General features: G+C 55.2%; 44 protein-coding genes, 3 rRNA genes, 3 pseudogenes and 1 riboswitch (2 of these 51 running past the window's edge). Of the genes and pseudogenes, 22 read left to right on the forward strand and 28 right to left on the reverse strand.

Annotated features, from left to right (window positions below):
* The 5 genes from ubiA to malK all read right to left on the reverse strand — a co-directional run.
* Positions 1 to 274, reverse strand: the beginning of a protein-coding gene (gene ubiA, locus QE396_RS15565; RefSeq protein WP_025206398.1) for a 4-hydroxybenzoate octaprenyltransferase. Its footprint begins 596 nt before the window's first position; only the first 274 of its 870 coding nucleotides appear in the window; its start codon is at positions 272 to 274; its stop codon lies off the left edge, out of view.
* 12 nt (positions 275 to 286) lie between these two features.
* Positions 287 to 784, reverse strand: a complete 498-nt coding sequence (gene ubiC, locus QE396_RS15570; RefSeq protein ID WP_014168199.1) for a chorismate lyase — start codon at positions 782 to 784, stop codon at positions 287 to 289.
* Positions 785 to 964: 180 nt separating this feature from the next.
* Positions 965 to 1,918, reverse strand: a complete 954-nt coding sequence (malM, locus tag QE396_RS15575; RefSeq protein ID WP_020882847.1) for a maltose operon protein MalM — start codon at positions 1,916 to 1,918, stop codon at positions 965 to 967.
* Between the two features lie 114 nt (positions 1,919 to 2,032).
* Complete coding sequence (locus tag QE396_RS15580) at positions 2,033 to 3,343, reverse strand: maltoporin (protein ID WP_020882848.1); 1,311 nt, start codon at positions 3,341 to 3,343, stop codon at positions 2,033 to 2,035.
* A gap of 42 nt (positions 3,344 to 3,385) precedes the next feature.
* Positions 3,386 to 4,495, reverse strand: a complete 1,110-nt coding sequence (malK, locus tag QE396_RS15585) for a maltose/maltodextrin ABC transporter ATP-binding protein MalK (RefSeq protein WP_014168196.1) — start codon at positions 4,493 to 4,495, stop codon at positions 3,386 to 3,388.
* A gap of 372 nt (positions 4,496 to 4,867) precedes the next feature.
* Between malK and malE the strand changes: the two genes are divergently transcribed.
* The 3 genes from malE to malG all read left to right on the forward strand — a co-directional run bounded on the left by malE (position 4,868) and on the right by malG (position 8,574).
* Entirely contained in the window at positions 4,868 to 6,058 is a 1,191-nt protein-coding gene (malE, locus tag QE396_RS15590) for a maltose/maltodextrin ABC transporter substrate-binding protein MalE (RefSeq protein WP_020882849.1), read from the forward strand.
* Positions 6,059 to 6,124: 66 nt separating this feature from the next.
* Positions 6,125 to 7,669: a maltose ABC transporter permease MalF gene (gene malF, locus QE396_RS15595; protein ID WP_020882850.1), complete on the forward strand. Its 1,545-nt coding sequence runs from the start codon at positions 6,125 to 6,127 to the stop codon at positions 7,667 to 7,669.
* A 14-nt stretch (positions 7,670 to 7,683) separates the two neighbouring features.
* Positions 7,684 to 8,574, forward strand: coding sequence for a maltose ABC transporter permease MalG (malG, locus tag QE396_RS15600; RefSeq protein ID WP_014168193.1), 891 nt, complete (start codon positions 7,684 to 7,686; stop codon positions 8,572 to 8,574).
* Positions 8,575 to 8,670: 96 nt separating this feature from the next.
* Here the strand turns inward: malG and psiE are convergent, their stop codons facing one another.
* Complete coding sequence (psiE, locus tag QE396_RS15605) at positions 8,671 to 9,081, reverse strand: phosphate-starvation-inducible protein PsiE (RefSeq protein ID WP_309951688.1); 411 nt, start codon at positions 9,079 to 9,081, stop codon at positions 8,671 to 8,673.
* 129 nt (positions 9,082 to 9,210) lie between these two features.
* Here psiE and QE396_RS15610 point away from each other — a divergent pair, with 129 nt between their 5' ends.
* The gene (locus tag QE396_RS15610) at positions 9,211 to 9,726 is read left to right on the forward strand and encodes a GNAT family N-acetyltransferase (RefSeq protein ID WP_025206401.1); all 516 of its coding nucleotides are present in this window, start codon (positions 9,211 to 9,213) and stop codon (positions 9,724 to 9,726) included.
* An 8-nt stretch (positions 9,727 to 9,734) separates the two neighbouring features.
* Positions 9,735 to 10,190, forward strand: a complete 456-nt coding sequence (locus QE396_RS15615) for an acyltransferase (protein ID WP_020882853.1) — start codon at positions 9,735 to 9,737, stop codon at positions 10,188 to 10,190.
* 38 nt (positions 10,191 to 10,228) lie between these two features.
* Here the strand turns inward: QE396_RS15615 and QE396_RS15620 are convergent, their stop codons facing one another.
* From QE396_RS15620 to pgi, 5 genes are all read right to left on the reverse strand, one after another.
* Positions 10,229 to 12,325: a YjbH domain-containing protein gene (locus QE396_RS15620; RefSeq protein ID WP_014168189.1), complete on the reverse strand. Its 2,097-nt coding sequence runs from the start codon at positions 12,323 to 12,325 to the stop codon at positions 10,229 to 10,231.
* Positions 12,325 to 13,062, reverse strand: coding sequence for a capsule biosynthesis GfcC D2 domain-containing protein (locus tag QE396_RS15625; RefSeq protein ID WP_032679376.1), 738 nt, complete (start codon positions 13,060 to 13,062; stop codon positions 12,325 to 12,327). The genes QE396_RS15620 and QE396_RS15625 overlap by 1 nt, the downstream gene beginning before the upstream one ends.
* On the reverse strand, positions 13,059 to 13,697 hold the full coding sequence (locus QE396_RS15630) for a YjbF family lipoprotein (RefSeq protein WP_025206403.1): 639 nt from the start codon (positions 13,695 to 13,697) through the stop codon (positions 13,059 to 13,061). The genes QE396_RS15625 and QE396_RS15630 overlap by 4 nt, the downstream gene beginning before the upstream one ends.
* A 118-nt stretch (positions 13,698 to 13,815) precedes the next feature.
* The gene (gene yjbE, locus QE396_RS15635) at positions 13,816 to 14,058 is read right to left on the reverse strand and encodes an exopolysaccharide production protein YjbE (RefSeq protein WP_014168186.1); all 243 of its coding nucleotides are present in this window, start codon (positions 14,056 to 14,058) and stop codon (positions 13,816 to 13,818) included.
* 367 nt (positions 14,059 to 14,425) lie between these two features.
* Entirely contained in the window at positions 14,426 to 16,075 is a 1,650-nt protein-coding gene (gene pgi, locus QE396_RS15640; protein WP_309951694.1) for a glucose-6-phosphate isomerase, read from the reverse strand.
* A 375-nt stretch (positions 16,076 to 16,450) separates the two neighbouring features.
* Here pgi and lysC point away from each other — a divergent pair, with 375 nt between their 5' ends.
* The 3 genes from lysC (at position 16,451) to QE396_RS15655 (ending at position 19,160) form a co-directional block, all read left to right on the forward strand.
* The gene (gene lysC / locus QE396_RS15645) at positions 16,451 to 17,800 is read left to right on the forward strand and encodes a lysine-sensitive aspartokinase 3 (protein ID WP_014168184.1); all 1,350 of its coding nucleotides are present in this window, start codon (positions 16,451 to 16,453) and stop codon (positions 17,798 to 17,800) included.
* A 92-nt stretch (positions 17,801 to 17,892) separates the two neighbouring features.
* A complete protein-coding gene (panS, locus tag QE396_RS15650; protein ID WP_014168183.1) occupies positions 17,893 to 18,837 on the forward strand; it encodes a ketopantoate/pantoate/pantothenate transporter PanS in 945 nt (314 codons plus the stop codon).
* Positions 18,838 to 18,887: 50 nt separating this feature from the next.
* A complete protein-coding gene (locus tag QE396_RS15655) occupies positions 18,888 to 19,160 on the forward strand; it encodes a DUF3811 domain-containing protein (protein WP_014168182.1) in 273 nt (90 codons plus the stop codon).
* Here the strand turns inward: QE396_RS15655 and rluF are convergent, their stop codons facing one another.
* The 3 genes and pseudogenes from rluF to metH form a co-directional block, all read right to left on the reverse strand.
* Positions 19,161 to 20,030, reverse strand: coding sequence for a 23S rRNA pseudouridine(2604) synthase RluF (gene rluF, locus QE396_RS15660; protein WP_050737732.1), 870 nt, complete (start codon positions 20,028 to 20,030; stop codon positions 19,161 to 19,163). It abuts the gene before it with no gap.
* Positions 20,031 to 20,164: 134 nt separating this feature from the next.
* Positions 20,165 to 21,797, reverse strand: a pseudogene (locus tag QE396_RS15665) (Na/Pi cotransporter family protein).
* Between the two features lie 114 nt (positions 21,798 to 21,911).
* Positions 21,912 to 25,595 carry a methionine synthase gene (gene metH, locus QE396_RS15670; RefSeq protein ID WP_032681927.1) on the reverse strand — a complete coding sequence of 1,228 codons (3,684 nt, stop codon included), beginning with the start codon at positions 25,593 to 25,595 and terminating at the stop codon, positions 21,912 to 21,914.
* Between the two features lie 194 nt (positions 25,596 to 25,789).
* On the opposite strand from metH, the gene iclR reads away from it, so the two are divergent.
* On the forward strand, positions 25,790 to 26,617 hold the full coding sequence (gene iclR / locus QE396_RS15675; protein WP_020882862.1) for a glyoxylate bypass operon transcriptional repressor IclR: 828 nt from the start codon (positions 25,790 to 25,792) through the stop codon (positions 26,615 to 26,617).
* A gap of 43 nt (positions 26,618 to 26,660) precedes the next feature.
* On the opposite strand, the gene aceK is transcribed toward iclR, so the two are convergent.
* The 7 genes from aceK to QE396_RS15710 form a co-directional block, all read right to left on the reverse strand.
* Positions 26,661 to 28,388, reverse strand: coding sequence for a bifunctional isocitrate dehydrogenase kinase/phosphatase (aceK, locus tag QE396_RS15680; protein WP_020882863.1), 1,728 nt, complete (start codon positions 28,386 to 28,388; stop codon positions 26,661 to 26,663).
* A gap of 88 nt (positions 28,389 to 28,476) precedes the next feature.
* Positions 28,477 to 29,781: an isocitrate lyase gene (gene aceA, locus QE396_RS15685; protein WP_020882864.1), complete on the reverse strand. Its 1,305-nt coding sequence runs from the start codon at positions 29,779 to 29,781 to the stop codon at positions 28,477 to 28,479.
* A gap of 31 nt (positions 29,782 to 29,812) precedes the next feature.
* Positions 29,813 to 31,414, reverse strand: coding sequence for a malate synthase A (aceB, locus tag QE396_RS15690; RefSeq protein ID WP_032681929.1), 1,602 nt, complete (start codon positions 31,412 to 31,414; stop codon positions 29,813 to 29,815).
* A 270-nt stretch (positions 31,415 to 31,684) separates the two neighbouring features.
* Complete coding sequence (metA, locus tag QE396_RS15695; RefSeq protein WP_014168174.1) at positions 31,685 to 32,614, reverse strand: homoserine O-succinyltransferase; 930 nt, start codon at positions 32,612 to 32,614, stop codon at positions 31,685 to 31,687.
* A 177-nt stretch (positions 32,615 to 32,791) separates the two neighbouring features.
* Positions 32,792 to 32,907: ribosomal RNA gene (gene rrf / locus QE396_RS15700) — 5S ribosomal RNA — on the reverse strand.
* Between the two features lie 63 nt (positions 32,908 to 32,970).
* Positions 32,971 to 35,877, reverse strand: a 23S ribosomal RNA gene (locus QE396_RS15705).
* A 208-nt stretch (positions 35,878 to 36,085) separates the two neighbouring features.
* A 16S ribosomal RNA gene (locus tag QE396_RS15710) occupies positions 36,086 to 37,625 on the reverse strand.
* Together the 16S, 23S and 5S rRNA genes form the textbook arrangement of a ribosomal RNA operon.
* 562 nt (positions 37,626 to 38,187) lie before the next feature.
* Between QE396_RS15710 and purH the strand changes: the two genes are divergently transcribed.
* Positions 38,188 to 39,777, forward strand: a complete 1,590-nt coding sequence (gene purH, locus QE396_RS15715; RefSeq protein ID WP_044857198.1) for a bifunctional phosphoribosylaminoimidazolecarboxamide formyltransferase/IMP cyclohydrolase — start codon at positions 38,188 to 38,190, stop codon at positions 39,775 to 39,777.
* A gap of 15 nt (positions 39,778 to 39,792) precedes the next feature.
* Positions 39,793 to 41,085, forward strand: a complete 1,293-nt coding sequence (gene purD / locus QE396_RS15720; protein ID WP_020882989.1) for a phosphoribosylamine--glycine ligase — start codon at positions 39,793 to 39,795, stop codon at positions 41,083 to 41,085.
* Between the two features lie 43 nt (positions 41,086 to 41,128).
* On the opposite strand, the gene QE396_RS15725 is transcribed toward purD, so the two are convergent.
* From QE396_RS15725 to hemE, 5 genes are all read right to left on the reverse strand, one after another.
* Positions 41,129 to 41,821 carry a DUF1481 domain-containing protein gene (locus QE396_RS15725; protein WP_050737611.1) on the reverse strand — a complete coding sequence of 231 codons (693 nt, stop codon included), beginning with the start codon at positions 41,819 to 41,821 and terminating at the stop codon, positions 41,129 to 41,131.
* 11 nt (positions 41,822 to 41,832) lie between these two features.
* Complete coding sequence (hupA, locus tag QE396_RS15730; protein ID WP_002445246.1) at positions 41,833 to 42,105, reverse strand: nucleoid-associated protein HU-alpha; 273 nt, start codon at positions 42,103 to 42,105, stop codon at positions 41,833 to 41,835.
* A gap of 186 nt (positions 42,106 to 42,291) precedes the next feature.
* On the reverse strand, positions 42,292 to 42,882 hold the full coding sequence (locus QE396_RS15735; protein WP_014168169.1) for a YjaG family protein: 591 nt from the start codon (positions 42,880 to 42,882) through the stop codon (positions 42,292 to 42,294).
* 44 nt (positions 42,883 to 42,926) lie between these two features.
* On the reverse strand, positions 42,927 to 43,595 hold the full coding sequence (gene nfi, locus QE396_RS15740; protein WP_025206412.1) for a deoxyribonuclease V: 669 nt from the start codon (positions 43,593 to 43,595) through the stop codon (positions 42,927 to 42,929).
* A gap of 9 nt (positions 43,596 to 43,604) precedes the next feature.
* Positions 43,605 to 44,669 carry a uroporphyrinogen decarboxylase gene (gene hemE / locus QE396_RS15745; protein ID WP_020882986.1) on the reverse strand — a complete coding sequence of 355 codons (1,065 nt, stop codon included), beginning with the start codon at positions 44,667 to 44,669 and terminating at the stop codon, positions 43,605 to 43,607.
* A gap of 1 nt (position 44,670) precedes the next feature.
* Here hemE and QE396_RS23515 point away from each other — a divergent pair.
* Positions 44,671 to 44,760: pseudogene (locus QE396_RS23515) on the forward strand (hypothetical protein); the annotation flags it as partial.
* Here QE396_RS23515 and nudC read toward each other — a convergent pair.
* Positions 44,729 to 45,481, reverse strand: a pseudogene (gene nudC, locus QE396_RS15750) (NAD(+) diphosphatase); the annotation flags it as partial. The pseudogenes QE396_RS23515 and nudC overlap by 32 nt on opposite strands.
* Positions 45,482 to 45,576: 95 nt before the next feature.
* On the opposite strand from nudC, the gene QE396_RS15755 reads away from it, so the two are divergent.
* The 10 genes from QE396_RS15755 (at position 45,577) to QE396_RS15800 (ending at position 54,403) form a co-directional block, all read left to right on the forward strand.
* Complete coding sequence (locus QE396_RS15755; RefSeq protein ID WP_014168165.1) at positions 45,577 to 46,074, forward strand: Rsd/AlgQ family anti-sigma factor; 498 nt, start codon at positions 45,577 to 45,579, stop codon at positions 46,072 to 46,074.
* Between the two features lie 98 nt (positions 46,075 to 46,172).
* Positions 46,173 to 46,282, forward strand: a riboswitch (TPP riboswitch).
* A 78-nt stretch (positions 46,283 to 46,360) separates the two neighbouring features.
* Positions 46,361 to 48,256, forward strand: coding sequence for a phosphomethylpyrimidine synthase ThiC (gene thiC, locus QE396_RS15760; RefSeq protein ID WP_050737613.1), 1,896 nt, complete (start codon positions 46,361 to 46,363; stop codon positions 48,254 to 48,256).
* A complete protein-coding gene (gene thiE, locus QE396_RS15765) occupies positions 48,256 to 48,891 on the forward strand; it encodes a thiamine phosphate synthase (protein ID WP_050737614.1) in 636 nt (211 codons plus the stop codon). The genes thiC and thiE overlap by 1 nt, the downstream gene beginning before the upstream one ends.
* A complete protein-coding gene (locus tag QE396_RS15770; protein WP_032679364.1) occupies positions 48,884 to 49,639 on the forward strand; it encodes a HesA/MoeB/ThiF family protein in 756 nt (251 codons plus the stop codon). The genes thiE and QE396_RS15770 overlap by 8 nt, the downstream gene beginning before the upstream one ends.
* Positions 49,623 to 49,823, forward strand: coding sequence for a sulfur carrier protein ThiS (gene thiS / locus QE396_RS15775; protein WP_014168161.1), 201 nt, complete (start codon positions 49,623 to 49,625; stop codon positions 49,821 to 49,823). The genes QE396_RS15770 and thiS overlap by 17 nt, the downstream gene beginning before the upstream one ends.
* 1 nt (position 49,824) lies before the next feature.
* Positions 49,825 to 50,595: a thiazole synthase gene (gene thiG / locus QE396_RS15780; protein ID WP_014168160.1), complete on the forward strand. Its 771-nt coding sequence runs from the start codon at positions 49,825 to 49,827 to the stop codon at positions 50,593 to 50,595.
* Entirely contained in the window at positions 50,592 to 51,725 is a 1,134-nt protein-coding gene (gene thiH / locus QE396_RS15785; RefSeq protein ID WP_309951706.1) for a 2-iminoacetate synthase ThiH, read from the forward strand. Before thiG ends, thiH begins: the two co-directional genes overlap by 4 nt.
* A gap of 329 nt (positions 51,726 to 52,054) precedes the next feature.
* Positions 52,055 to 53,596, forward strand: a complete 1,542-nt coding sequence (locus QE396_RS15790; RefSeq protein WP_050737615.1) for a sensor domain-containing diguanylate cyclase — start codon at positions 52,055 to 52,057, stop codon at positions 53,594 to 53,596.
* Positions 53,597 to 53,776: 180 nt separating this feature from the next.
* Positions 53,777 to 54,082 carry a PTS sugar transporter subunit IIB gene (locus QE396_RS15795; protein ID WP_014068453.1) on the forward strand — a complete coding sequence of 102 codons (306 nt, stop codon included), beginning with the start codon at positions 53,777 to 53,779 and terminating at the stop codon, positions 54,080 to 54,082.
* A gap of 3 nt (positions 54,083 to 54,085) precedes the next feature.
* Positions 54,086 to 54,403 carry a PTS lactose/cellobiose transporter subunit IIA gene (locus tag QE396_RS15800; RefSeq protein WP_014168157.1) on the forward strand — a complete coding sequence of 106 codons (318 nt, stop codon included), beginning with the start codon at positions 54,086 to 54,088 and terminating at the stop codon, positions 54,401 to 54,403.
* 59 nt (positions 54,404 to 54,462) lie between these two features.
* On the opposite strand, the gene rpoC is transcribed toward QE396_RS15800, so the two are convergent.
* Positions 54,463 to 57,671: the 3' portion of a DNA-directed RNA polymerase subunit beta' gene (rpoC, locus tag QE396_RS15805; protein WP_014168156.1), read on the reverse strand. Its footprint extends 1,015 nt past the window's final position; only the last 3,209 of its 4,224 coding nucleotides appear in the window; its start codon lies beyond the right edge, outside the window — the gene reads right to left on this strand; it ends in the stop codon at positions 54,463 to 54,465.

The following is a 57,671-nucleotide window of genomic DNA, read 5'->3' on the forward strand; positions in this document are numbered from 1 at the left end:
TCACTTGCCCGCTGGGCAACGGACGATGGGCCGTACGTTTTACGTGCCCGTCGAATTTACGATCCGCATAGTCATTGACCACGCAGCCCGCCGCACGCATCAGCCAGACGCCTGCAATGAACACCCCCAGGATCCACAGCGGCGGTACCCCTGGTGTTGCTACCCATAGCGCCCAAAGGGTCGGCCACAGCAGCAGCAGCGCGCCGATGGGTTTATCTGTACGCATCAAGCGGTGATAAGCCAACAGCTTATTCTGCGTCAGGCTCCACTCCATTTTTTCTTCCTCTCAGTACAACGGCGATGCCGGTAAAAAAAGCTCCGTCAGTATTAACGGTTTACCGCTCAGGCGAAGGCGGGAACGACGCCCCCACAGTTCGGCATCGCGACCAATCTCAATAAAATCCCGGGTAAGCTCGGACGACGTGAAAAGATAACGCCCCAGCGGCGTATTCCCCAGCCGTTGTAGCGCCAGCTCTGGCCCGGAAAGGGTAGACTCGGGAACGACCGTTCGTCCGGCAAGCCATGGCTCACCGTCTGCACAGAGTAAAATTTCGCGCAGCCAGTAGCGTTCTTCCTGCGGCAACAGCGGCAGCTCAGAGGCGATCTCAGCGCAAGAGACAAACCCTTCCTGAACCAGGGTCACCGTAACGGTTTTGCCCTGCTGCTCGAAACGTTTAGTCATGGAATCTTCCAGCAGCAGCCAGTCCAGTTGCTCCGGGTCAAGCGCAGGTATTTGGTCGAAATAGCGCAGCGCACGCAGTTGCGTTAGCGCGGGGTGTGACATGCCAGACTCTCCGATACATAACGTAATGGCATTGTATCGCAGAAAAGCGGATTGAGGGGGGCCAAACGTTATTTAACGATCACGATCGCAACAAGAGCGCAACAGCCCGTTTGACACCAAAAAAAGTGCGCCCACTCAGGCGCACTAAACTACTAACAAATCAGCACTGTGGGGAAACGGTTACCCCTTGCCTTTTACACTGCTGATAAAGGTGGAACGGGCAGTGGTTGAACCTAAACGTTCGGCTTCATCAAGCAGTTTCAGCGCTTTGTCGACATCGCCGCGCTTCACCGCCTGCTTAATGGCGTTATTGAAGTATTCTTCGGTGTCGTTCAGTACCGGCTCGGCTTTCTTCGCCGGAACTGGGGCTGCGGTTGCAGCCGGAGCCGCCGCCGTAGCAACGGGTGCGGCATACACAGGCGCAGCAGTGTTCCCCACCGTGACCGGGCCTGTACCGGATGAACCAAACAGAGGGCCAACCAGTACGCTGGAAGCACTGTTTGTTGAGACTTTCAGCTTCAGCAACCCGTCGGTGACATGACGCGCTAACGGATCCGGGATATCCGGAACAGAGTTACCGGTTCCTTTGGCATAGGCTTTTGCCGGGTCGGTGAGCTTAGTGGTCTGCTGCAAATCTTTGTCCGTGGTGAAGACCAGGACATAAATCTTCTGCTGTCCCAGAGCAGGCGTCAGGCGCATTTTGCCTTCGAGGCGGTCAGCGCTCATGACGCCAGGTTCCTGGTAGCCAAAATAGTCGCTCGGGAAGAAGGCAGATGGCGTCAGGTTTTGATCCAGAATCAGGACGTTAGGCGCAAATACGCTGGTCTGCTTGCTTACCTCGCTGGTCAGCGTCAGGGTCAGCTCACCAATATTGGCCGGGACGCTGAAAGCGGCAACCGGACCGGCAATCCCCGGCACGTTAAGCTGTTGGCCTGCCGCAGAAAGTTGGGTCGACTGGGTTTTGGATTGGTCAACCGGCGTCCAGGTCAGTTGCTGGAGCGCCGCCGCCGGGATGGCAGGCGCAGCGCTGGTATTTTGTGGCACGAAATTGACATCTGCGAAGGTGATCGCCGGAACACAGGCCAGCAGCCCCGCAGAGAGGCACAGCGCGACGAGACTTTTCTTCATTTTCATTGTTATTACCTCTGATAGCGTGAGCACTGCGGTGGCCAGGCAATAGCGCGCAGCACCCTAAGGATAGAGGGGCTTGCGCCCCTCTTTTTAGGTCATTACGTCAGGTCTACCGAATTACCACCAGATTTCCATCTGGGCACCGAAGGTCCACTCGTCGGAGTCGCCACGGCTGAAGGTTTTCGCGGAAGTGTCGCTATACGCTACGCCAGAGGTGTAACCTGCGCCTGAGTCGTTGTTCGCATAGCCCCATTTCTCATCCCACTTCGCGTAGGTTGCGAAGACACGGATAGCCGGGCGAGACCAGATGCTGTCGCCTGCCTGCCATTGCTGTGCCAGGGTGATTTTGTATTGGCTGTTTTTCTCGTCAGTTTTCTGAGACTTAACGTTGTCGTAGCCCACTTCAAGCAGGGTGCTCATGATTGGCGTCCATTTGAACATTGGACGCACGCCAACAGTCCACCACTCTGTACCATTGTTGTTGTCACGATCGATATTCTGGTACATACCGACGTACATCAGGTCCCAACGGTCTGCCAGGGTGATTGCACCGTGGTCCAGCACACGCCACATGGAACCGTCGTTATCAATGCTACCGCCCTGCGGAATACCTTTGCCGTTAGAGGTCATGGAGTCCGTACCGTACTGCAGCACGAACTTGTTGAAGCCTTTCAACATGCTCTGGGTGTGTTCAGCGGTGAACAGCCAGCCATCTTTAGAGGCGCCAGGCTGCAGATAGTAGTCGTCAGGAATGTTGGTGTGACCATAGTCAACACCCAGTTCCAGTGTACCACCCGGGTTGGTTTCCAGGCCGGCCAGACGGACGTCGAAGACATCGTTTGGTACAACGTTGTCATAAATACGGTCGCCGTTCGCATCACGATCGGCGAAGGTTGCAGAACCGCCGGACTCAGAAGAACGGGTCGCGGCCAGAGACAGTTTACCGAAGCCCAGATCGATGTTTTCGATACCCGCACCAGGACCAGAGATATCCCAGTAGTAGAAGTCGATCATGTGGACGTCATGACGCTGATAGAAACGCTTACCGGCCCAGATGGTGGAGCCTGGCAGCCATTCAATCAGGTTTTTACCCTGCACGTTTGCTTCACGGAAGGCCGGGCTGGTGGATTCCCAGTCATTCTGCTGAGAAACGGAATACGCAACGTTAGTGTCGAAATAGAAGCTCTTATCGCCCTCTTTCCACACTTCCTGACCCAGTTTCAGTTCGGCGTAGGTTTCACATTCGTTACCGAGACGGTATTTACTTTGTGCACCGGTTGCCTGGAAACATTGTTGTTCACCGCCACTCCCGGTCCAGCCAATGCCAGAACGAGCATAACCTTTAAAGTCCACGGCACCCGCGTGTGCAGACAAAATGCCTGCCGTCACGGCGATTGCCAGAGGAAGTTTGCGCAGAGTAATCATCATTCTATCTCCTGAGATCATTGCTTTTCTTTGTAATTGGAATGCTTAAACGCCTGGCTCTTTGTGCAACCGACGACATGCGGTGCCATCCTCACGGAACAGATGGCAACGCTCTGGCGGCAAACCGATAGCGAATGTGGCACCCTCTTCTACCAACACCACGTCATTCTGGCGGTAGACCAGGTTCTGACGGATGGCGGGGATCTGGATATGAATCTGTGTTTCGTGACCAAGTTGTTCGACGACCTGAACGTCACCTTCCAGCGTCACATCGGCGATGTGGCTCGGCAGTAAATGCTCAGGACGAATACCGAGGGACATATTGGCCCCCACCTGTACGTTGGCGCTGTCGACCGGCAGCCACACTTGCTGACGGTTTGGCAGCTCCACCTGTACCTGTTCAATGGCTGTCGCGGTCACTTTGACGGGCAGGAAGTTCATCTTTGGCGAGCCAATAAAGCCCGCAACAAAGCGGTCTGCCGGGTAGTGATAAAGCTCCAGCGGTTTACCCACCTGCGCCACGCGACCGGCGTCCAGCACCACAATTTTGTCGGCCAGCGTCATCGCTTCGACCTGATCGTGGGTGACGTAAATCATCGTGCGGCCAAGACGTTTGTGCAGACGGGAGATTTCGATACGCATCTGGACGCGCAGAGCGGCATCCAGGTTAGAAAGCGGTTCATCGAGCAGGAACACACGCGGTTCGGCGACCAGCGTACGGCCAATTGCCACACGCTGACGCTGACCACCGGAAAGGGCTTTTGGTTTACGCTCAAGCAGGTGTGCCAGCTGTAACACTTCCGCCACCTGCGTGACGCGCTGGTTAATCACCTCTTTTTTCGCGCCCGCCAGCTTCAGACCGAAGGACATGTTCTCGGCTACGGAAAGATGGGGATAGAGTGCATAAGACTGGAAAACCATGCCGACGCCACGTTCGGCAGGCGGAATGTCATTCATTCGGGTATCACCAATCAGCAAATCGCCGCTGGTGATGGTTTCAAGACCGGCAATCATACGCAGCAGAGTTGATTTACCGCAGCCAGATGGGCCGACAAATACCACGAATTCACCTTCGTGGATGTCCAGATTGATGTCTTTCGACACCACAACGTCACCCCAGGCTTTCGTTACATTACGCAGCTGTACGCTCGCCATGCCCTTCTCCCTTCGTTACAACCTGTCACCGACAGAAACATTCAAGATAAGTTCACTATGGGGTATCCATTACTTTCGTGAATCCTCCACCCCCCGGCTTTTTTATGGGGGAGGAGGCGGGAGGATGAGAGAGCAGGCTCTGCGACCGCCGCTGGAGGGCTAAGGCGAAATTCGTGAAGCCACCTGCAAAATTCACTGTGTTTTTATGTGCGCCAGCACTCATAACTTAAATTTATGTAACAGAGATCACACAAACGGGGGGTGGGGCGTAGGGGTTGGGAGGATGGAAAGAGGATGTCAAATAAGGAGACTGAGTCACGTTGAACCACCTCAGTGTATCCACGAGCACATCACCAAAAAAGGATGGCAGATATGAAGATCAAGACTGGCGCACGCGTTTTCGCATTGTCCGCCCTTGCAGCAATGATGATTTCCGCACCGGCTCTCGCCAAAATTGAAGAAGGTAAGCTGGTTATCTGGATTAACGGCGATAAAGGCTATAACGGCCTGGCCGAAGTGGGCAAGAAATTCGAGAAAGACACCGGTATCAAAGTTACCATTGAACACCCGGACAAACTGGAAGAGAAATTCCCGCAGGTTGCTGCAACGGGTGACGGTCCGGACATCATCTTCTGGGCACATGACCGTTTCGGTGGCTACGCGCAGTCGGGTCTGCTGGCTGAAGTGACGCCAGACAAAGCTTTCCAGGACAAACTGTACCCGTTCACCTGGGATGCCGTTCGCTATAACGGCAAGATCATCGCTTACCCAATCGCGGTAGAAGCGCTGTCTCTGATTTACAACAAGGACCTGGTACCCAACCCACCGAAAACCTGGGAAGAGATCCCGAAACTGGATAAAGAGCTGAAGGCGAAAGGTAAGAGCGCGCTGATGTTCAACCTGCAGGAACCGTACTTCACCTGGCCGCTGATTGCTGCCGACGGCGGTTACGCGTTCAAATTTGAAAATGGCAAATATGACGTGAAAGACGTGGGCGTGGACAACGCTGGCGCGAAAGCAGGCCTGACCTTCCTGGTTGACCTCATCAAGAACAAACACATGAACGCGGATACCGACTACTCCATCGCAGAAGCGGCGTTCAACAAAGGCGAAACCGCGATGACCATCAACGGTCCGTGGGCCTGGACCAACATCGACAAGAGCAAAATCAACTACGGCGTAACCCTGCTGCCAACCTTTAAAGGCAAGCCGTCTAAACCGTTCGTTGGCGTGCTGAGCGCAGGTATTAACGCTGCCAGCCCGAACAAAGAGCTGGCGAAAGAGTTCCTGGAAAACTACCTGCTGACCGACCAGGGTCTGGATGAAGTGAACAAGGACAAACCGCTGGGCGCGGTTGCGCTGAAATCCTTCCAGGATCAGTTGGCGAAAGACCCACGTATCGCGGCAACCATGGATAACGCCCAGAAAGGCGAAATCATGCCGAACATCCCACAAATGGCAGCGTTCTGGTATGCCACCCGTACCGCCGTCATCAACGCAGCAAGCGGTCGTCAGACGGTTGATGCTGCGCTGAAAGATGCTCAGGGTCGTATCACGAAGTAAGGCTTTTATCCCCTCTCTCCCCTGCGGAGAGAGGGAGAACAAAATGTGTTGTAGAGGAAGAACCCCATGGATGTCATTAAAAAGAAACACTGGTGGCAAAGCTCTGCCCTGAAGTGGTCTGTAATGGGTCTGCTGTGTCTGCTGGTGGGTTACCTTGTTGTTTTAATGTACGTACAAGGGGAATATCTGTTCGCCATCATGACGCTGATTTTAAGCTCTGCTGGCCTGTATATTTTCGCCAACCGTAAAGCCTATGCCTGGCGATATGTTTACCCGGGCGTGGCCGGGATGGGTCTGTTTGTCCTGTTCCCGCTGATTTGTACCATTGCTATCGCGTTCACCAACTACAGCAGCACCAACCAGCTTGCGCAGGAGCGCGCCCAACAGGTGCTGATGGACCGCTCTTATCAGGCGGGCAAAACCTTTAACTTCGGCCTGTATCCTGCGGGCAGCGAGTGGAAGTTAGCACTCACTGACGAAGAAACCGGCAAAAATTATGTTTCCGACGCTTTCAAATTTGGCGGCGAGCAGAAGCTGGCCTTAAAAGAGGCTGCGGCCCTGCCGGAAGGCGAACGCGCTAACCTGCGCATCATTACGCAGAACCGTCAGGCGCTGACGCAGCTTACCGCCCAACTGCCGGACGAAAGCAAAGTGACCATGAGTTCACTGCGCCAGTTCTCCGGGACACAACCGCTCTATACGCTGGCGGACGACGGCACGCTGACCAACAACCAGAGCGGCGTAAAGTACCGTCCAAACAACGACATTGGTTTCTACCAGTCCATTACGGCTGATGGCAAATGGGGTGATGACAAGCTCAGCCCGGGCTACACCGTGACGATAGGCTGGGACAACTTCACCCGCGTCTTTACCGATGAAGGGATCCAGAAACCGTTCTTCGCCATCTTTGTCTGGACCGTGGTGTTCTCCATACTGACGGTGATCCTGACCGTTGCCGTGGGCATGGTGCTGGCGTGTCTGGTGCAGTGGGAATCTCTGAAAGGGAAAGCCATTTACCGCGTGCTGCTTATTCTGCCGTATGCCGTCCCGTCGTTTATCTCGATTCTGATTTTCAAAGGGCTGTTTAACCAGAGCTTCGGTGAAATCAACATGATGCTGAGCGCGCTGTTCGGTATCAAACCGGCCTGGTTCAGCGACCCGATCACCGCCCGCTCGATGATTATCATCGTGAACACCTGGCTCGGTTATCCGTACATGATGATCCTGTGCATGGGCCTGCTGAAGGCAATTCCGGACGATTTGTACGAAGCCTCGGCAATGGATGGCGCGGGTCCGTTCCAGAATTTCTTTAAGATTACGCTGCCGCTGCTCATTAAGCCGCTGACGCCGCTGATGATTGCCAGCTTTGCCTTCAACTTTAACAACTTCGTGCTGATTCAGCTGTTGACCAACGGTGGGCCTGACCGTCTTGGCACCACCACGCCGGCAGGCTATACCGACCTGCTCGTCAGCTACACCTACCGTATCGCCTTCGAAGGCGGCGGCGGTCAGGACTTCGGTCTGGCGGCAGCGATTGCCACCCTGATCTTCCTGCTGGTTGGCGCTCTGGCGATTGTGAACCTGAAAGCAACACGCATGAAATTCGACTAAGGAGGGCACAGAATATGTCTATGGTCCAACCCAAATCTCAGAAACTGCGCCTCTTCGCGACGCATTTAGGGCTGCTGATTTTTATCGCGGCAATCATGTTCCCGCTGCTGATGGTCATCGCCATCTCCCTGCGTGCCGGTAACTTCGCGACCGGGAGCCTGATCCCGGATGAAATCTCCTGGGAGCACTGGAAGTTAGCGCTGGGCTTCAGCGTTGAACACGCGGATGGCCGCGTCACGCCACCGCCGTTCCCGGTGCTGTTATGGCTGTGGAACTCGGTGAAAATTGCCGGGATTACCGCGATTGGAATTGTCGCACTCTCCACGACCTGTGCTTACGCCTTTGCCCGTATGCGTTTCCCGGGTAAGGCCACGCTGCTGAAAGGGATGCTGATTTTCCAGATGTTCCCGGCGGTACTGTCACTGGTGGCGTTGTATGCCTTGTTTGACCGACTGGGCCAGTATGTGCCGTTTATCGGCCTGAACACCCACGGTGGCGTCATCTTCGCCTATCTTGGCGGTATCGCGCTGCATGTGTGGACCATCAAAGGGTATTTCGAAACCATCGACGGCTCGCTGGAAGAAGCGGCGGCGCTGGATGGCGCGACCCCGTGGCAGGCATTCCGTCTGGTGCTTCTGCCGCTGTCGGTGCCGATCCTGGCGGTGGTCTTTATCCTGTCGTTTATCGCAGCCATCACCGAAGTGCCGGTCGCTTCCCTGTTACTGCGTGATGTCAACAGCTATACGCTGGCCGTCGGTATGCAGCAATACCTCAATCCGCAGAACTATTTGTGGGGCGACTTTGCTGCGGCGGCTGTACTCTCCGCCATCCCTATCACCGTCGTGTTCCTGCTGGCGCAGCGCTGGCTGGTGAATGGCCTGACGGCGGGCGGTGTGAAAGGTTAAGTTTCATTTGTTATGCCACTGCAACCCTCAACTTTAGACGTATTGTATTGACCCAACTTGTGACTGTTGTTAGGCGGCCTCCGGGCCGCCATTTTTTTATTCCCGTTTCAGCCGTTTCGAATTGCACAGCCAGAGCGTGATCACCAGCAGCAGGATCGCCGCCGAATAGATCAGTACATCGAGCGGGGAGGTATGATCCACGATGATCAGCCGCACAATCGCGGTGACCCCGATGTAAACAAAATAGCGTAGCGGGAAGTGAAAGCCTGACTGGAAATACTTCACAATCAGCGCGATAAATTCAAAGTAGAGAAAGTAGACCACCAGGCCTTCCACCAGCTCATATTTGCTGGTTTGTTCAGGGGCGAACAGCACATCTGCCAGATGCACCGTCTCTTTGCCTAAAAAGACGACCAGTATCAGGCCAAGGCTCAGCAGACCGAGGTTCAGCACGGTCTGGAGGATTGTTGAGATAAACTCAACGCGCGGGCGAGTCAGGGATGTCATAGAGCACCTCATTCTCCAGGGCGAGGTTCCTGTATAACGCAAAAATGTGACGGTGATCTATATTTTTTGTTTATATTATGTTCAGCGCTGTGGCATGTTGCACTGTGACACGCTTATTTCGACGAAGGGATGATGAAATTAACCATTCAACGCGCCACCGTGGATGATGCAAAACAGCTGAGTGAAATGGGGTATGCCAGCTACCGGCATCACTTTGGGCATCTATGGGAAAGCCAGACAGAGCTTGCCGCCTTTCTTGAACAGGAATACGCGCCGCAGGCGATAGCAGACAGCCTGATGCAGCCGGGCACTTACTGGCTCATTGCCAGCGCACAGACACCCGTCGGTTTCGCAAAATTCTCAACCCAGCAGACCATCGAGCCCGAGGGGCTGACGGGTACGCTCCTGCATAAACTCTATTTATTGCCGGATGCCACAGGACACCGCTACGGCGAGCAACTCCTTGCGGAAGTGATTCGCCAGGCAAAAGCCTGCTCGGAAAATCTGCTGTGGCTGGAAGTCCTCGAAAAGAACCCTCGCGCACGCCGGTTTTACGAAGCGCAGGGGCTGAAACATGTCAAAGACACCCTCTTCGTCACTGCGGCGCAAACCAGCACCCTCCATATTATGTCGATGCCAGTCTAAGGAGATGTATGCCAGAGCAACGCCAGGCGGCTATTCGTCATGTTGTCTGCGGCGAAAACGTCGTCATTTACGAACCCGCGAATCTTTATGAATGTTCGCTGGGCGATAACGTCTTTATCGGCCCGTTTGTTGAAATTCAGGCTAACTCGCACATCGGTGCTGATAGCAAAATTCAGTCCCATACCTTCATCTGCGAGTATGTCACCGTCGGCGAGCGCTGTTTCATCGGCCATGGGGTGATGTTCGCCAACGATATGTTCCGCGACGGTAAACCCAATGCCGACCGGCGCAGCTGGGGACACATTCGCGTGGGCAACGACGTTTCAATCGGCAGCGGGGCCACCATTCTGGCTGTCTCAATTTGCGATGGGGCGGTGATTGGGGCGGGAAGCGTGGTGACAAAGTCCATCACCGAGAAAGGGGTTTACGCCGGCAACCCGGCGAGGCTGTTGCGGCGTTTGTAAGGTGCCCGGCAGGCGTAACGCTACCGGGCACTCACGCATCATCTGAAGTTGATGTTCTTATCGCTGGTCATGTCGTACAGCTGGAATTTACGTCCCAGCTGCTGACCACCGTCACGCGTCAGCGGCGTCCAGCCAATTGCCGCACGGCTGCGGGTTGGGCCTGACGAGAACAGATCCAGCGGAATGGAGACGTACACGCCTTTGGTGAAGTCCCCTTCCCCGTACTCGTCCGGCGAGACGTTAGTGATCGTGGCATAGCCACCGACCACCACACCGCTGTCGAAGTGTTTAGAGATATCCAGCGTGCCGCCTTTATCCCCCGCCAGATACTGACCAACGCTGGCTTTCACCAGTACGTCCGGGGCAAACGACGGCGTCCAGTAGGCCGTCAGGTGGCCGGTTTTAACGCTGTAGTCGGTGAACTTCATCATGTCCTGCGCGCTGCGCCAGTCACGCTGTTTCACGTAGTTGGCATCAAGACCGAACGCCCAGTTGCTGTCTACCGGACGGTAGAGCACTTCAGCCCCCGCGCCGCCAAACATCGTTTCCAGATAACCGCCGTAAACCTGGCCGTAGAAACCGTTACCAAAGTACTGGAAGTAGTTGGCCTGCAGGTTGTTTACGTAAGCGTCGTTCTGCACATATTCACGTACGCGAGTACGCACGCGCGGCAGCTTCGAGTCGTTCGGCGGGTTGGTATAGTTAAACTTGTCGTAGTTGTTGGCAAGGTTACCGAACAGGCTGCCGGTGGTCAGCAGGTGGTCGGTGACCCACAGATCCGCCGTCGCCATGACGCCCAGCTGATACATGTAGAAGTTTTCTGGCCCACCAACAGACTGGTTCAGCACCGGATCGATATGGAAATCAAAGCGCGACTTATCGATATACCAGCCCTGCTCGGTGGTGTCTGGCACCACTGGCTCAACGCGTTTTTGCACCAGCTCGGTTTCATGCCCCAGCGGTTCGCCTTCCAGATGGCGCTTAAGGCTGGCGACATCCGTTTCCGTCGTGACCTGCGGCATGTTCAGACGGTTTTCGGTCACGCGGATCGTGCTGATCCCGTCCGGCAGATCGTTCATGATAATCCGGTTGGCGCGCTCGATCCCTTCCCGCGAGTCGCGGTATTTCACCTGCTCGCCGGTCACGTACAGCGTATCGCCTTTCACCTGAATCTTCGGATCCGCCAGGCCGGCGTTGTATTTCAGCAGGGTCAGCTGGTTCGCCACGACGGAGTGCTGCAGAATGGCATCCTGCGGCTCCGGCTGGTAGGCAGGCCGCGCGTTGTCGTTGTAGTGTGGCCGCATATCGTTAAAGTTGGTACGCAGCGTCACGCCAAACATCACGGTATTGCCACGCTCATAGCTGAGGTTAACGTCAGCCCAGTCAGCCACACGGTAAATGGCACCGACGTTAAATTTGCTCTTCTGCTCAATCTTGCCGGCGAAATCCTGTGAATAGTCATTCCCTTCGTATTCCAGCTTCAGGCGCAGCGGCTGCCAGGGCGTCTGGTACTCTACGCCGCCAAACAGCGAGGCCGGGCCGTGGAACATCTGGTCGCCGTTGATGGAGCCCGCTTTCTGATAGCTGTTATCGCGATAGCAATATTTGTCGCTGTAGGAGCAGAACGGGTTTTTCACGTTGCCGCTGGTGCCCAGATACCCCCAGCCGAGACCGAGTGAGAAATCAAACGGTCCCCAGGCTTTGCTGGCCACCACGTATTCCGCATCAAACAGACCGGTACCGCCGATATCCCGTGCGCCAACAGAGACCTGCGGCATCCAGTAACTCTCTTCCCACAGACGCAGCTTCACGTCGAACGCTTTATCTTTGTAGGTCTGATCGCCGGAGAAGGACTCGACGCTGCTGTACCGTTTGGTGCGCACATCAGTGTAGCGCAGCGTGGTTTCGAGCCACGGAAACAACTGCACAGCGGCGGAGTAGTAGCGATACTGATCGTTATCACGGTAGTTGAGGCTGATTTCCCCTTCCCGCGCCATGCGCGCGGTAGGCGTTTGCAGTAAACCGACGCCGCCGAAATCTGACTGAGACGGGCCAATGGGTGCCGGATACGTTTCTGCATGGCAGGCGGCACTCACGCACAACGCCAGCATGCTATAGAGATAGGTTCTTTTCATTATTCCGGTATCCGCTGTTTCAGGGAGTGAAGGATATCGGCGTTCAGCCCGTCATATGCCTTCGTCCAGAAATGGTCGGCAAAACCGACAAAAATGACGCTGCCTGGCATCGGTTCGATATGGCGTTTATTCCAGTAGGCTACCGGTGCTTTTTGCGTTTGGCCGTCCGGGTACACCACCCATGCGTAGCTCTTATCCGCACCGCTCAGCAAATTTTGTTCATCGAGATAGCTCGCCACATCGCGACCCGGCATAAACGGCTTGTCACCCGGACTGCTGACAAGCCCGAACACGGTAATGGTAGAAGGCTGAACAGGTAGCCAGAGCGTGTACTCGCCTTCCAGTGACGGGTTAGCCGTCTCCGCGACGCGAACGTGGTCCGGATCGAGATTGACCGGCAACCGTCCGGTAACCTTCAGCGCCTTAAGCTGCTGGCGAAGGCTGTTAATGGCCGCCGCGTCGTCACCCTCTTCCTGCTCCGCCAGCCCTGTCAGCCTGGCGAGCAGCGCGTTATGTTGTTGCTCCGCCACCACCGTCGCCTGTCGTTCACTGATGACCGCACCCGGCCACCAGCTGTTCGCCAGCCTTGGCTGGCCGACGAGATCGATCAAGTGTCCGGCGTTGGTCAATGTTTTAGGCTTCGTATTGTCCTGCGTATAGACTTTCACCGTCCCGGCAGACCATGCGAGCGGCGTAGCAAAGCTTGCGATCAGCGCAACGCGAATAAGTGTTTTCATGATTTCGCGGCCTTGATCAGCGTGGTTTTGACCGGGAAGAATCCGGCACCAAGATACTGTAACGACTGGCGTATCTGGCCGTCATCGTCCACCCAGAAGCGGTTATGCCAGGTTGCCTGATCGGTAGTGACCTCTTCATCCAGCACGCGAACCCGGGTTTCGTCGCTGCCCACATTGACGCTGTCCGTGCCATCCCAGCGGAAGGTGGAGCGGGCGGTGGCATAGCGAACCTGCTTGTGTTCGGTCCAGCCCATCGTGCGGGTCCAGCTTGCCCCGTCGGTTATCTGGTTCGGCTTGTTCAGCGGATCGGCGGCGAGATTGTTGACTTCAAGCAGGTTGTCGCCCCCGAGCAGGGTTTTCACGATACGGCTATGCTGCGTTACGATGGTGGCCTGATCCTGCGTCACCCATTTCTGCTGCCCGTTTTCATCGAAAGCGAGCACCACAAACAGCTGTGGGCCATCGTTGAGCTGCATGTACTGACTGGCATAGGGCATGTTCTGAAGTTCGTCATCGGTCAGATGCACGCCCGGCGTACCGAACATGCTTTCCCACAGTGAATGGCCCAGCCCTTTGGTGGTGGCCGAGCACGCCTGCAAAAGCAGACAAATCAGGATGATCCCAGGTCGCTTCACGACTCTTCTCCGCATTATTGCCGGGTGATGCTGCGCTTACCCGGTCTACAGGTCCCGAAGGCTACTGAAAAGCCAGAATAACCACACCGAAGTGTGGTTATGATTAAAACACCCGTTATTACTGGGTGCTGGTGGTCGTGGTGGTCGTGGTTCCGGTATTGGAGCCATCACCGCCACCGGTTGCCGCCAGGGCGACACCCACGGCTGAACTTACGGTGCTGGCGCTGGACGCGGTAGAAATCCCCGCAGACGCAGACGTCGCAGCCGAACCTGCCGCTTCTCCGACCTGAACCGGAGCCGCATTAACAGATGTCGCCGCAAGCGCAGATATGGCGAAAATGCCATACAGTACTTTCTTCATAAGAATTTCCCTTCATTTAATGAATGGAGATTTGCCCAAAAAGAATTTCAGGCGGATTCGAGTATACACAACTAAAGGTGAGGGTTTGCCGTAGGGGTAAATAGAAGAAGGGTTTTCGGACAATTGGATAAAATGGAAACAAAAGGACGATTAGATAATAATATAACTTATATAAATCAATGAAATAGAATTAGATCTTGTGATGGTAATTATCCGTATTTTCCTAAAATAAACCGCAGCAATTAACAGGTTAACGACTATTTTCAGATTAAACTCACTACAGGAATTTGAGTTTAATAACAGACATCAGGAATTATCCGATAAAAAAATGCCGGCATTTCGCCGGCACTTTTTCATGACACTTTAATTACGCGCGCCATGCTTTATAACGGTTGATCAGACCATTTGTGGAGCTGTCGTGGCTGTTAATCGCGTTATCGTCACCCAGTTCAGGCAGGATACGGTTTGCCAGCTGTTTACCCAGCTCAACGCCCCACTGGTCAAAGGTGAAGATGTTCAGGATAGCGCCCTGAGTGAAGATCTTATGCTCGTACAGGGCAATCAGCGCACCCAGGCTGAACGGCGTAATTTCGCGCAGCAGGAGGGAGTTGGTTGGACGGTTGCCTTCGAACACTTTGAACGGCACAACGTGGTCCAGCGTGGCCGGATCTTTACCCTGGTCGCGGTATTCCTGCTCAACCACGTCACGAGACTTACCGAACGCCAGCGCTTCAGTCTGTGCGAAGAAGTTAGACAGCAGCTTCGGATGGTGGTCTGACAGCGGGTTATGGGTGATGGCCGGGGCGATGAAATCGCACGGAACCATTTTGGTGCCCTGGTGGATCAGCTGATAGAACGCATGCTGGCCGTTAGTGCCTGGCTCGCCCCAGATGATTGGGCCAGTCTGGTAATCCACAGCGTTACCGTTACGGTCAACGTATTTACCATTGGATTCCATGTTGCCCTGCTGGAAGTAGGCCGCAAAACGGTGCATGTACTGGTCGTATGGCAGAATCGCTTCGGTTTCAGCCCCGAAGAAGTTGTTGTACCAGATACCAATCAGCGCCAGCAGCACAGGCAGGTTTTTCTCAGGTGCTGTGGTGGAGAAGTGTTTATCCATCGCATGCGCGCCGGAGAGCAGCTCAACAAAGTTGTCGAAGCCGACGGAGAGGATGATCGACAGGCCGATAGCGGACCACAGAGAGTAACGACCGCCCACCCAGTCCCAGAACTCGAACATGTTCGCGGTGTCGATACCGAACTCGCTAACGGCTTTCCCGTTGGTCGACAGCGCGGCGAAGTGTTTCGCCACGTGCTTGTTGTCGCCTGCGGTTTTCAGGAACCAGTCGCGCGCGCTGTGGGCGTTGGTCATGGTTTCCTGAGTGGTGAAGGTTTTAGACGCGACCAGGAACAGGGTCGTTTCCGGATTCACGTTCTTCAGCACCTCGGCGATGTGGGTACCATCGACGTTAGAAACAAAGTGCATGTTGAGGTGGTTTTTGTATGGGCGCAGCGCTTCGGTGACCATGAATGGGCCAAGGTCAGACCCGCCGATACCGATGTTAACGACATCCGTAATCGGTTTGCCGGTGTAGCCTTTCCAGCTTCCGGAGATGATCGCTTCAGAGAAAGCTTTCATCTTTTCCAGCACCGCGTTCACTTCCGGCATCACATCTTTGCCGTCAACGACAATCGGAGTATTGCTACGGTTACGCAGCGCCACGTGCAGCACGGCACGGTCTTCGGTGCGGTTGATCTTCTCACCGGAGAACATGGATTTGATGGCGTCGGCCAGCTCAGTCTCTTTCGCCAGATCCTGCAGCTTCGCCAGCGTTTCTTCGGTAATGCGGTTTTTGGAGAAATCCACCAGCATCAGGTCATCGAAGGTCGCGGAGAACTTATTGAAACGATCGGCATCTTTCGCGAACAGGTCCGCGATGGTGACGTCTTTCATTTCATCATAATGTTTCTGTAGTGCCTGCCAGGCAGCGGTCTGCGTTGGGTTGATGTTTTTCATTAGCAATACTCTTCTGATTTGAGAATTGTGACTGCGGTCGATTGTAGCGCCTGCAAATAAAAATTGTGATGGTTTTTATGCCATTGCCCTGGCCTGCATCAAACACAGGTGAAAAGACCCGAAAAGTATAGCTGCTGAAACGCCCTTCAGGGGCGGCGAAATGTCGGTCAAAAGGCGGTAAAAAGAAGCATAAAATATGGCCCTGTTATAAGTCCTGTTACTGAGGGGTACCCCCCCATAAAAAATCCGCATAATCCCAGCATTGACAGGACCTCCCCCACATTTTATTTATAGGGCCGTATTTTGCGCCTGCACCTGTTCTCGTTTCATTCTTGTGCCAAGGTCGCTTTATTCATTCCCTGACACGAGGTTGTTATGACGAGTTTTGTGGTCGCCAAATTTGGCGGCACCAGTGTGGCCGATTACGATGCCATGAACCGCAGCGCCGATGTGGTGCTGGCCGATCCGAATACCCGCCTGGTGGTGCTTTCCGCCTCTGCTGGCGTGACGAACCTGCTGGTTTCTCTGTCTGAAGGACTGGAAGCAACCGAACGTTTCGTTAAGCTGGACGCACTGCGCAAAATTCAGTTCAACATCCTTGAACGTCTGCAGAATCCGAACGTGATCCGTGAGGAAGTGGAACGCCTGCTGGAAAATATCACTACCCTGGCTGAAGCCGCCTCTCTGGCGACCTCCACCGCGCTGACCGATGAACTGGTCAGCCACGGCGAGCTGATGTCCACGCTGCTGTTCGTGGAGATCCTCCGCGAGCGTAACGTCCATGCCCAATGGTTTGACGTGCGTAAAGTCATGCGCACCAGCGATCGCTTTGGCCGTGCCGAGCCGGATGTTGAAATGCTGGCCGAGCTGACCCAGCAGCAGCTGGCCCCGCGCCTGGCAGAAGGGATGGTGATCACTCAGGGCTTTATCGGTAGCGAAGCCAAAGGCCGTACAACAACGCTTGGCCGCGGCGGCAGTGACTATACGGCAGCCCTGCTCGGCGAAGCGCTGCATGCCACCCGTGTGGATATCTGGACTGACGTGCCGGGTATTTACACCACCGACCCGCGCGTGGTCTCTGCGGCGAAACGCATTGATGTGATCGCGTTTGAAGAGGCGGCAGAAATGGCCACCTTCGGCGCGAAAGTATTGCACCCGGCGACGCTGTTGCCGGCCGTGCGCAGCGATATCCCGGTCTTCGTTGGCTCCAGTAAGGATCCCAAAGCAGGCGGTACGCTGGTGTGCAAGAAAACCGAAAACCCGCCATTGTTCCGAGCGCTGGCCCTGCGCCGCCGCCAGACGCTGGTGACGCTGCACAGCCACAATATGCTGCATTCTCGCGGTTTCCTGGCGGAAGTGTTTGGCATCCTCGCGCGCCATAATATCTCCGTGGATTTGATCACCACATCCGAAGTGAGCATCGCGCTGACGCTGGACACCACTGGCTCCACGTCAACCGGCGACACCCTGCTGACGCAGTCGTTGCTGATCGAACTCTCTGAGTTGTGCCGCGTGGAAGTGGAAGAAGATCTGGCGCTGGTTGCTATCATCGGCAACAAGCTATCGCGTGCCTGCGGCGTGGGTAAAGAGGTCTTCGGCGTACTCGACCCGTTCAGCATTCGTATGATTTGCTACGGCGCCTCCAGCTACAACCTCTGCTTCCTGGTGCCAGCCGATCAGGCCGAGCAGGTCGTGCAAAAACTTCATCAGAATTTGTTTGAATAAAATTCGTTAGCACGATAAACAATACCTATAAGCCGGGCACAGACCCGGCTTTTTTATAACTAAACAACACGACAATACTGCAAGGACTATCTATGTTATCCGCCATCACCCGGCTGTTCCCGTTGTGGGCACTGCTGCTTTCCGTACTCGCGTATTACACTCCCACCCACTTTACGGGCATTGGCCCGTGGGTCACGACGCTGCTGATGCTGATTATGCTCGGCATGGGCGTACACCTGAAAATTGACGACTTCAAACGCGTTCTGTCGCGCCCAGCCCCCGTAGCGGCAGGAATTTTCCTGCACTACCTGGTCATGCCGCTTGCGGCGTGGCTGCTGGCCATGGCCTTTAAAATGCCGCCAGATTTATCCGCCGGTATGGTGCTGGTCGGCAGCGTGGCCAGCGGCACGGCATCCAATGTGATGATTTACCTGGCAAAAGGTGATGTGGCGCTCTCGGTGACCATCTCTTCCGTTTCAACGCTGGTGGGCGTGATTGCCACGCCGCTGTTAACGCGTCTGTATGTGGATGCGCAGATTCAGGTAGACGTCATGGGGATGCTGCTCAGTATTCTGCAGATTGTGGTGATCCCGATTGCGCTGGGCCTGGTGATTCACCATCTGTTCCCACGCGTGGTCAAAGCCGTTGAACCGTACCTGCCTGCCTTCTCGATGGTCTGTATTCTGGCCATCATCAGCGCCGTGGTTGCCGGCTCTGCATCGCACATTGCCTCAGTGGGCTTTGTGGTGATCATCGCGGTGGTGTTGCATAACACCCTTGGTCTTTTGGGCGGTTACTGGGGCGGGAAGCTGTTTGGTTTCGACGAATCTACCTGTCGTACGCTGGCAATCGAAGTGGGGATGCAAAACTCGGGGCTGGCCGCAGCACTGGGCAAGATCTACTTCTCGCCGCTGGCAGCCCTGCCGGGTGCGCTGTTCTCCGTCTGGCATAATCTGTCCGGCTCGCTGCTGGCAGGCTACTGGTCAGGCAAACCCATTAATGAGCCCGCGAAAAAAGATGCAGTGAAACAGGGTTAATTTCCTTCGCTTGCTTTACACTGGAGCCTCCCCTTCAGGAGGCTTCAGCAATGGCTACACCACGTTTGACCCAGAAAGACATGACGGAAGCTGAGCAGCGCGAACTGAAAACGCTCCTCGACCGCGCTCGTATCGCCCATGGCCGCACGCTGACTAACGCCGAAACCAATCAGGTTAAAAAAGAGTACATCGATAAATTGATGGCTCAGCGTGAAACTGAGGCGAAACAAGCCCGCAAGCTGAAAAAAGAGCAGGCTTATAAACCCGATAAAGAAGCGACCTTTTCCTGGTCAGCCAATACCTCACCCCGTGGAAGGCGCTAATTAGCGCCCTTTCTTTTTACGGCCCGGCTGGACGAAGCGTTTGCCCGCAGGCTTGCCGCGGCTTTTCTCTTCTGATGGCGGCGCTTTCACCACCGGACGCTTAATGGCCTGGGTTTTCGGTTTGGCTTTCGTTTTTGGCTTCGCTTCAGACGATGAATTCTCGATGAGCCTGAACAGCTCAATCAGTTCGTCATCCGTTAAATCACGCCACTCGCCCAGTGGAATACCGGACAGACTCACGTTCATAATGCGCGTACGTTCGAGCTTCACCACGTCATAACCGAAGTGCTCGCACATCCGGCGGATCTGACGGTTTAAGCCCTGCACAAGGGTAATGCGGAAAGCAAACGGCGCCTCTTTCTTCACCTTGCACTTCTTCGTGACGGTCCCCAGAATCGGCACACCTGCGCCCATACCGTGGATAAAGTCGTCCGTGACCGGCTTATTGACCGTGACGATGTACTCTTTCTCGTGGTCGTTACCGGCACGCAGAATTTTGTTCACCAGATCGCCGTGGTTGGTCAGGAAAATCAGCCCCTGTGAGTCTTTATCAAGGCGGCCAATCGGGAAGATACGGCTGCTGTGATTAACGAAATCAACAATGTTGTCCCGCTCGCCGTCTTCCGTGGTACTGACGATGCCAACCGGCTTATTCAACGCGATAAATACCAGGTCTTCCGCATCACGCGGTTCAATGAGCTGACCATTCACTTTGACCACGTCACCGGGGACGACCTGATCACCGATGGTGGCGCGTTTGCCGTTGAGGAACACGTTACCCTGTTCAATGTAACGGTCCGCCTCGCGACGTGAGCAGATCCCGCTCTCGCTAATGTATTTGTTTAATCGTGTTGATTGAGTTGGCAGCATAGTTTCTCCTGTAAAGGCGAAATATACCTTAGGTTTGGGCTGGTAAAAAGATTAGCCGACGGTTACCGGGCATCATGCCCGGCGTAAACCTGCTGGTTTTGAGGTTAACCACCTTATCAAGGCGCTTTCAGAGATTAATATTCATCTCGATCGTCGTCTTCATCCGGCTGCTCCATGACGCTATAAGCGACCGCGCAGAATAACGAGTTGAGACGCTTCATGTCCCCCAGCAACCCCAGGTGCAGGGAGCTGGTTTCAATGCTCTGGACGTTCTGCTGGTGCAGTCGTTCAACGTGGGCGTGCGAGTAGCGCCGGTTGAGGATACGGAATCGATGTTTGTTACGACGCAAGCGGCGTGCGCTCGGTACGTCGCTGGAGAAGAAGACCAGCATCGCCAGCTTCAGGTTGCTCAGCAACTGCTCGTGCAGCGCCTCCAGCTCCTTCAGGCCTTCAACCGAGAAGGCGCGGCGCGCGGCAAGGGATTTGTCAGCAATTTCACTTCCCATACGCTCCACGATATCCGAGGCCTGTTCGAGGTTAAGCGACATTTCGATGATTTCCGCCCAGCGGCGGGACTCTTCCTCTGCCAGTTCATCCTGCGGAATACGCGCCAGGTAGAGCTTGATGGCGGTATAGAGCACGTTGATATCGTCCGCCAGCCTGCGCAGCTCTTTCTCTTCTCGCGGCTCTCCGTGCATGACCTTTTGCAGCCCTTCAAGCATCGTTTCCATGGCATCGCCCATGCGCAGCGTCTCGCGCGCGGCATTAGCCAGCGCCAGTGCCGGGGTATCCAGCGCGGAGGTGTCCAGATGCTTAGGTTTCAGACGCGCATCCAGCTCCGGTTCATCCCGGATAAGCCGTTCGCAGAAGCGGGCCATGGGTTCAGCAAAAGGCACCATCGCCAGGCAACGCACCAGGTTGTAAAACACGTGGAAATAGATAACCAGCTCAGCCTTCGGTAACGGGAGATTGTCCATCAGGTTAGCCAGCGGATAGACAAACGGCAGAATAATCAGGCTGCCCACCAGCTTAAACAGCAGGCTTCCAAGCGCCACGCGCCGGGCTGCAGCGTTTGCGGCGCTGTTATTGAGCATCGCCAGCAGGCCAGAGCCAAGGTTGGCCCCGATCACCAGACACAGCGCGACCGGGAAAGAGATCGCCCCCGCGGCGGTTAACGTCGCCGTCAGCAGCACGGCGGCCAGGCTGGAGTAACTGACGATGGCAAATACCGCGCCGATCAACGCATCCAGCATGATGTCCCCGGTCAGCGAGGCAAAGATGACCTGAACGCCGTTGGCCTCGGTGATGGGGGTCACCGCCTGCACAATCAGCTCCAGCGCCAGCAGGATCAACCCAAGGCCAATCCCCACGCGGCCAAGCTGTCCGGCACGCGTCTGCTTACGGCCAAGGAAGAAGATGACACCGATAAAAATCAGCAGCGGCGACAGCCAGGAGAGATCGAAGGTCAGGATACGCGCCATCAGCGCGGTCCCCACGTCAGCGCCCAGCACAATGACCAGCGCGGGTGCCAGCGCCACCCAGATCCTGCGCCACAAACGAGGTCACGAGCAGGGTCGTCGCATTACTGCTCTGCACCAGTGCCGTCACGCCGATGCCCGCGCAGAAGGCGAGCGGCTTCTTCTCAACGCTGCTGCTGAGAACGGTGCGTAAGCGCGCGCCAAAGACGCGCATAACGCCGGTACGGACAATATGCGTGCCCCATACCAGCAGTGCTACTGCGGAAAGCAAGTGTAACAGGGTCAGCACGGAAGGTTCTCCTCCTTATCGTTCTACGTTTTTATGATTCAGTATAAGGGTTTAAACGTAAGAAAGAGACAGGGCGCCTAATGAGCGCCCTGTTTGTTGTAAGGAAAAGTGACGTTAGTCAGCGTCGTAGCCTAAATTGGGTGCCAGCCAGCGTTCAACCTCTGAGACACTCATACCTTTGCGCAGGGCGTAATCTTCAATCTGATCGCGCTGCAGCTGCGCGACGGCGAAGTATTTGCTGTCGGGATGGCTGAAATACCAGCCGGACACCGATGCCCCAGGCCACATGGCGAAAGACTCGGTGAGCTTCATGCCGGTATGGGCTTCTACATCCAGCAATGTCCAGATAGTGCCCTTTTCGGTGTGTTCCGGGCAGGCTGGATAGCCCGGAGCCGGACGAATCCCCTGGTAGTTTTCGCGGATCAGCTCCTCGTTGCTGAGATTCTCATTGGCCGCGTAGCCCCAGTGCACCTTGCGCACGCGCTCGTGGAGGTACTCTGCGAAGGCTTCCGCCAGACGATCGGCAATCGCTTTCACCATGATTTTATTGTAATCATCGTGCTGCGCGTCGAACGCCTCCGCCAGCGCATCTTCCTCAAGACCCCCGGTCACGGCAAACGCCCCGATATAATCCGCTTTCCCGGAAAGCTTCGGTGCAACGAAATCGGCCAGGCAGTAGTTAGCAAAGCCCACTTTCTCGGTTTGCTGGCGCAGATGGCGACTTACTGCCAGCACGTGCGTGCGGGTCTCGTCGCGATAAATTTCGATGTCGTCGCCCACACGGTTCGCCGGGAACAGGCCCACCACGCCGCGCGGGTTGAGGCTTTTCTGCGCGCTCAACTGGTCAAGCATTTCGTTGGCGTCGTTGAACAGGCGTTTGGCTTCTTCCCCGACCACCTCATCTTCAAGGATGCGTGGATATTTGCCCGCCAGTGACCAGGTCATGAAGAACGGTGTCCAGTCGATGTAGTTGCGCAGCGTCTCAATGCTGGCAGTAACGTCCTGAACGCCCAGACGATGCGCCACAGGGGGCGTATAGCTGGCCCAGTCAAACGCCAGATCGTTATCGCGCGCGGCCTGGAGTGTCACCGGCGGCGTCCGCGGTTTTTTACGGCCATGCTGAATACGCACGGTCTCGTACTCTTTGCGGGTACGCGCGACAAAATCATCACGCTGGGTGGCAGACAACAATGCCGACACGACGCCCACGGTACGCGAGGCGTTTTGCACATAAACCGTCGGGCCACTGTAGTTCTGCTCGATTTTCACCGCCGTGTGCGCTTTGGACGTTGTCGCCCCGCCAATCAGCAGTGGAATGGTAAAGCCCTGACGTTCCATCTCTTTCGCCACGTTGACCATCTCGTCCAGCGACGGGGTAATCAGCCCGGAAAGTCCAATCAGGTCAGCATTCACTTCGCGCGCAGTTTTGAGGATTTTATCCGCCGGCACCATCACGCCAAGATCGATAATCTCGTAGTTATTACACTGCAGTACGACGCCCACAATGTTCTTACCGATGTCATGCACGTCGCCCTTCACGGTGGCGATCACCATTTTACCGTTGCTGGAGCCTTTCTCTTTGCTGGCTTCGATAAAGGGTTCGAGATAGGCCACCGCCTGCTTCATGACGCGTGCGGATTTCACCACCTGCGGCAGGAACATTTTGCCTTCGCCAAACAGATCGCCGACCACGTTCATGCCGTCCATCAGCGGCCCTTCGATCACTTCAATCGGGCGCGTCGATTGCTGACGTGCTTCTTCGGTGTCCTGTTCAATAAACTCGGTAATCCCTTTTACGAGTGAGTATTCCAGACGTTTTTTCACGTCCCAGGCACGCCACTCCGCCTGCTGAATGTTTACCGATGCATCGGATTTACTGCCGCGGTATTTCTCGGCCAGATCCAGCATGCGCTCGGTGGCATCATCTCGCCGGTTGAGGATCACGTCTTCTACGGCGTCGCGCAGTTCCGCCGGCAGGTCGTCGTAAATGGCCAGCTGTCCGGCGTTAACGATCCCCATGTCCATACCGTTACGGATAGCGTAATAGAGGAACACGGCGTGGATAGCTTCACGCACCGGATCGTTACCGCGGAAGGAGAATGACACGTTCGATACGCCGCCGGAGATCAGCGCATGCGGCAGCTCGCGTTTGATGTCTTCACACGCGCCGATAAAGTCCTGCGCGTAGTTATTGTGCTCTTCAATACCTGTAGCAACCGCGAAGATGTTCGGGTCGAAGATGATGTCTTCCGGCGGGAAGCCCACCTCTTCGGTCAGAATTTTGTATGCGCGGCGACAAATCTCAATTTTGCGCGCACGGGTATCGGCCTGGCCCATTTCATCGAAGGCCATCACCACCACGGCGGCACCATAACGGCGCACCATCTTCGCGTGGTGGATAAAGGTATCAACGCCTTCTTTCATCGAGATGGAGTTAACAATGCCTTTACCCTGAATACACTTCAGCCCTTTCTCGATGACTTCCCACTTAGAGGAGTCAATCATGATCGGCACCCGGGCAATGTCCGGCTCGCCGGCAATCAGGTTGAGGAAGCGCACCATCGCCGCTTCGGCGTCGAGCATTCCCTCATCCATATTGATGTCGATGATCTGGGCGCCGCTCTCAACCTGCTGGCGGGCCACGTCCAGCGCTTCACTGTACTTCTCTTCTTTAATCAGCCGTTTGAATTTCGCCGAACCGGTCACGTTAGTCCGCTCCCCGACGTTCACAAACAGGCTATCGTCACCGATGGTCAACGGCTCAAGGCCGGCCAAACGGCAGGCAACCGGCAGCGTAGGCAGTTGACGCGGCGGCAGACCCGCCACCGCATTGCTCATCGCGGCAATATGCTCTGGCGTGGTACCGCAGCAACCACCGACGATATTCAGAAAACCGGATTCGGCCCACTCGCGGATTTGCGCCGCCATGGTGTCTGCATCCAGATCGTATTCACCAAAGGCGTTCGGCAGGCCGGCGTTCGGGTGTGCGGTGACATAGCATTCAGCGATGCGCGAAAGTTCCTGCACATACTGGCGCAGCTCATCGGGACCCAGCGCGCAGTTCAGGCCGAAGGAGAGCGCTTCAGCGTGACGCAGGGAGTTGTAAAAAGCTTCTGTGGTCTGGCCGGAGAGGGTACGACCAGAGGCGTCGGTGATGGTACCGGAAATCATGATCGGCAGGTCGACGCCCAGCGCCTCGAACTCCTCTTTCACCGCGTAAATCGCGGCTTTGGCATTGAGGGTGTCGAATACCGTCTCAATCAGGATCAGATCGGAACCGCCTTCCACCAGCGCTTTGGTCGATTCACGATACGCCGCCACCAGCTGATCAAAGCTGATGTTACGAAAGGCCGGGTCGTTCACATCGGGTGAAATCGACGCGGTACGGTTGGTCGGGCCAAGCACCCCGGCCACGTAGCGCGGTTTGTCCGGCGTACGGGCTGTCCATTCATCAGCGCAGGCGCGGGCCAGCTTTGCCGCGGCAAGGTTTATCTCCGCCGACAGGGATTCCATCTGGTAATCCGCCATGGCGATGGTTGTCGAGTTAAAGGTGTTGGTTTCGACGATATCCGCACCCGCCTCGAAATACGCGTTGTGGATCGCCGAAATGACCTGTGGTTTGCTGAGCACCAGAAGGTCGTTGTTACCTTTGAGGTCGCATGGCCAGTCGGCGAAACGCTCGCCGCGGAAATCGTCTTCACTCAGACGATAGCTCTGGATCATGGTACCCATGCCGCCGTCCAGCACCAGAATTCGTTTATTTAACTGCGCACGCAGTTGCTCTACTTTGCTGCTCACACTTGCTCCCGACAACGCTCAACCAGGCCAAAAGGCCAGCAGTCCATACTGGCACAATCTCGCAGGGTGTAAAAGTCACACAGCGGTAACATGAGACATGTTCACTATCACTCATCCGATCAGTCAGGATAACGGTTGCAAAATCACCAAATAAAACGAAAATGATTTCCACGATACAGAAAAAGGAGTTCGTCATGGTCACGACCGTTCCCGCTAAACGCGGCAGAAAACCTGCTGCCACCACCGCCGCCTCTCAGGGCGGACAGGTTCAATCGCTCACGCGCGGTTTGAAGCTGCTGGAATGGATAGCCGAGTCACACAGCAGCGTGGCCCTGACAGAGCTGGCACAGCAGGCTGGCCTGCCAAACTCAACGACCCATCGACTGTTGACCACGATGCAGCAGCTGGGCTTTGTGCGCCAGGTGGGCGAGCTGGGACACTGGGCGGTGGGCGCACATGCGTTTATCGTCGGCAGCAGCTTCCTGCAGAGCCGCAACCTGCTGGCGATTGTGCACCCTATTCTGCGTAAGCTGATGGAAGATTCCGGCGAGACGGTAAACCTGGCCGTGCTCGACCAGAGCGACCATCAGGCCATTATCATCGACCAGGTACAGTGCACGCAGCTAATGCGTATGTCGGCACCGATTGGCGGCAAGCTGCCGATGCATGCCTCCGGGGCGGGGAAAGCGTTTCTGTCGCAGCTCAGCGAAGAGCAGGTCACCGGGCTGCTGCACCGTAAAGGGCTGCACGCCTACACCCACGCCACGCTGGTCTCACCGGTACATCTGAAAGAAGATCTGGCCCTGACCCGCAAGCGCGGCTATTCGTTTGATGACGAGGAGCATGCGTTAGGCCTGCGCTGCATTGCAGCCTGCATCTTTGACGAGCACCGCGAGCCGTTTGCCGCCATTTCGATCTCCGGACCGATTTCCCGTATGACCGATGACCGCGTCACGGAGTTAGGTGCGCTGGTGATTAAGGCGGCGAAAGAGGTCACGCTGGCATATGGCGGGATTCGATAACATCGGGTGCACCTGAATCCCTCTCCCGTCGGGAGAGGGGGCATTACACCGCATATCGGATGCAAAACCGTTGTTTGCGGCGATAGGCATACACATCTTCCACATGCCCATTCTTGATGCGCGTCTGCAGGCCCCGCCAGTAGCTGGCGCGGAACAGGTCATCATGCATCTCTTCAAACAGTGGCCTGATGCGCGGGTCAGCGCACAGCCAGTGGCGAAACTCCTCAGGAAAGACATCTCCCGGTGAGATGCTGTACCACGGCTCGCCGGACAGTTCATCTTCCGGATAGCGGGGCTGCGGTATATCGCGGAAATTCACCTCAGTCATATAGCAAATTTCATCATAATCGTAGAACACCACCCGCCCGTGACGGGTGACCCCGAAGTTTTTAAACAGCATGTCACCCGGGAAGATATTCGCGGCGGCAAGCTGACGGATAGCGTTGCCGTATTCTTCAATGGCATCACGCAGTGCCTGACCTTCGGACTGCTCCAGCCAGATATTGAGTGGGATCATGCGGCGTTCGATATAGAGATGGCTGATGGCAATTTTGTCGCCCAGATCGGTGATTTTCGCCGGCGCTTCCTGCAGTAATAACGCCATTAATGCCGGATCGATCTGCTGCTTATCCAGCACAAAGTTCTCGAACTCCTGGGTGTCCGCCATTCGCCCGACGCGATCGTGCTCTTTAACCAGCTGGTAGCAGGCGCGGACGTGAGCAGCGGTCATCTCCTTCTGCGGCGCGAACGTATCTTTGATGACCTTAAACACCCGATCAAAACCCGGCAGGGTAAAGACCAGCATCACCATGCCGCGAATACCGGGGGCTTCGATAAATTGCTCATCTGCCGTGGTGACATAGCGCAGATATTCCCGATAGCTTTCCGTCTTGGCGTGTTTCTGACAGCCAATGGCCATGTACAGCTCGGCGGTGGTTTTCCCCGGCAGGATCTCGCGCAACCACTCCACCAGAGCAGCAGGCAGCGGGGCATACACCATAAAGTAGGAGCGGGCGAAACCAAAGACAATGCTGGCCTCGGCGCTGGTCGTCAGGCAAGTATCAACAAACAGTTCACCGTCATCGGTACGATGGATGGGTAACAGAAACGGCACAATGGCCGACGGTGTCATCAGTTTACCGACCAGCCAGGCGGCCTTATTACGGTAAAAAAGCTCATTGGCAACCTGCAAATGGCTTTGCCCGAGCACCTCTTCGCCAAAGGTCTCCTTGAGATGCGCAGAGATATAGCCGATATCACGGGTTTTATTCTCCCAGGGCAAACGCAGCGGCAAATCCGTTAATACGCGATGCAGGAGTTTTTCCCAGCCGCGATCGGGAAAGAAATCCTTCGCCAGCGGACGCGGAATAGTGCGAAAGCGGCGTTCCGGCTGAGAGCTAAAGATAAATAACCGCTCAGGAGATAATGAGCGGTGGTCAAATAACCGGCAATAGACGGAGTTGAAAAAGCTCTCCGCAATCTCGAAGCGCGGGTAATCAGGTAACAGATGGGTGTAATGCTCCTTCACGCGCAGTAAAAACTCCGCGTCAGGGATTTTGCCGTCGGTAATGCAACGCAACTGCTCCACCACCAGACCCACATGGTGGTCGTAAAGGTGGATTCGCTGCTTCATGGCCTGCTGAACCGCATGCCAGTCGGCGTGCTCAAAACGCTGCTGCGCGCCGGATGTGACTTCCAGGAAACGTCCGTACTGGGCATCGAAGCCCTGCAGAATAGTTTGGGCAATCAGTAATTCCAGACCACGCGACATTGTTCATGCTCCCTCACCCCGGCCCCCTCCCGACGGGAGAGGGAGTATGTTCACAGGCCCGGTAGCGTGCCACCGGGCATTACACGGCTCAGAACTGGGCTTCTTCCGTCGATCCCGTTAAGGCGGTGACGGAGGAGGTGCCCCCCTGGATGATAGTGGTCACGTTATCGAAGTAACCGGTCCCGACCTCCTGCTGATGCGAAACGAAGGTATAGCCCTCTTTACCGGCAGCAAATTCCGGCTGCTGCACCTTCTCAACGTAATGCTTCATGCCTTCACCCTGCGCGTAGGCATGCGCCAGGTCGAACATGTTGAACCACATGCTGTGAATGCCAGCCAGCGTGATGAACTGATATTTGTAGCCCATGTCGGACAGTTGCTGCTGGAAGCTGGCGATGGTTTTATCGTCCAGTTTCTTCTGCCAGTTGAAGGACGGCGAGCAGTTATAGGCCAGCAGTTTGCCCGGATATTTGGCGTGGATAGCATCGGCAAAGCGTTTTGCCAGCGCCAGGTCCGGCGTGGAGGTTTCGCACCAGACCAGGTCCGCATACGGTGCATATGCCAGCCCACGGCTGATCGCCTGTTCAATGCCAGCATGGGTACGATAAAACCCTTCGCTGGTGCGTTCACCGGTAATGAACTCGCTGTCGTAAGGATCGCAGTCAGAAGTGATCAGGTCAGCCGCATCCGCATCGGTACGGGCAATCACCAGCGTGGGTACGCCGAGCACGTCAGCCGCCAGACGCGCCGCAACCAGCTTCTGAATCGCTTCCTGGGTTGGGACAAGGACTTTCCCGCCCATGTGTCCGCATTTCTTCACTGACGCGAGCTGGTCTTCGAAGTGAACGGCCGCTGCACCGGCCTCAATCATCGATTTCATCAGCTCAAAGGCGTTCAGCACGCCGCCGAATCCCGCTTCCGCATCCGCGACGATTGGCAGAAAATAGTCAATAAAACGCGGATCGTTTGGCTCAATGCCTGCCGCCCACTGGATCTGATCCGCACGGCGGAAGGTGTTGTTGATCCGATCCACCACGGTTGGTACCGAGTTTGCCGGATAGAGCGACTGATCCGGATACATGCTGGAGGCCAGGTTGGCGTCCGCCGCAACCTGCCAGCCGGAAAGATAGATGGCTTCGATGCCGGCTTTCGCCTGCTGCAGGGCCTGGCCGCCAGTCAGCGCGCCGAGGCTATTGATGTAACCTTTTTTGGCACCGCCGTGCAGCAGATCCCACATTTTCGCCGCGCCGCGCTGCGCCAGGGTACATTCCGGGTTGACCGAGCCACGCAATTTCACCACCTCTTCCGCGCTATACGGGCGGCGGATGCCTTCCCAGCGAGGTTGGGTCCACTCTTTCTTCAATTCTTCGATTTGTTGGGTACGGGTTTTCATGTGCAGATGCTCCATATTGTTGTGGGGTGAATTACGCCAGGAAGCGGTAGCCCGGCAGGGTCAGGAAGTCGATTAAGTCATCGGATGTGGTGATTTGCTCCATCAGGCGTGCGGCGTCATCAAAACGTCCGCTGCTGAAGCGGTGTTCACCCAGTTCGTCCTGGATCACCCGCATCTCTTCGGCCAGCATCTGACGGAACAGGGATTTGGTCACCGGCTTGCCGTTGCTGAGCGTTTTTTGATGGTGGATCCACTGCCAGATTGAGGTACGAGAGATTTCGGCGGTAGCGGCATCTTCCATCAGGCCGTAGATCGGCACGCAGCCGTTACCGGAGATCCACGCTTCAATGTACTGGACGGCTACGCGGATATTGGCGCGCATGCCCTCTTCCGTACGCTCGCCCGCACACGGTGCCAGCAGGTGTTCTTCAGCCGTTGGGGCATCCTCATCACGCGTCACAAACAGCTGGTTTTTGTTCTCACCGAGTACGCGGTTGAAGACGTCCATTGCCGTATCCGCCAGACCCGGATGCGCGATCCACGTTCCGTCATGGCCATTTCGTGCTTCAAGCTCTTTATCGGCTTTCACCTTGTTGAGCACCTGATTGTTACGTTCAGCATCTTTGCTTGGGATAAATGCCGCCATTCCCCCCATCGCAAAGGCCCCACGCTTGTGGCAGGTCTTAATCAACAGGCGTGAGTAGGCACTCAGGAACGGTTTATCCATGGTGACAACCTGGCGATCCGGTAGTACACGATCGGGATGATTTTTCAGGGTCTTGATGTAGCTGAAGATGTAATCCCAGCGTCCACAGTTCAGCCCAACAATATGGTCGCGCAGCGCATGCAGAATTTCGTTCATCTGGAACACGGCAGGCAGCGTTTCAATCAGCAGGGTGGCTTTAATGGTGCCGCGCGGCAGGTTGAAACGATCTTCCGTGAAGCTAAACACTTCACTCCACCAGGCCGCTTCCTGCCAGGCCTGTGTTTTCGGCAGATAGAAATAGGGGCCGCTGCCTTTTGCCAGCAGATTCTTGTGGTTGTGGAAGAAATAGAGGGCGAAGTCAAACAGACTGCCCGGAATGGCTTCGCCACGCCAGGTGACATGCTTTTCAGGCAGATGCAGTCCACGTACGCGACAGATCAGAACCGCCGGATTGGGTTTCAGTTGATAGATTTTGCCGGCTTCGTTGGTATAGCTGATGGTGCCATTTACGGCATCGCGCAGATTGATTTGCCCGTCGATGACCTTATGCCAGTCCGGCGCCAGTGAGTCCTCAAAATCTGCCATAAAGACTTTTACGTTCGCGTTCATGGCGTTGATCACCATTTTGCGCTCCACCGGGCCGGTGATTTCGACGCGCCGATCCTGTAAATCATCCGGAATGCCGCGGATTTTCCACTCACCACGGCGAATGGAAGCGGTTTCCGAAATAAACCCAGGCAACTTGCCATCATCAATTTCCTGCTGCTGATGAATGCGTGCCGCCAGCAGCTTATTGCGCGTTGGCGTAAAGCGGGTCACCAGTTCGGTCAGGAATTCGACAGCGTCTGCTGTCAAAATTTGCTGTTCTTGCTCGCCATGCGGCTGGGTAAAGGCCAGTTCATCGACCGTCGTTGCCTGTTGAGTCATTACTCTGCTCCTCATCAAAGATCCAAAATCACGCCCCCGATGCGAACGAAAGATCGTTGTGTAGTTTTCGCTCAGCAGAATTAAGACTATCTATATTTTTTCCAAAATCAAAAACAATTTCCATTTTAATTATTAAATGCATTTAACGCATTGATTAATATGAAATTAAAGTTTTATTGTTTGTTGAGTGACATTTCGGAAATGAAAAAGGCACCCGAAGGTGCCTGATGTGAATAGCTGAAACGCTTTAGGATCGTTTAGTGCAGAAGATTACTCCAGCGTTGGATTCATGTGGCGCAGATCGTATGGTGTGATCTGGTAGACGTAATAGTTGAGCCAGTTCGTAAACAGCAAATTCCCGTGGCTACGCCAGGTGGCTCTCGGTTTGTTCTGTGGATCGTTTTTGGGGAAATAGTTGTACGGAACGTCCGGATTCAGACCGGCTTCAACGTCACGGAAATACTCCGACGCGAGGGTGTTCGGATCGTACTCAGGATGGCCGGTAACAAAGGCAATGCGCTTGTCTTTACTGGCAAACAGGTAAGCATCCCCGTCTTCGGTTTCGGCCAGGATATCGAGATCGGTGTAATCACGAATCAGCTGTGCCGGAAAATCGGCGTAGCGCGAGTGTGGGGCCAGGAAGGAGTCATCGAACCCGCGCGTCAACAGGGCGTGAGGTTGAACAAGGTGGTGCTCGTAAACACCTGAAAGCTTCTCAGTGCGGGTTTGTTTGGGGATCCCATAGAGGATATTCAGGGCGGCTTGCACCGCCCAACAAACAAACAGCGTGGACGTGACGTGATCTTTAGCCCACTCCAGTACCTGTTTGATCTGCGGCCAGTAGGCAACATCATTAAATTCGACCAGGCCCAGCGGTGCACCGGTCACAATCAGCCCATCGAAGTTTTCGTCGCGAATGTCGTCGAAGTTACAGTAAAAATTATTCAGATGCTCAGAAGGCGTATTTCGCGACTCACGGGCATCGATTCGCAGCAGCTGGATATCAACCTGCAGCGGCGAGTTCGAAAGCAAACGCAGGAACTGGTTCTCTGTTTCGATCTTTTTCGGCATCAGATTGAGAATAAGCACCTTCAGTGGGCGAATTTCCTGACCTGTAGCGCGTGAAGTCGTCATCACAAAGACGTTTTCATCACGTAAGAAATTGACGGCTGGTAGCTCGTCCTGCACCCGAATCGGCATAACCTCATATCCTCGCAGCATACGTATAAACGTTTAGACATCCAGACAGCTAACGATACCCAGAAACAGGCTGAATGTCGAGTCTGCAAGCGGAAGGTGAGAAAGTTTCAAGGAGGAAGTAAGAAGCCCCAAAGCAAAAAACCCCGCACCATACGGTACGGGGTTCTTTTAATTGATGCCTGGCAGTTCCCTACTCTCGCATGGGGAGACCCCACACTACCATCGGCGCTACGGCGTTTCACTTCTGAGTTCGGCATGGGGTCAGGTGGGACCACCGCGCTAAAGCCGCCAGGCAAATTCTGTAATCTGTATCAGCTGAAAATCGTCTCTCATCGCCAAAACATCTTCGGCGTTGTAAGGTTAAGCCTCACGGTTCATTAGTATCGGTTAGCTCAACGCATCGCTGCGCTTACACACCCGACCTATCAACGTCGTAGTCTTCAACGTTCCTTCAGGAGACTTAAAGTCTCAGGGAGAACTCATCTCGGGGCAAGTTTCGTGCTTAGATGCTTTCAGCACTTATCTCTTCCGCATTTAGCTACCGGGCAGTGCCATTGGCATGACAACCCGAACACCAGTGATGCGTCCACTCCGGTCCTCTCGTACTAGGAGCAGCCCCCCTCAATTCTCCAGCGCCCACGGCAGATAGGGACCGAACTGTCTCACGACGTTCTAAACCCAGCTCGCGTACCACTTTAAATGGCGAACAGCCATACCCTTGGGACCTACTTCAGCCCCAGGATGTGATGAGCCGACATCGAGGTGCCAAACACCGCCGTCGATATGAACTCTTGGGCGGTATCAGCCTGTTATCCCCGGAGTACCTTTTATCCGTTGAGCGATGGCCCTTCCATTCAGAACCACCGGATCACTATGACCTGCTTTCGCACCTGCTCGAGCCGTCACTCTCGCAGTCAAGCTAGCTTATGCCATTGCACTAACCTCCTGATGTCCGACCAGGATTAGCTAACCTTCGTGCTCCTCCGTTACTCTTTGGGAGGAGACCGCCCCAGTCAAACTACCCACCAGACACTGTCCGCAACCCGGATTACGGGTCTACGTTAGAACACCAGCCATTAAAGGGTGGTATTTCAAGGTTGGCTCCACGCAGACTGGCGTCCACGCTTCAAAGCCTCCCACCTATCCTACACATCAAGGACCAGTGTTCAGTGTCAAGCTATAGTAAAGGTTCACGGGGTCTTTCCGTCTTGCCGCGGGTACACTGCATCTTCACAGCGAGTTCAATTTCACTGAGTCTCGGGTGGAGACAGCCTGGCCATCATTACGCCATTCGTGCAGGTCGGAACTTACCCGACAAGGAATTTCGCTACCTTAGGACCGTTATAGTTACGGCCGCCGTTTACCGGGGCTTCGATCAAGAGCTTCGCGTTGCCGCTAACCCCATCAATTAACCTTCCGGCACCGGGCAGGCGTCACACCGTATACGTCCACTTTCGTGTTTGCACAGTGCTGTGTTTTTAATAAACAGTTGCAGCCAGCTGGTATCTTCGACTGATTTCAGCTCCACCCGCAGGGGCTTCACCTACATATCAGCGTGCCTTCTCCCGAAGTTACGGCACCATTTTGCCTAGTTCCTTCACCCGAGTTCTCTCAAGCGCCTTGGTATTCTCTACCTGACCACCTGTGTCGGTTTGGGGTACGATTTGATGTTACCTGATGCTTAGAGGCTTTTCCTGGAAGCAGGGCATTTGTTACTTCAGCACCGTAGTGCCTCGTCATCACACCTCAGCGTTAATAAGGAACCGGATTTACCTGGAACCTCCGCCTACATGCTTAAACCGGGACAACCGTCGCCCGGCTAACATAGCCTTCTCCGTCCCCCCTTCGCAGTAACACCAAGTACAGGAATATTAACCTGTTTCCCATCGACTACGCCTTTCGGCCTCGCCTTAGGGGTCGACTCACCCTGCCCCGATTAACGTTGGACAGGAACCCTTGGTCTTCCGGCGAGCGGGCTTTTCACCCGCTTTATCGTTACTTATGTCAGCATTCGCACTTCTGATACCTCCAGCACCCCTCACAGGACACCTTCAACGGCTTACAGAACGCTCCCCTACCCAACAACGCATAAGCGTCGCTGCCGCAGCTTCGGTGCATGGTTTAGCCCCGTTACATCTTCCGCGCAGGCCGACTCGACCAGTGAGCTATTACGCTTTCTTTAAATGATGGCTGCTTCTAAGCCAACATCCTGGCTGTCTGTGCCTTCCCACATCGTTTCCCACTTAACCATGACTTTGGGACCTTAGCTGGCGGTCTGGGTTGTTTCCCTCTTCACGACGGACGTTAGCACCCGCCGTGTGTCTCCCGTGATAACATTCTTCGGTATTCGTAGTTTGCATCGGGTTGGTAAGCCGGGATGGCCCCCTAGCCGAAACAGTGCTCTACCCCCGAAGATGAGTTCACGAGGCGCTACCTAAATAGCTTTCGGGGAGAACCAGCTATCTCCCGGTTTGATTGGCCTTTCACCCCCAGCCACAAGTCATCCGCTAATTTTTCAACATTAGTCGGTTCGGTCCTCCAGTTAGTGTTACCCAACCTTCAACCTGCCCATGGCTAGATCACCGGGTTTCGGGTCTATACCCTGCAACTTAACGCCCAGTTAAGACTCGGTTTCCCTTCGGCTCCCCTATACGGTTAACCTTGCTACAGAATATAAGTCGCTGACCCATTATACAAAAGGTACGCAGTCACCCCATAAAAGAGGCTCCCACTGCTTGTACGTACACGGTTTCAGGTTCTTTTTCACTCCCCTCGCCGGGGTTCTTTTCGCCTTTCCCTCACGGTACTGGTTCACTATCGGTCAGTCAGGAGTATTTAGCCTTGGAGGATGGTCCCCCCATATTCAGACAGGATACCACGTGTCCCGCCCTACTCTTCGAGTTCACAACCTGTGTGCTTTCGTGTACGGGACTGTCACCCTGTACCGTGCGACTTTCCAGACGCTTCCACTAACACACAAGCTGATTCAGACTCTGGGCTGCTCCCCGTTCGCTCGCCGCTACTGGGGGAATCTCGGTTGATTTCTTTTCCTCGGGGTACTTAGATGTTTCAGTTCCCCCGGTTCGCCTCGTTAACCTATGTATTCAGTTAACGATAGTGTGACGAATCACACTGGGTTTCCCCATTCGGACATCGCCGGGTCAAAGGTTCATATCACCTCGCCGGCGCTTTTCGCAGATTAGCACGTCCTTCATCGCCTCTGACTGCCAGGGCATCCACCGTGTACGCTTAGTCGCTTAACCTCACAACCCGAAGATGTTTCTTTCGATTCATCATCAGTTTGCGAAAATTTGAGAGACTCGAACACACATAACATGTGTGTCGTTTCAATTTTCAGCTTGATCCAGATTTTTAAAGAGCAAAATTTCACAATGCACTTCGCAGTACATTTTGAAATTTATCATTCATCAGACAATCTGTGTGAGCACTACAAAGGCAGGTTCTTTAAGGTAAGGAGGTGATCCAACCGCAGGTTCCCCTACGGTTACCTTGTTACGACTTCACCCCAGTCATGAATCACAAAGTGGTAAGCGCCCTCCCGAAGGTTAAGCTACCTACTTCTTTTGCAACCCACTCCCATGGTGTGACGGGCGGTGTGTACAAGGCCCGGGAACGTATTCACCGTAGCATTCTGATCTACGATTACTAGCGATTCCGACTTCATGGAGTCGAGTTGCAGACTCCAATCCGGACTACGACGCACTTTATGAGGTCCGCTTGCTCTCGCGAGTTCGCTTCTCTTTGTATGCGCCATTGTAGCACGTGTGTAGCCCTACTCGTAAGGGCCATGATGACTTGACGTCATCCCCACCTTCCTCCAGTTTATCACTGGCAGTCTCCTTTGAGTTCCCGGCCGGACCGCTGGCAACAAAGGATAAGGGTTGCGCTCGTTGCGGGACTTAACCCAACATTTCACAACACGAGCTGACGACAGCCATGCAGCACCTGTCTCAGAGTTCCCGAAGGCACCAAAGCATCTCTGCTAAGTTCTCTGGATGTCAAGAGTAGGTAAGGTTCTTCGCGTTGCATCGAATTAAACCACATGCTCCACCGCTTGTGCGGGCCCCCGTCAATTCATTTGAGTTTTAACCTTGCGGCCGTACTCCCCAGGCGGTCGACTTAACGCGTTAGCTCCGGAAGCCACGCCTCAAGGGCACAACCTCCAAGTCGACATCGTTTACGGCGTGGACTACCAGGGTATCTAATCCTGTTTGCTCCCCACGCTTTCGCACCTGAGCGTCAGTCTTTGTCCAGGGGGCCGCCTTCGCCACCGGTATTCCTCCAGATCTCTACGCATTTCACCGCTACACCTGGAATTCTACCCCCCTCTACAAGACTCTAGCCTGCCAGTTTCGAATGCAGTTCCCAGGTTGAGCCCGGGGATTTCACATCCGACTTGACAGACCGCCTGCGTGCGCTTTACGCCCAGTAATTCCGATTAACGCTTGCACCCTCCGTATTACCGCGGCTGCTGGCACGGAGTTAGCCGGTGCTTCTTCTGCGGGTAACGTCAATTGCTGTGGTTATTAACCACAACACCTTCCTCCCCGCTGAAAGTACTTTACAACCCGAAGGCCTTCTTCATACACGCGGCATGGCTGCATCAGGCTTGCGCCCATTGTGCAATATTCCCCACTGCTGCCTCCCGTAGGAGTCTGGACCGTGTCTCAGTTCCAGTGTGGCTGGTCATCCTCTCAGACCAGCTAGGGATCGTCGCCTAGGTGAGCCGTTACCCCACCTACTAGCTAATCCCATCTGGGCACATCTGATGGCAAGAGGCCCGAAGGTCCCCCTCTTTGGTCTTGCGACGTTATGCGGTATTAGCTACCGTTTCCAGTAGTTATCCCCCTCCATCAGGCAGTTTCCCAGACATTACTCACCCGTCCGCCACTCGTCACCCGAGAGCAAGCTCTCTGTGCTACCGTTCGACTTGCATGTGTTAGGCCTGCCGCCAGCGTTCAATCTGAGCCATGATCAAACTCTTCAATTTAAGTTTGATGCTCGTGAATTAAACTTCGTAATGAATTACGTATGTTCACTCAGAGACTTGGTATTCATTTTTCGTCCGAGGACGTTAAGAATCCATGTCACTTTGAGTGCCCACACAGATTGTCTGATAAATTGTTAAAGAGCAGTTGCGACGCGGCTTACAGCTCACCGTCGCGAGGTGGCGTATATTACGCTTTCCTCTTTCAGAGTCAACCCTGATGTTCAGGATTTTTTCTCTTCAACCGACCGGGTTAACTGTGAAGTGATTCACATCCGCCGTGTCGATGGAGGCGCATTATAGGGAGTTCTCTGCAGGCCGCAACCGCTAAATGACAGAAAAATGACTGACTGCTGCATTCCCCAGCAAAACCCCGCCTTATACCCTTTTACACACAGACTTATCCACAGAGATACGAAAAAGTGAAAATTCGCGAGCGTTGCGCAAACGTTTTCGTTAAAATGCTCGCGCTTAACAAGGATGCCTCGTCAGGTGTGTTAGATGAGTTTTTCGCTGGAAAATTCATCTAACGCTCTCTGTAATCGTGAAATCCAGGGGATTTACCATGCAACAACGTCGTCCAGTCCGCCGCGCTCTGCTCAGTGTTTCTGATAAAGCCGGTATCGTCGAATTCGCTCAGGCACTTTCTGCACGCGGTGTGGAGCTGCTTTCTACAGGTGGTACCGCTCGCCTGTTAGCAGAGAAAGGTCTGCCGGTAACCGAAGTGTCCGATTACACCGGTTTTCCGGAAATGATGGATGGACGCGTCAAGACCCTGCACCCGAAGGTCCACGGCGGTATTCTTGGTCGTCGCGGCCAGGACGACGGCATTATGGAAAAGCATGATATCGCGCCAATCGACATGGTCGTCGTTAACCTCTACCCGTTCGCGCAGACCGTTGCCCGCGAAGGCTGCTCTCTGGAAGACGCCGTCGAAAACATTGATATCGGCGGCCCAACCATGGTGCGCTCAGCGGCTAAGAACCATAAAGATGTTGCCATCGTGGTGAAGAGCAGCGACTACAACACCATTATTAATGAGATGGATGCCAACGAAGGGTCGCTGACGCTGGAGACGCGTTTCGACCTCGCCATCAAAGCATTCGAGCACACCGCCGCGTACGACAGCATGATCGCCAACTACTTCGGTAGCCTGGTGCCTGCTTATCATGGCGAAAGCACTGAACCTTCCGGCCGCTTCCCGCGTACGCTGAACCTGAACTTCATTAAGAAGCAGGATATGCGTTACGGAGAGAACAGCCACCAGCAGGCTGCCTTCTATATAGAAGAAGAGGTAAAAGAAGCCTCTGTTGCGACCGCACAGCAGGTTCAGGGCAAGGCACTCTCCTATAACAACATCGCTGACACCGATGCAGCGCTCGAGTGCGTGAAAGCGTTCAGTGAACCCGCCTGCGTAATCGTGAAGCACGCGAACCCATGTGGCGTAGCGGTAAGCGCCTCCATTCTTGACGCCTATGATCGCGCGTATAAAACCGACCCTACCTCCGCATTCGGCGGCATTATCGCCTTCAACCGCGAGCTGGACGCTGACACAGCACAGGCCATCATCTCCCGTCAGTTTGTCGAAGTGATCATCGCTCCTTCTGCATCCGACGAAGCCCTGAAAATCACCGCGGCAAAACAGAACGTGCGCGTACTGGTGTGCGGCCAGTGGGCTGAGCGCGTACCGGGTCTGGACTTCAAACGCGTGAACGGCGGTCTGCTGGTTCAGGATCGCGATCTGGGCATGGTCACCGCGGGCGATCTGCGCGTCGTGACGAAACGCCAGCCTACCGAGCAGGAACTGCGTGACGCGCTGTTCTGCTGGAAGGTTGCGAAGTTCGTGAAATCCAACGCGATTGTCTATGCAAAAGAGAACATGACCATCGGAATAGGCGCAGGCCAGATGAGCCGCGTTTACTCCGCGAAAATTGCCGGTATCAAAGCGGCCGATGAAGGTCTGGAAGTGAAAGGCTCGGCAATGGCCTCTGACGCCTTCTTCCCGTTCCGTGACGGTATCGACGCTGCTGCGGCAGTGGGCATTACCTGTGTTATCCAGCCTGGCGGCTCAATCCGTGACGACGAAGTCATTGCCGCTGCTGACGAACACGGCATTGCGATGATCTTCACCGACATGCGTCACTTCCGCCATTAATCCACGGAGCAGAAAATGAAAGTATTAGTCATTGGTAATGGCGGGCGCGAGCACGCTCTGGCGTGGAAAGCGGCCCAGTCGCCGCAGGTGAAAACCGTCTTTGTGGCACCGGGTAATGCCGGTACTGCGCTGGAACCCACGTTACAGAACGTCGCTATCGGCGTGACCGATATCCCGGCCCTGTTGAGCTTTGCTCAGCAGGAGAAAATCGATTTGACCATCGTGGGTCCGGAAGCGCCGCTGGTGATTGGCGTCGTTGACGCCTTCCGGGCTGCTGGCCTGCAAATCTTCGGCCCAACGGAAGGGGCTGCACAGCTGGAAGGTTCGAAAGCCTTCACCAAAGATTTCCTCGCACGTCATAACATCCCGACGGCGGAATATCAGAATTTCACCGAAGTAGAGCCAGCCCTGGCTTACTTACGTGAAAAAGGTGCGCCTATCGTTATCAAAGCCGACGGTCTGGCCGCCGGTAAAGGCGTTATCGTGGCGATGACGCTCGAGGAAGCCGAAGCCGCGGTTCAGGATATGCTGGCAGGCAACGCCTTTGGCGATGCGGGCCATCGCATCGTGATTGAAGAGTTCCTTGACGGTGAAGAGGCGAGCTTTATCGTGATGGTCGACGGCGAGCATGTTCTGCCGATGGCCACCAGCCAGGATCATAAACGCGTTGGCAATGCAGATACCGGGCCGAACACCGGCGGTATGGGCGCTTACTCCCCTGCCCCTGTGGTCACTGACGAAGTGCATCAGCGCACCATGGACCGCATTATCTGGCCAACCGTCAAAGGCATGGCTGCTGAAGGTAATACTTACACCGGTTTCCTCTATGCAGGCCTGATGATCGACAAGCAGGGCAATCCGAAGGTGATTGAGTTCAACTGCCGCTTCGGCGATCCGGAAACACAGCCAATCATGCTGCGCATGAAATCTGACCTGGTGGAACTGTGTCTTGCCGCCTGTGAAGGTAAGCTGGATGAGAAAACGTCTGAGTGGGATGAACGTGCTTCTCTGGGCGTGGTGATTGCTGCGGGGGGTTATCCGGGTAATTACAATACCGGTGATGAGATTCACGGTTTACCGCTGGAAGAAGTAGAAGGCGCGAAGGTATTCCACGCCGGCACGAAGCTGTCTGACGACGATCGCGTGCTGACCAATGGCGGCCGTGTACTGTGTGCGACCGCGCTGGGTCACACCGTTGCAGAAGCACAGAAGCGTGCCTATGCGCTGATGGCAGATATTCACTGGAACGGTAGCTTTAGCCGCCAGGATATCGGCTATCGCGCAATTGCGCGTGAGCAGGGCGAGTAATTCTTCAGCCAGCCCCTCTCCCGTCAGGGAGAGGGGACGTCACTCAAAAACTCTTTTCTGTCGGCTGCCAGGTGCAGAAGTCTTCGTTCGCGACCAGCAGCAGTTGAGAACCTTCCGGCGCTTCCAGCCACGCCACACTCACTTCCATTGATGAATGCCGCTGACGGCGCTCAATATGTTCGGTTGCCCAGGCTTCAAGCTCAGGCTTAACGGTTTGCCCTTCGCAGGTTGTTACCGTGCCATCGGCATGCCAGCGCCCCTGGCGCAGCACAACGCGTCCCTGACGCAGCGCATCGCTGGTCTGGCGGATTTGTTCGGCAAGATAACGATAGAGTGCGACTTGATCGCTGGAAAGCTGCTGTTTTTGACCGCTGACTTCCCGCTGCATAAAGCTCAGCTCACCATGGTCATCAAAACGCACTTTCACATGTTCGGGGGTCTTGCTGTAGACATTCAGTTCTATCAGCGACAGGTCATCGCCCTGCCAGCGATACTCCGCGGTCGACGTATTGCCGTTATGCCACGGACTGAAAGCAGAAAGCAGATGCACTTCGCCGCCAGAATCTTTGCGCCAGATCCTCACCGCACCCTGGTTGTCAGCGTAGCCGCTGGCGGTAAACGGTGGCAGAGAGGTGTCGTGGCTACAGGCGGACAGAAACATCACGCCCGCCAGCGCGAAAAGACCACGCCAGACAGACAAAAGGGGCGTTGCCGCCCCTTCGTTAAAACTGTTCACTGCCACGCGTCTTACTTAACAGCGTCTTTCAGTGCTTTACCAGAAACAAATGCCGGCACGTTAGCTGCGGCGATTTTGATTTCTTTACCGGTCTGCGGGTTGCGGCCAGTACGCTCAGCGCGGTGGTTCACTTTGAAGGTACCGAAACCAACCAGTTGTACAGCATCACCTTCTTTCAGAGACTCAGTAATAGCAGCCAGGGTAGATTCCAGAGCAGCTTTAGCCTGCACTTTAGACAGATCAGCCTTGTCCGCAATTACATCAATCAGTTGAGTCTTGTTCATAAGTTATCCTTTCAATGTGTTTATCGCTTGCTAAGCATCGAGTGCGACGAAAATGCCAAAAAAGCACTCTCCTGCATACACGCACCGATAGCCACTTTTTTTCGCCCCCCAAATGTAGACCAGACAAGGGGCGAAAGGGAAGAGTCGAGGAGCGACAAAACGAGCGTTATATCAAGTTTTGTTGTCTCATTGGTTAAAAATTATACCAATATTGCTCTCACCAGCCTCACGTAAGTCCGCACGGAGCCCTTTTATCAGCTCAATATCGCGTTCTTCACACTCTGCCAGCAGGCGGAAAATTTCCCACTGGATATCCCATTCCTGCTCAACCGCGGGGTTCACTCGCAGCTCTTCGTCGGTCATTTCCCGACCTTCCTGGGTCATTTCCAGCATCGCGACGGTCGTAATGGATGCCTTGCTGACTTCGATAGCATGCTCCAGGGTTTCACCGCTCAGACGGGAATGAATCAGTTCGCTTAATGCCACGCAGGCATCAATGGCCGGATAGACACCATACAGGTCGTAGTCATCCGCAGCCGGGATCGCCTCTTCAAGCTTTTCAAGCTGAGAGTCGAAGTTCACCTTAGCGTCTTTGACCGTCAGCGTCTCCCAGATTAAATCCAGGATGCGGCGATAAATCTGCCCTTCACCAAAGCCTGTCTGCTTGCAGAACGCGGCATAGTTGGGATACATGCGCTCGCACAGGCAAGCCATAAAAGTCACGTGCTGCCAGCTTTCCAGCTTCTCAAGGCGCAGATGAATCGGGTTTTGTAGCATGATGAGGTCTCGAATCGAAAATTAGCCGCAGTTTACCTGAATCATCACTGAATTTCTTGCCAACGCGTAAAAGCCGGACGCCCTGACGCTACCGCATCAGCCCAGCGGGTGGGCTCCGGTAAGCGATACCCTTTCATGCAGCGCTGCACCCACGCCAGCGCACTGTCCGTGCTCACCCGATGCCCGGTGGCGATAAACAGGGGGTTACAACGCGCTTTACTGCGCCAGACCCACGCCAGTTGCTCACCCTTATCGATGAGAGGTGCCAGCGCGCCTGGCTCGGCGGAGAGCGGCTCAAACGCACCGCACAGGCGTTTTTTAGCCACACCAATGGTGGGGACATCCACCAGCAGCCCAAAATGGCTGGCGACACCTAAGCGGCGCGGATGAGAGATACCATGGCCGTCGACAAACAGCAGGTCGGGTTTTTGCGAGAGTTGCTCCCACGCTGCCAGCAGCGCGGGATATTCACGAAATGAGAGAAAGCCAGGAATGTACGGCATGGTGGTGGCGATACGCGCCACCTTGTACTCCACCAGTTCCAGCGAGGGATACTTCAGCAGCACCATTGCCGCCCGCGTCACTTCACCTCCCTGCTCAAACCCCACATCTGCTCCGCCAATGTACTGCGGCGGGTCTGTGTCCAGACGATCCTCACGGATCACGGATGAGGCCAGTTCTATCTGTTGAGCGCGTAATGACGCGAGATCCATAACCACTCCTTACTGATGATAATGTGCAGAAAGTCGGTGCACCGCCTCCACAAACGCGCCAGCGTGTTCTGGCGGTACATCCTGATGAATACCGTGCCCGAGGTTGAACACGTGTCCTTCGCCCTGACCGAAACCAGCAAGAATGGAGGCCACCTCTTCCTCAATACGGGCAGGCTGAGCATAGAGCATAGACGGGTCCATGTTGCCCTGCAGCGCCACTTTGTCACCCACGCGACGGCGCGCATCGGCAATATCGGTTGTCCAGTCGAGACCCAACGCGTCACAGCCGGTTGCGGCCATGGCTTCCAGCCACTGCCCGCCGCCTTTGGTGAACAGCGTCACCGGTACCCGGCGACCTTCGTTTTCACGCAGCAGGCCATCGACGATTTTATGCATGTAATACAGCGAGAACTGCTGGTAATCGCGCCCGGTCAGCACGCCGCCCCAGGTATCGAAAATCATCACCGACTGCGCGCCTGCTTTAATCTGCGCGTTAAGATAGAGTGTGACGCTCTTCGCCAGCTTGTCGAGCAGCGTATGCAGCGCCTGTGGCTCCGCGTACATCATCTTTTTAATGACGGTAAAGGCTTTGCTGCTGCCACCTTCCACCATATAGGTCGCCAGCGTCCACGGGCTGCCTGAGAAGCCAATCAGCGGCACTTCGCCTTTCAGTTCACGGCGAATTGTGCGCACGGCGTTCATCACATACCCCAGCTCCTGCTCAGGATCCGGTACCGGCAGCTTATCAACGTCGGCTTTGCTTTTGATCGGGGAGGTGAAACGCGGACCTTCACCGGTTTCGAAATAGAGCCCAAGGCCCATGGCATCCGGAATGGTCAGAATGTCCGAAAAGAGAATAGCGGCATCCAGCGGGTAGCGGCGCAGCGGCTGGAGCGTCACTTCGCAGGCCAGCTCGGCATTTTTGCACAGCGACATAAAATCACCCGCCTGCGCACGCGTGGCTTTGTACTCTGGCAGATAGCGCCCCGCCTGGCGCATCATCCACACCGGGGTGACATCAACGGGCTGGCGCAGCAGCGCACGCAGATAACGATCGTTCTTCAGTTCGGTCATTTTGCAGTTCCTTATTGCGTCAGTCCGTGAGTGTAACACTACTCATACTCGGCCCGACACATTGCCACGGTATCTTCTATCAGCCGACGGGCTACCGTTCCCGGCGGGGGTAACAGTGGCAAATCGTCATAACGGTACCAGTTCGCGTCCAGCAGCTCTTTCTGGTCGATAACAATCTCACCGCTATCGTATTCGGCCATAAACGCCGTCATCAGCGACTGCGGGAACGGCCACGGCTGAGACGTCACGTAACGCAGGTTCTTCACCCGGATCCCGCTCTCTTCCATTACTTCACGCGCCACCGCCTGCTCCAGCGTTTCGCCCACTTCAACGAACCCGGCAAGAACAGTATGAATGCCGTTGCGATGGCGGGTATGTTGCGCCAGCAGGATGTAATCGTCTCGCCGGATAGCGACGATAATGCACGGCGCAATCTGCGGATAATAGCGTTCACGGCAGTGGCTGCAGAGCATGGCCCACTCGGTTTTGCTCGGGTGCATGGTATGCCCGCAGTATCCGCAGTATTTATGCGATCGGTAAAACTCGGCCAGCTGCACGCCACGGCCTGCCAGCTGGAACAGGCCCACATCGAGATCCAGCACCTGACGAACAGATCCCATGTCCTGGCGGCGAGGCTGCTGGATCAACCACACCGGCTCCCCTTGCCACTCGCCGATCTTCAGTGCAGGCTGACCAACGAGATCGAAACGATCGGCAGTGCCATGGGGTATTTCCCCACCGGGCAGCCATAATTTTTGTTCGTGACTGACAATCCACCAACCCAGATCTGATTTTTCAATAATACGATCCATATCTATTGCACTACCTTCGCTTCACTGACATGTTGTTAGCATTGTGGTTACATTTTGGATAAGCAGAATCAATTCTAAACCTTGCGGAGTCGAACATGTTAAACCAGCTAGAAAGCCTGACTGAGCGCGTTAGAGGAAGTAACAAACTGGTGGATCGCTGGCTACATGTGCGCAAGCATCTACTCGTGGCTTATTACAATCTGGTCGGTATTAAGCCTGGCAAAGAATCGTTTATGCGGCTGAATGAAAAAGCGCTGGATGATTTTTGTCAGAGCCTGGTCGACTACCTGTCCGACGGCCATTTCAATATTTATGAACGCATTATCCGCGAAATGGAAGGCACTAGCCCGTATTTAACGGCATCCAAACTCTACCCGCTGCTGGAAGCCAATACCCAGCAGATCATGAATTACTACGATTCCACCCTCGAGAACGCCATCGATCACGACAACTACCTTGAGTTTCAACAGGCGCTGTCCGATCTCGGCGAAGCGCTGGAAGAGCGATTCTCGCTGGAAGATAAGCTGATCGCTCTCGTGCTGGATAACGATTCTAAGGCCAGCAACGAAGATAACATCGCGCGGCCTGCTTGAGTTCTTAATCGTTAACGAGTAGTTTACAAACATTCGCCCCTCTCAGGAGGGGGTATTACACGAAATCATTCATGCGATAGCGCGAACGATGGCGTGTAAATTTCTTGTCGGAGTGCCCAGTGTGAAAGCACGGGCTGAGACCGTTAATTCGGGATCCGCGGAACCTGATCAGGCTAATACCTGCGAAGGGAACAAGAGTAAAACTGCTGTAGTATCGCCCCCGGGCGATCTCCTCTTGCTTCATCCGTCGTCTGACAAGCCATGTCCTTCACTTTTGGAATGAGCTATGTCTACTACTAAACTGACCCGCCGCGAACAGCGCGCACAAGCCCAACACTTCATCGACACCCTGGAAGGCACCGCTTTCCCGAACTCTAAGCGTATTTACATCACCGGCTCTCAGGCGGATATCCGCGTTCCGATGCGCGAAATCCAGCTTAGCCCGACGCTTCTTGGCGGCAGCAAAGAAAACCCGCAGTATGAAGACAACGAAGCCGTGCCAGTCTACGACACGTCTGGCCCGTACGGCGATCCTGATGTGGTCATTAACGTGCAGCAAGGTCTGGCAAAACTGCGCCAGCGCTGGATTGACGCGCGTAACGACTGCGAAGAACTGACGGTTCGCAGTTCTGCCTACACCAAAGAGCGTCTGGCCGACGACGGCCTGGACGAACTGCGCTTCGCGGGCCTGCTGACGCCGAAGCGTGCGAAAGCGGGCAAATGCGTTACCCAGCTGCACTATGCGCGTCAGGGGATCGTCACCCCGGAGATGGAGTTTATCGCCATCCGTGAAAACATGGGCCGTGAGCGCATCCGTAGCGAAGTGCTGCGCCACCAGCATCCGGGCGAAGGTTTCGGTGCCCGCCTGCCGGAAAACATCACCCCGGAGTTTGTGCGCGATGAAGTGGCCGCTGGCCGCGCGATTATCCCCGCCAACATCAATCACCCGGAATCCGAACCGATGATTATCGGCCGCAACTTCCTGGTGAAGGTCAACGCCAATATCGGTAACTCCGCGGTCACCTCCTCCATCGAAGAAGAGGTCGAGAAGCTGGTCTGGTCAACGCGCTGGGGCGCGGACACGGTAATGGATCTCTCCACCGGGCGTTATATCCACGAAACCCGCGAGTGGATCCTGCGTAACAGCCCGGTGCCTATCGGAACGGTGCCGGTCTATCAGGCGCTGGAGAAAGTGAACGGTATCGCTGAAAACCTCACCTGGGAAGCGTTCCGCGACACGCTGCTGGAGCAGGCTGAACAGGGTGTAGACTACTTCACCATCCACGCGGGGGTGCTGCTGCGCTACGTGCCGATGACCGCGAAGCGTCTGACCGGCATTGTCTCGCGCGGGGGCTCAATCATGGCGAAGTGGTGTCTGTCTCATCATCAGGAAAACTTCCTCTACGAACACTTCCGCGAGATCTGCGAAATCTGTGCCGCTTACGACGTCTCGCTGTCGCTGGGCGACGGCCTGCGCCCTGGTTCCATTCGTGATGCCAACGACGAAGCGCAGTTTGCCGAACTGCACACGCTGGGCGAGCTGACCAAAATCGCCTGGGAGTATGACGTGCAGGTGATGATTGAAGGCCCGGGCCATGTCCCCATGCAGATGATCCGCCGCAATATGACGGAAGAACTGGAGCACTGCCATGAAGCACCATTCTATACCCTGGGGCCGTTGACCACCGATATTGCCCCGGGTTACGACCACTTCACCTCCGGAATTGGTGCGGCGATGATCGGCTGGTTCGGTTGCGCCATGCTCTGCTATGTGACGCCAAAAGAGCACCTCGGTCTGCCCAACAAAGAGGACGTGAAGCAGGGGCTTATCACCTACAAAATTGCCGCCCACGCTGCGGACCTGGCGAAAGGCCATCCGGGCGCGCAAATTCGCGATAACGCGATGTCGAAGGCCCGCTTTGAATTCCGCTGGGAAGATCAGTTTAACCTCGCGCTCGACCCGTTTACCGCCCGCGCCTATCACGACGAAACCCTGCCGCAGGAGTCCGGCAAAGTGGCCCATTTCTGCTCCATGTGTGGGCCAAAATTCTGCTCGATGAAGATCAGCCAGGAAGTGCGTGACTACGCCGCCGCGCAAACCATTGAAGTGGGCATGGCGGATATGTCAGAAACCTTCCGCGCGAAAGGCGGCGAAATCTACCTCAAAAAAGAGGAGGCGTAATGTACCAGCCCGATTTCCCACCCGTGCCCTTTCGTTTGGGGCTCTACCCGGTGGTGGACAGCGTGGAGTGGATTGCCCGCCTGCTGGAGGCAGGTGTACGCACGCTGCAGCTGCGCATCAAAGATAAACGCGATGAGGAGGTGGAAAACGATGTCGCCGCCGCCATCGCGCTGGGGCGTCGGTATCACGCCCGCCTGTTTATCAACGACTACTGGCGACTGGCGATAAAGCACCAGGCCTACGGCGTGCATCTGGGTCAGGAGGACCTGGAGACCACAGACCTGAATGCCATCCGGGAAGCCGGTTTGCGCCTGGGTGTCTCGACCCATGACGATATGGAGATTGACGTGGCACTGGCGGCACGCCCTTCGTACATTGCGCTTGGACACGTCTTCCCGACGCAAACTAAACAGATGCCCTCCGCGCCACAAGGGCTGGCACAGCTGGCGGCTCACGTGAAGCGTCTTGCGCAGTACCCGACCGTGGCCATCGGCGGGATTAGCCTTGAACGCGCTCCGGCCGTGCTGGATACCGGTGTCGGCAGTATCGCCGTCGTCAGTGCCATCACCCAGGCCGCAGACTGGCAGGCCGCCACCCGGAAGTTCTTACAACTGGCAGGAGCAGGCGATGAATGATCGTGACTTTATGCGCTATAGCCGCCAGATCCTGCTGGAGGATATCGCCATCGACGGGCAGCAAAAGCTGCTCGCCAGCCGGGTTTTGATTGTCGGGCTGGGCGGATTAGGCGCGCCTGCCGCGCTCTATCTGGCCGGAGCAGGCGTGGGCACGCTGGTACTGGCCGATGACGACGAGGTGCATCTTAGCAACCTGCAGCGTCAAATCCTCTTCACCACCGAGGATATCAACCAGCCCAAAGTACACATTACCCGCCAGCGTCTGAACCAGCTGAACCCGGATATTGAGCTCATTGCGTGTCAGGAGCGGCTCAGCGGCGACAATCTGCTCCGAGAAGTCGCCCTGGCCGACGTGGTGCTGGACTGCACCGACAATATGGCAACCCGCCAGGCGATCAACGCCGCCTGTGTCGCAAAAAATACGCCGCTTATCACCGCCAGCGCGGTGGGGTTCGGCGGGCAGATGATGGTCCTGACACCGCCGTGGGCGCAGGGCTGCTATCGCTGTCTGTGGCCAGACGATGCTGAGCCAGAGCGTAACTGTCGCACCGCGGGCATTCTTGGCCCGGTTGTGGGGGTGATGGGTACCCTGCAGGCGCTCGAGGCCATCAAGCTGCTCAGCGGTATGGAGACCGAGCGCAACACGTTGCGGTTATTTGACGCCCGCTCCAGCGGCTGGCGTCATCTGGCGTTACACCGCGCCAGCCACTGCCCGGTATGTGGAGGCGGCAATGCGCATTCTGTTTAACGATGAGCCGATGAAATGCGAGGACGGGCTCACCGTTGCCGTGCTGCTCGATAAGCTTCGCCAGCTCAAGCCGGGAACGGCGCTGGCGCTCAATCAACAGATCCTGCCGCGCGAGCAGTGGGAACATCAGCAGGTCAGTGAAGGCGACCAGATCCTGCTGTTTCAGGTTATCGCAGGGGGCTGAGATGTTACGTATTGCCGATAAAGTCTTTGATTCACATCTGTTTACCGGAACCGGGAAATTCGCATCACCCCAGCTGATGGTCGATGCCATCCGTGAAAGCGGCAGCCAGCTGGTCACGCTGGCGTTAAAGCGCGTGGATCTGCGCCATCACAGTGATGCCATTCTGGCGCCTTTACTGGAAGCTGGCGTCACGCTACTGCCAAATACTTCCGGCGCGAAAACGGCCGAAGAGGCCATTTTCGCCGCTCAACTGGCGCGTGAAGCGCTCGGCACACGCTGGCTGAAGCTGGAAATTCACCCGGATGCTCGCTGGCTGTTGCCCGACCCGATCGAGACGCTGAAAGCGGCGGAAAAGCTGGTACAACAAGGGTTCATCGTTCTGCCTTACTGCGGTGCCGATCCAGTACTCTGCAAACGTCTGGAAGACGTTGGCTGCGCCGCCGTTATGCCGCTGGGCGCGCCTATTGGCTCCAACCAGGGGCTGGAAACCCGGGCAATGCTGGAGATCATCATTGAGCAGGCCACCGTGCCGGTGGTGGTGGATGCGGGTATTGGTGTACCAAGCCATGCCGCGCAGGCGCTGGAGATGGGGGCGGACGCGGTGCTGGTAAACACGGCCATCGCGGTTGCCGACGATCCGGTCATGATGGCGCGCGCGTTTCGCATGGCGGTGGAGGCTGGCCTGCTGGCACGGCAATCAGGCCCTGGCTCACGCAGTTTTCAGGCGCAGGCCACCAGCCCGCTGACCGGTTTTCTGGAGGCAATCTCATGACCACCTTTACCGACCGCTGGCGGCAGCTTAACTGGGACGACATTGCCCTGCGCATCAACAGCAAAACGCCGGTCGACGTCGAGCGCGCACTGAATGCGCGCCATCTGACCCGCGACGATTTAATGGCCCTGCTCTCCCCTGCGGCCAGCGCTTATCTGGAGCCGATGGCCCAGCGCGCCCAGCGTCTCACCCGACAGCGCTTTGGCAACACGGTGAGCTTTTACGTCCCGCTCTATCTCTCAAACCTGTGCGCCAATGACTGTACCTACTGCGGCTTCTCTATGAGCAACCGCATTAAGCGTAAGACGCTTGATGAGGAGGAAATCGCGCGCGAGTGTGCGGCTATCCGGGAAATGGGCTTCGAGCATCTCCTGCTGGTCACCGGTGAGCACCAGGGCAAAGTCGGAATGGACTATTTCCGTCAGCACCTTCCTGCCATTCGTCGTCAGTTCGCCTCGTTGCAGATGGAAGTGCAGCCCCTGTCGCAGGATGAGTATGCGGAGCTCAAAACGCTCGGACTGGATGGAGTGATGGTCTATCAGGAAACGTACCACGAAGCGACCTACGCCCGGCATCACCTGAAGGGCAAGAAACAGGACTTCTTCTTCCGCCTTGAAACGCCGGACAGGCTCGGACGTGCCGGGATCGACAAAATTGGTCTTGGTGCGCTGATTGGGCTTTCCGATAGCTGGCGCGTGGATTGTTACATGGTGGCGGAACATCTGTTGTGGCTCCAGCAGCACTACTGGCAGAGCCGCTACTCCATCTCCTTCCCCCGGTTGCGCCCGTGTGCCGGCGGGATTGAACCGGCCTCACTCATGGACGAGCGCCAGCTGATACAAACGATCTGCGCGTTTCGCCTGCTTGCCCCAGAGGTTGAATTATCGCTCTCAACACGTGAATCACCGGCGTTCCGCGACCGCGTGATCCCGCTTGCGATAAACAACGTGAGCGCATTTTCCAAAACACAGCCGGGCGGTTACGCCGATGATCACCCTGAACTGGAGCAGTTTGCCCCGCATGATGGACGACGTCCGGAAGCGGTCGCCGCGGCCCTGAGCGCGCAGGGGCTGCAACCGGTCTGGAAAGACTGGGACAGCTGGCTGGGAAGAGCCTCGCAATTACGCTGAAACATACTGCAACTCCGCAGAAATAAAACGAGGCGCCACGGAGAGTCACAACCGGATGATTGTCAGCTATCGTCCGGTTTTTTATTGTCATGTGGTCAGCAACGGACGCTGACCAGGGCGAAAAGCTTCTTCCTCGTTTCGCCCTGCCTCTGACTTATCGTGCACACTGAATTTCTGCTTTTATGAGTAATTTCTTAGCCATTCTTAAGATAAATCATCTCGTCTGAAATCGTGTTCCGTATAATTCACAGCTAACCGCAGGACTGCGACTATGCTGAGAGGATATCGGCAGACGAAAAGCATTCACCCTCAGGAATGATGTACAACTCATGGCACTTCACAGCAAAAAACTCTCTTTTACCCGGCCAATAATGGCCAGCTTCGCGGGGATACTGTGCAGTTTTGCACTGATCGCTGTCGTGGTTACGCTTTCGCAACGAAAGGATTTTCTTGAGGATTATCATAAAATTAATGGTAATTTCACGCATAATCTGGCGGTTAACTATACCGAATCAATGTTGCGTGAAAACGACTATATTCTTGGTCGTTCTGCGATGTACTTTTCCCGCAACGAAATACTGAATGAGACGCTGAACATCAACCCGACGCAAGGGTTGCAGATGTTGATGCATTTGCAAAACCTGATGCCGACCGTGTCATCCATCTCGCTGGCCGACACGGAAGGGCATTATTTGCACGTTCCAGAAGCGCCTCCCACGGAAAAGAGTAAAAACGTCGATCCGCGGACGCGCCCGTGGTTTGTCGCCCACGCGGAAGCCAGTATTTTCAGCCATTATACCCACCCTTATATGGACTACTTTACCGGGCATCCAACGGTCACGCTTTATAAGCCATTGATTTCAACAGAAGGCAGACTCAAGGGAACCCTGGCCTTTCATCTTGATTTGGCGTCGATGGGGTATACCCTTCGACAGATGGTGGCCCCTGTACAAGGGGAATTCTTCGTCGTCGAGCGCGACGGAACCGTGGTGCTTCATCCTGACACGGGCGCGCTGTTCAAAAAATACGTGAGCGAAGCGCTGATGGACAAAATGACCAGCGGCGAGGGGCATTTATACGACCGGAAAAGTAAAACCTGGTATTACTACTACTCCTTCACTAACCCGGATTGGTTTGTCATCTACCGGGTCTCTGGCGCGACCCTGACGGATATAACCCGCCACGAAACCACTATCGTTGGTTGGGGATTTGCACTGGCGGCGATTATTATCATTCTCTTCGGTTTGTACCTTCGCCATGCCTCGCGTACCGTGCTGATGCATATTATCAACGCCATCAAAACTGGCGACGTCAGCCAGGCACCGCGTCTGGAAGCGATGCTGAGTCATACCATCCAGTCGAATAAAGAGCGTGAGATGGCATATGTCCGCCAGGCAACCCACGATGCGCTAACAGGCTGCAAAAACCGCCGCGCGTTCGATACCGATGTGGAAGAGTTAATGGCGGCTCAACAGCCTTTCGCACTGGCGCTGGTGGACATCGATAACTTCAAATCAATCAACGATACCTGGGGCCACCTTAGCGGCGATATTGTCCTGCGTAACGTGGCGCGTGAAGGGATCCAGATCATGCAACCGCACCACATCTCGGTGTACCGGTATGGTGGAGAAGAGTTTGCGGTGGTCTTCCAGGCTACGCAAATTGCTGATGCAATCTCGTTGCTGGAAGCATGGCGTACCACCATTGAAAAACGCGTCTGGCGGGAAGAAAACCTACAGGTCACGTTCAGTGCAGGCCTGGGGGAATGGCATTTCGAACCGCTGGAGCAATTTGTCGGGAGCGTGGATAACGCACTTTACAGCGCAAAACAGCAGGGTAAAAACCGCATCCTTCGGACCTCCATCCGTTAATTTCTTCCCTCCCACGCTGTCCGTTTCGACGGGCAGCGTGCGCTTTCATGCAAAATTGTAACCGGTTTCAGAAAATCACCCATTTCTTTGTGATGCCTGACACACAATCGCGGTAAAGCGGTTGTTGAAGCGGTCTGCACGGGATAATTATCAATAAACACATGTAGATCGAGGCTGATTATGAAGAACATCGTTTTATGCTGTGCAGCGGGAATGTCAACCAGCATGCTGGTTCAACGTATGAAAGACGCCGCGCAGAAAAAAGGGGTTGAAGTCACCATTAAAGCCGTTCCGGTTGCGGAGTTTAAAGATAATATCGCGACGGCTGACATCGTATTGCTGGGGCCACAGGTTAAATACGAGCAGGCTAAACTTCAGGCGCAGGCCGATCCGCTGGGTAAAAAGGTCGCGGTGATCGACATGATGGATTACGGCATGATGAAAGGTGATGTCGTCCTGGAAAAAGCGCTTAAATTACTGGAGTGACCCGTGGAAGATTTAGAAACAACGATCATGGAACTGCTGGTCAACGCGGGAGCAGCGCGCAGTGCTGCCCTTACGGCGTTGCAGATGGCCCGTAAAGGTGACTTTGACGAAGCCGAAAAGGCGATGGAAGAGTCGCGTGAATACGTGAAACATGCCCACACCATCCAGACGCAACTGATTGGTCTTGATGAAGGGACCGGAAAGCTGCCGGTTAACCTGATCACCGTCCACTCTCAGGATCACCTGATGAACGCGATGGTCATTCAGGACCTGGCGGGCGATATGATTGAGCTGTATCGTCGGCTACCGCTGATAAACTGAAAAATATGCAGACATAAAAAAACCCGCCGAAGCGGGTTTTTTATTCGCTGAATCAACGATTACTCGTTGTCAGAACCACCCAGACCTGCGTTCAGCAGCTCTGCCAGGCTCGCGGATGCATCTTCAGCAGTTACCTGCGGTGCAGCTGGCAGTTCGCCTGCAGCACGACGACGCATACGATCCTGATGGTACGCATAACCGGTACCAGCCGGGATCAGACGACCCACGATAACGTTCTCTTTCAGACCGCGCAGTTCATCACGCTTACCTGCTACAGCGGCTTCGGTCAGGACACGCGTGGTCTCCTGGAACGATGCTGCAGAGATGAAGGACTCGGTTGCCAGAGACGCTTTGGTGATACCCAGCAGATCGCGCGAGAAGGTCGCAGCGATTTTGCCGTTCGCTTCCAGATCGCGGTTAGCGATCTTGACGCGTGAGTATTCAACCTGCTCGCCTTCCAGGAACTCAGAGCTGCCCGCGCTATCGATGGTTGCTTTACGCAGCATCTGACGAACGATAACTTCAATGTGTTTATCGTTAATCTTAACGCCCTGCAGACGGTATACGTCCTGTACTTCGTTAACGATGTAACGAGTAACAGCATGCACACCACGCAGACGCAGGATGTCGTGCGGCGCTTCTGGACCGTCGGAAACCACGTCACCACGTTCTACACGTTCACCTTCGAACACGTTGAGCTGACGCCACTTAGGAATCATCTCTTCGTACGGCTCGCTGCCATCTACTGGGGTGATAACCAGACGGCGTTTACCTTTGGTCTCTTTACCGAAGGAGATGATACCGCTGATTTCAGCCAGGATTGCAGGCTCTTTCGGACGACGTGCTTCGAACAGATCCGCAACGCGTGGCAGACCACCGGTAATGTCCTTGGTACCGCCGGATTCCTGAGGAATACGCGCCAGGGTGTCACCAGAACTGATCTGTACGCCATCTTCCAGCTGTACAATCGCTTTACCCGGCAGGAAGTACTGCGCAGGCATATCGGTACCAGGGATCAGAACGTCGTTACCCTGAGCATCAACGATTTTCAGTGCAGGACGCAGATCTTTACCACCGGCAGTACGCTCAGCAGAGTCCAGAACGACCAGAGAAGACAGACCGGTCAGCTCGTCGGTCTGACGAGTAATGGTCTGGCCGTCGATCATGTCAGTGAAGCGGATGAAACCACTTACTTCGGTGATAACCGGCATGGTGTGTGGATCCCAGTTTGCAACGGTTTCACCGCCGGCAACCTGCTCGCCATCACCTTTCGCCATAACAGCACCGTAAGGCACTTTATAGCTCTCTTTGGTACGACCGAATTCGTCGATCAGCTTCAGCTCGGTGTTACGAGAAGTCACAACCAGCTTGCCTGCGGAGTTAACAACAGACTTCGCGTTGCTGAGCTTGATGCTACCTTTGTTTTTCACCTGAATGCTGGATTCAGCAGCCGCACGAGATGCCGCACCACCGATGTGGAACGTACGCATCGTCAGCTGTGTACCCGGTTCACCGATGGACTGTGCCGCGATAACACCGATTGCTTCACCTTTGTTGATGATGTGGCCACGCGCCAGGTCACGACCATAGCAGTGCGCACATACACCGAAATCGGTGTCACAAGATACAACGGAACGAACTTTCACAGAGTCAACAGAGTTCGCTTCCAGCAGGTCACACCACTGTTCGTGCAGCAGCGTGTTGCGTGGAACCAGAATGTCTGCGGTACCCGGCTTCAGAATGTCTTCCGCGGTTACACGACCCAGTACGCGATCGCGCAGCGGCTCTTTAACATCACCACCCTCGATAACCGGGGTCATGGTGATACCTTCGAGGGTGCCACAATCGTCTTCGGTCACAACCAGATCCTGCGCAACGTCAACCAGACGACGCGTCAGATAACCGGAGTTCGCTGTTTTCAGTGCGGTATCCGCCAGACCTTTACGCGCACCGTGAGTAGAGATGAAGTACTGGAGTACGTTCAGACCTTCACGGAAGTTCGCGGTGATTGGCGTTTCGATGATGGAGCCATCTGGCTTCGCCATCAGACCACGCATACCTGCCAGCTGACGAATCTGTGCTGCAGAACCACGCGCACCGGAGTCGGCCATCATGTAAATGCTGTTGAAGGAAACCTGCTGCTCTTCTACGCCGTCACGGTTAATCACGGTTTCGGTTTGCAGGTTATCCATCATCGCTTTGGATACACGATCGTTCGCCGCAGCCCAGATATCGATAACTTTGTTATAGCGTTCGCCCGCGGTAACCAGACCAGACTGGAACTGCTCCTGGATCTCAGCAACTTCGGCTTCCGCTTCAGAGATGATCTCGTGTTTCTTCTCTGGGATAACCATGTCATCGATACCAACAGATGCACCTGAACGCGCTGCATATGCAAAGCCGGTGTACATTGTCTGGTCAGCGAAGATAACCGTCGGCTTCAGACCCAGAATGCGGTAACAGGTGTTCAGCATTTTGGAGATCGCTTTCTTACCCAGCGCCTGGTTGACGATGGAGAAAGGCAGACCTTTCGGTACGATCATCCACAGAATGGCACGGCCAACGGTCGTGTCTTTCAGGCTGGTTTTCGCAACGAATTCGCCGTTAGCATCTTTTTCATATTCAGTGATACGCACTTTAACACGCGCATGCAGAGAGGCCAGGCCAGCGCGATAGATACGCTCAGCTTCTTTAGGGCCAGTCAGCACCATGCCTTCGCCTTTGGCGTTAACACAGTCACGGGTCATGTAGTACAGACCCAATACAACGTCCTGAGAAGGAACGATGATTGGTTCACCGTTCGCTGGAGACAGGATGTTGTTAGTAGACATCATCAGCGCACGCGCTTCGAGCTGGGCTTCCAGCGTCAGCGGTACGTGAACAGCCATCTGGTCACCATCGAAGTCGGCGTTATATGCCGCACAAACCAGCGGGTGCAGCTGGATAGCTTTACCTTCGATCAGTACCGGTTCAAATGCCTGGATACCCAGACGGTGCAGTGTTGGTGCACGGTTCAGCAGTACCGGGTGTTCGCGGATAACTTCGTCCAGGATATCCCAAACGACAGCTTCTTCACGCTCAACCATTTTCTTAGCGGCTTTGATGGTGGTGGCCAGGCCACGCAGTTCCAGCTTGCCGTAGATGAACGGTTTGAACAGCTCCAGTGCCATTTTCTTCGGCAGACCGCACTGATGCAGACGCAGGTATGGACCTACGGTGATAACAGAACGACCGGAGTAGTCAACACGCTTACCGAGCAGGTTCTGAC

The sequence above is a fragment of the Enterobacter sp. SORGH_AS_0287 genome, assembly GCF_031453695.1.
In the GTDB taxonomy this organism is placed as follows: domain Bacteria; phylum Pseudomonadota; class Gammaproteobacteria; order Enterobacterales; family Enterobacteriaceae; genus Enterobacter; species Enterobacter ludwigii.

Bases quoted from the DNA above. Each gene is read 5' to 3' on its own strand.
- aceK (WP_020882863.1), bottom strand. From the start codon at position 28,388: ATGTCGCGTGGTCTGGAATTACTGATTGCCCAAACTATTCTGCAGGGC.
- nfi (WP_025206412.1), bottom strand. From the start codon at position 43,595: ATGGATCTCGCGTCATTACGCGCTCAACAGATAGAACTGGCCTCATCC.
- QE396_RS15735 (WP_014168169.1), bottom strand. From the start codon at position 42,882: ATGCTACAAAACCCGATTCATCTGCGCCTTGAGAAGCTGGAAAGCTGG.
- ubiC (WP_014168199.1), bottom strand. From the start codon at position 784: ATGTCACACCCCGCGCTAACGCAACTGCGTGCGCTGCGCTATTTCGAC.
- malE (WP_020882849.1), top strand. From the start codon at position 4,868: ATGAAGATCAAGACTGGCGCACGCGTTTTCGCATTGTCCGCCCTTGCA.
- malG (WP_014168193.1), top strand. From the start codon at position 7,684: ATGTCTATGGTCCAACCCAAATCTCAGAAACTGCGCCTCTTCGCGACG.
- malK (WP_014168196.1), bottom strand. From the start codon at position 4,495: ATGGCGAGCGTACAGCTGCGTAATGTAACGAAAGCCTGGGGTGACGTT.
- thiG (WP_014168160.1), top strand. From the start codon at position 49,825: ATGTTACGTATTGCCGATAAAGTCTTTGATTCACATCTGTTTACCGGA.
- QE396_RS15790 (WP_050737615.1), top strand. From the start codon at position 52,055: ATGGCACTTCACAGCAAAAAACTCTCTTTTACCCGGCCAATAATGGCC.
- purD (WP_020882989.1), top strand. From the start codon at position 39,793: ATGAAAGTATTAGTCATTGGTAATGGCGGGCGCGAGCACGCTCTGGCG.
- QE396_RS15795 (WP_014068453.1), top strand. From the start codon at position 53,777: ATGAAGAACATCGTTTTATGCTGTGCAGCGGGAATGTCAACCAGCATG.
- QE396_RS15755 (WP_014168165.1), top strand. From the start codon at position 45,577: ATGTTAAACCAGCTAGAAAGCCTGACTGAGCGCGTTAGAGGAAGTAAC.
- yjbE (WP_014168186.1), bottom strand. From the start codon at position 14,058: ATGAAGAAAGTACTGTATGGCATTTTCGCCATATCTGCGCTTGCGGCG.
- psiE (WP_309951688.1), bottom strand. From the start codon at position 9,081: ATGACATCCCTGACTCGCCCGCGCGTTGAGTTTATCTCAACAATCCTC.
- purH (WP_044857198.1), top strand. From the start codon at position 38,188: ATGCAACAACGTCGTCCAGTCCGCCGCGCTCTGCTCAGTGTTTCTGAT.
- panS (WP_014168183.1), top strand. From the start codon at position 17,893: ATGTTATCCGCCATCACCCGGCTGTTCCCGTTGTGGGCACTGCTGCTT.
- hemE (WP_020882986.1), bottom strand. From the start codon at position 44,669: ATGACCGAACTGAAGAACGATCGTTATCTGCGTGCGCTGCTGCGCCAG.
- malM (WP_020882847.1), bottom strand. From the start codon at position 1,918: ATGAAAATGAAGAAAAGTCTCGTCGCGCTGTGCCTCTCTGCGGGGCTG.
- QE396_RS15615 (WP_020882853.1), top strand. From the start codon at position 9,735: ATGCCAGAGCAACGCCAGGCGGCTATTCGTCATGTTGTCTGCGGCGAA.
- thiS (WP_014168161.1), top strand. From the start codon at position 49,623: ATGCGCATTCTGTTTAACGATGAGCCGATGAAATGCGAGGACGGGCTC.
- QE396_RS15655 (WP_014168182.1), top strand. From the start codon at position 18,888: ATGGCTACACCACGTTTGACCCAGAAAGACATGACGGAAGCTGAGCAG.
- QE396_RS15770 (WP_032679364.1), top strand. From the start codon at position 48,884: ATGAATGATCGTGACTTTATGCGCTATAGCCGCCAGATCCTGCTGGAG.
- aceB (WP_032681929.1), bottom strand. From the start codon at position 31,414: ATGACTCAACAGGCAACGACGGTCGATGAACTGGCCTTTACCCAGCCG.
- QE396_RS15610 (WP_025206401.1), top strand. From the start codon at position 9,211: ATGATGAAATTAACCATTCAACGCGCCACCGTGGATGATGCAAAACAG.
- metA (WP_014168174.1), bottom strand. From the start codon at position 32,614: ATGCCGATTCGGGTGCAGGACGAGCTACCAGCCGTCAATTTCTTACGT.
- QE396_RS15625 (WP_032679376.1), bottom strand. From the start codon at position 13,062: ATGAAAACACTTATTCGCGTTGCGCTGATCGCAAGCTTTGCTACGCCG.
- aceA (WP_020882864.1), bottom strand. From the start codon at position 29,781: ATGAAAACCCGTACCCAACAAATCGAAGAATTGAAGAAAGAGTGGACC.
- lysC (WP_014168184.1), top strand. From the start codon at position 16,451: ATGACGAGTTTTGTGGTCGCCAAATTTGGCGGCACCAGTGTGGCCGAT.
- QE396_RS15580 (WP_020882848.1), bottom strand. From the start codon at position 3,343: ATGATGATTACTCTGCGCAAACTTCCTCTGGCAATCGCCGTGACGGCA.
- thiC (WP_050737613.1), top strand. From the start codon at position 46,361: ATGTCTACTACTAAACTGACCCGCCGCGAACAGCGCGCACAAGCCCAA.
- QE396_RS15620 (WP_014168189.1), bottom strand. From the start codon at position 12,325: ATGAAAAGAACCTATCTCTATAGCATGCTGGCGTTGTGCGTGAGTGCC.
- pgi (WP_309951694.1), bottom strand. From the start codon at position 16,075: ATGAAAAACATCAACCCAACGCAGACCGCTGCCTGGCAGGCACTACAG.
- thiH (WP_309951706.1), top strand. From the start codon at position 50,592: ATGACCACCTTTACCGACCGCTGGCGGCAGCTTAACTGGGACGACATT.
- thiE (WP_050737614.1), top strand. From the start codon at position 48,256: ATGTACCAGCCCGATTTCCCACCCGTGCCCTTTCGTTTGGGGCTCTAC.
- malF (WP_020882850.1), top strand. From the start codon at position 6,125: ATGGATGTCATTAAAAAGAAACACTGGTGGCAAAGCTCTGCCCTGAAG.
- rluF (WP_050737732.1), bottom strand. From the start codon at position 20,030: ATGCTGCCAACTCAATCAACACGATTAAACAAATACATTAGCGAGAGC.
- iclR (WP_020882862.1), top strand. From the start codon at position 25,790: ATGGTCACGACCGTTCCCGCTAAACGCGGCAGAAAACCTGCTGCCACC.
- hupA (WP_002445246.1), bottom strand. From the start codon at position 42,105: ATGAACAAGACTCAACTGATTGATGTAATTGCGGACAAGGCTGATCTG.